This window comes from candidate division KSB1 bacterium, from assembly GCA_034506395.1.
Classification (GTDB): domain Bacteria; phylum Zhuqueibacterota; class Zhuqueibacteria; order Thermofontimicrobiales; family Thermofontimicrobiaceae; genus Thermofontimicrobium.
In genome coordinates, this window is the sequence record JAPDPQ010000008.1 from 115,343 (window position 1) to 172,173 (window position 56,831).

Below are 56,831 nucleotides of genomic sequence, written 5' to 3' on the forward strand. Positions count from 1 at the left end.
ATGATTTAAATCAATAAAGCAGAGAAGTTGGAAATGAGATACGGTATTGCGTCCCACATTAACGATGCTCGCGATGATAGAGATCGGTTCTTGAGCATGGATGGCGGAAGGGACAAATTGAATGGTAGATAATTCAAGATCAAAAGCGGCTGGAGCAATGCTATTTTCCATCCCAGGCGTAGCTCCTTCGCTATGTTGGGATTGCCCCCAATTGGAGGGATCATCAGAATTGCCACTGGGATCTTTTCGCTCTAATGAGATCCCAGGCTCATTTCCCCACGAGGGAGAATATGACACTTGATCGACAACCGTACCGATTGGATCATAGAGATAAACAGCGTCTCCGTTATTGTTCAAAGCTGGCCATCCGTGAGTTGGAATGATCACAGGCGAAGTTATTTTGGAGTAATACTGCTTTAATATGGCACTTTCAGCGACAATGACAAATCCGGCGCTGGCAATTGAAAGATTTGAATCTGACAGGCGAAATTTTTGATTGATATTTGCATCAGAAAATTGCCATTCTTTGAGATTGATCGGCTGCTCTGTCGGATTAAAGATTTCAAACCACTCAGGCTGTTGACCGGCAGGTCGATACATAATTTCATTTATCACTATTTGCCTGGGCCGAAAGCCAATTTTCACCATTGTCGTCGACCAATTATCGGTCGTATCCTGATCGAGCGAAAACTTAGCGTAAACGAGAAAATTATGGATTCCGCTTGATAACGAATCCAGCATTAGGGTTGTTTGATGGAACTCATTTTTCTGAAGGGCAATCAGAACGAAAATCTGCTCCCCTAATTGCTCATCCAAGCTCGCAGATGAATCGCCATTTAGGTCTTCAAAAAAAGTCAATGTGATATCTGAGGCAGGCTGATGGCCGAGGTTCGTTACCGATGCGATTAAGGTGATGGGGTGCGCTGGCGGAGCTTCAGCAGGAGAAGCCTGGAGCGCGACTTTGATATTATGATCAAGCTGCGAGACACTATTCGGCGAGCCAGGCGTCCCATTGAGCACTTTGCTATTCGCCCAATTCCCTGAGGAATCGGAACCAGCTAAATTAATTTTTTCATCAGAATACCCAGGTGGATTGTCGACCGAATAGATATAATATGCCACTGTATCCCCACGATTCGAAATGAGGATGATTGGTTTAGGGCTGGTATTTGTTAAACCGTTCGACCCAAATGCAGCGTCATCAATGGTGACAATGAGAGCATCGGATGGGATGAGCTGATCGTATCGGCTTGAATTGCCAAAATAACCGGAATCGAGAATAATCCCAAATCTCCTTGGCGGTAGCTCGAGTCCATGCTGAACAGACACGATTTGATCGACATCCGAACCATCACTGATTTTCCATCCGTTCAGATCAACCGTATCTGAATAGCTGAGATTAAAAATTTCGATGAACTCGTCATAATAATCAGCTCCAACGGGATCAAACATGACCTCAGAAAGTACAATTTGGCTTCGAGCTGGTTGAATTCCGAAAGCGATCATCAATATGATGAGAAAGGTAATTCTCAGCAAAAGTGCATCCCTCCCGGATTGCATGGTTATTCATTAACGGATAGGTGAAGTTTTCAACTTGCTATTGATTCCATCAGTTTAGCTGCGGGGCAACAGTTGGAAATGCTATCATATAGAAGTTTTTGGTTCTTTCAAGCAAAATAAAGTAACCATTTTTTTATTCAGAGTCAATGAAAATCTTCTAACCAATTTGGTCTGGAGAAAATATATAAAAGGCGAAATACCTGATAGAAATTTCTATTGACTTTTAGTTGAAAAAAAACTATATTGTGCATTCAATGAAGAAAACTGATAATTGACTCATCTGGAGGTAGTGTTTTAAATGGAACAACAGAGTAGAAGCCTATTGTATCGATTCATATTCATTGCGGTGTTAATTCTCTTGGCCCTGTGGCAATTATACCCCACCTATAATGGTGCAAGACTGAATAAAAAGCAGGCGCAAAATTTTGCCAAGGTTCAAGAACTCGCAAATCTAGACGTCAAAGACATTAAAACCGCCTTGCTCCGAAAGAATCTTGAGTCAGTCATATTAAATTCTTTAAAAGATCCCTCTCGTGCTTCAGAGGCACGTGATTTAGCGAAGAAAATCGTTGCGCTTGATGATCAAATTTCTAACAATGAACGGAAAACCATCAAACGCGGATTGGACCTTCAAGGGGGTACCTTTTTGGTCTATGAAATGGATTTTGTCAACTTTTTGAGTAATCCGAATGTCGCAAGGAACCCAGACCGACAATTGATTGATCTTTTGAAAGCCGTAGATTATCAGTCCAAGCATGAGAATCGAGATTTTTTTGATGTTTTGCCAGAAAAATTTGAAGAGAAAGGGATTCCGCTCACACGCTATTTTGGTAAGAAGGGGGAATCCGATTCAAAAATTATTTCGAATTTACGCAGCGATTCGGAGAATGCTATTGATCGCGCCTTGGAGGTGCTGAGAAACCGAGTGGATCAATTTGGCGTATCTGAGCCATCGATTACGAAGCAAGGGAGCAGAAGAATAATTGTGGAGTTAGCTGGAATTTTAGATCCAGAGCGTGCTAAGGGAATCATTGGAAAAACTGCCCAATTGGAATTCAAATTGGTCAGAGAACCGGATCAGACTCGTTCCATTGTTTACAAAATCGATAATATTGTCAAAAAACGTCGCCAAGGATTAAAGGATACCAGTGCAGTGGCTATTGATACCTCAGTCACAAGCGCCAATCAGGATACCACTCAGCGCACGCAAAAGGTTCGAGACGAAAAAGAGGTAAATTTAGACGAGCTGTTTGGCAAAAGCCCTGAGAGCGTTCAGGAAACCGCCGGTGATACAACTTTATCAGTTGATAAAGATCTATTTGAGGGGAATCCTTTCATCGCGTTGTTCGCTCAAATTCCCAATCGCCGGGAACTGGCGGTGCCTAAACAAAACATGAAAGCCATTGATGTCATTCTGAACTATCCTGAAGTTCAGGACGTCATTCCAGATGACTCGGAATTTTTATGGAGTAAAGATCCCGAGCGAGTTGGCGATAAGGAATATTATTTTCTTTACTATGTCAAAAAAACTCCTGAGATCACAGGTGATTACATCGAAGATGCGCGCGTGAGCGTAGCTGGTGAGAGTGCAGGCCGCTCGCGGACACGAGTAGGAGAGTCGGAGGTCTTATTGTCATTCAACCCTCGGGGGGCAAAAGATTTTGCTCGGATCACAGGGGCGAATGTGGGCAAGTTCTTGGCGATCGTGTTGGACAATAAGGTTGCCTCAGCACCGCAAATTCGAGAACGTATCCCCAATGGCCAATCCAGCATTACCGGCATGAGAGGCGTTGAAGAGGCCAAAGATTTGGTCGTGGTATTAAAAGCAGGAGCCTTGCCCGCCCGATTGGAAGGGATCGAAGAGCGCACAGTTGGCCCATCTTTAGGTCAGGATTCGATTCAGAGAGGCCAATGGTCTGGTCTAATTGGAGCCGCGATCGTCTTTATCTTTATGATCATTTATTACCGATTATCTGGAGTTATCGCGGATTTTGCTGTGGTCCTTAATATTGGTTTTGTATTAGCAATTCTGGCAGCGTTTCATGCCACTCTCACCCTGCCAGGAATCGCCGGCATCATTCTCATGGTCGGTATGTCCGTAGATGCAAATGTGCTCATTTATGAGAGGATTCGGGAGGAACTCCGATCAGGTAAAACCATCAGGGCCGCGATTGACATTGGGTACAAACGAGCCTTTGTGACGATTTTGGACTCCAACCTAACCACATTATTGACCGCTTTGGTCCTTTATCAATTTGGAACTGGACCGATTCAGGGCTTTGCGGTTACTTTGATGATTGGATTGGTCGCGAATATGTTTACCGCTATCTTTGTGACACGATTTATCTTTGATTTTATTACTACGCGGTTCAAGGTGAAGGAGCTAAGCATTTAAGCTTTGCGAAGATGGACCACGATTAAATGGGGAACAGCCTGAGTGGTGATGAGATTTAAATTGAGACTTGTAAGGTAAAAATGCAAAGGATGTAAATATGCGCATTATAAAAGAGACAAATATCAATTTCATGGGTATGACAAAAGCTGCGATCATCGGCTCGGTGATTCTCATATCTCTTGGAATCATATCTCTAATTATTAAAGGTGGACCGAAATACGGTATAGATTTTACTGGTGGCGTTTCGTTAGGTTTAAAGTTCGAGCAACCGATTCGAGTTGGTGAGGTTCGATCCATTTTATCTGGTATTGGTTTTGGCAATAGCGAAATTAAAGCCTTTGCTACCGGCAACGAAATTCTTATCCGCTTGCAGCAGCAGGAAGATATGGATTTGATATCCAATAAAATAATAGAGGAATTGCGCAATAAGCTTGCCAATAACCCGTTTGAGATCCGATCAAAAGATACAGTGGGGCCGCGAATCGGAAGCGAATTAAGAAATGACGCCATCAAAGCAATCATAATCTCGTTAATTTTGATTCTGATCTATATCAGCTGGCGATTCGAATTTCGATTCGCAGTGGGCGCTGTAGTTGCATTATTTCATGATGTGCTTATCACGTTAGGTCTGTTCTCTATATTCAATTTTGAAGTCTCTCTCTCTGTGGTTGCTGCGTTTTTGACCCTGGTTGGCTATTCGCTCAACGATACTATCGTAGTATTCGACCGCATCCGTGAGAACTTAAAAGTGATGAGAAAAGAGTCCTCCCTGACGATTTTCAATAAAAGCATCAATCAAACTTTGAGTCGTACGATTCTAACCGCGTTGACCACGCTGTTTGTGGTGACCATCATCTTTTTCTTCGGTGGAGAAGTGATTCATGGTTTCTCCTTCGCATTGCTTGTGGGTATCATTGTAGGAACCTATTCATCAATCTTTATCGCCAGCCCTGTCGCCTACGCTTGGTACCTGAGATCGGAAGCAAAAGCTGGATTAGCCGTTCGCTAAAAAATTGTCTTATGCTACTCAATGGTTTTCGTTTTTTGATTCTCTATCACGATAACGGACTTGGAGGGAACGATTATGACTTTAAAAGAAAAGGAAATAAATGACGTAGTTGTTCTGGAACTGTCTGGAAAAATCATGGGAGGACCAGATGCGAACGTATTGAGCGAGAAGTTGCATCACTTGGTCGATCAAAACAAAACTAAAGTGGTTGCCGATCTCAGCAAAGTCAGTTGGATGAATAGCTCTGGTCTTGGCATTCTCATCGGCGGATTGACGACCATGCGCAACAATCATGGAGATTTAAAGCTTGCCAATGTGACCGAGCGGATTAAGAGTTTGCTGATCATTACAAAGCTGATTACCATATTCGAAACATTCGATTCGGTCGAAGCAGCCGTTGCAAGTTTTAAATAATTTTTTTAACTGGTGCTGCAAATATGATCTTCACTTTGGGTGGGTAGTGAAATTTATTGAACCTGTTAGATTACATTCTAAACCAGCATTATGCTTTTGCTAGCGTACGGCAGGGCAGAAATAAATGATTATTGAACTTTCTACTATTTTTCTGCTTGATCTTAAACCTGCCAAATTAAATCATTGCTTTGGTGACAGGCTGCCTCAGATCGATATTTTGTTTTAATGATAGCAAATGATTTATGAATCGAAGGATTTCTGGTTGGAAATGGAACTCCGAGCGAACCATCGTTTCGGAGTTTTTTATGAAATTTTGAGAGGCTGATATGTCCGTAACCATCGTTGTTGGGGGACAATGGGGAGATGAAGGAAAAGGGAAAATCGTTGACTTACTGAGCAGCAATGCCGATATCGTAGCACGTTATCAGGGTGGGGCTAATGCTGGGCATTCCATTGTGCTGAGAGGGGAGCGCTATGTGCTTCATCTCATACCAAGCGGAATTCTTCATCCACAAACCATTTGCATCATCGGCAATGGTGTCGTATTGGATCCTGACGTATTGTTTCAGGAAATGGACTTTTTGGCCTCTAGGGGTATCAGCGCTTCAGGAAGGCTGCTCATCAGCCATCGGGCTCATCTCATCATGCCGTATCACAAATTGCTCGATCAAGCGCAGGAAAATCAATCGATTCTTGACAGAATTGGCACAACTGGCCGAGGGATCGGCCCTGCATATGTCGACAAAGTCAATCGGTCTGGGATAAGGATCGTCGATCTGTTGGATCAAGAAACATTGATCCACAAGATTCAAATGAACATCAATCAAAAGAATCAGATTCTTGAGAAAATTTATCAACGCGAGCGACTCGATGCTGAGATGATCATGCAAGAGTATCTTTCTTTCGACAAAAAAATGGATAGCTTTATTACCGATACATCCATATTTTTGGACGATGCCATTCGGAACAATAAACGGATTTTAATTGAGGGTGCTCAAGGAACATTTCTCGATATCGATTTTGGAACTTATCCTTATGTAACTTCATCCAATCCAATTGCTGGCGGGGCGTGCATCGGGCTTGGTATTGGTCCAACTCGCATCGATCAGGTAATTGGAATTGTTAAAGCTTATACAACGCGAGTTGGTCATGGCCCGTTTCCGACAGAGTTTTCCGAGCAGATGTCTCTACAAATGCGCGAATTAGGGGCAGAATTCGGCTCTACAACTGGTCGGCCACGCCGTTGTGGCTGGTTTGATGCGGTTATGGTAAACTATGCGACAAAGATCAACGGATTTGATTATTTAGCGCTCACCAAACTTGATGTGCTTGATTCGCTGGCCGAAATAAAGATTTGTATTGCTTATCATCTGGGGCAGAAGCGAATCACCAATTTTCCCGCTGATATAAAAACGTTAGAGCACTGCATTCCCGAATATATTACCATTCCTGGCTGGAACGCTTCAACCCAGCATGTGAGGAGATATCAAGATTTACCGAACAATGCGAGAAAGTACATCGAGTTGATAGAAAAGATCATTGGAATTCCGATTGCTGTCATTTCAGTCGGCCCTGATCGAGAACAAACAATTTTTAAACATGAAATCTTGATATGAAGCGCAGCGATTTGAAGCACTTAGCGGCAGTTCTAATTATCAGCAGTGACCAGAACCGTTTCATATTGTTCATATTCGACAAAAATAATAGCAATCTGAACGAATTCAGCGCAAAATAGCGAAAAGAATAAATTGCGATACTTTCAAACTGCCCAAGACAACTATTCAGAATTAGCGTCGAAATAATTATATTGCAAAATTCAAATTAGTTTTTATATTTAACGCTCAAAATTAGCACTCAATATAATTGAGTGCTAATAAATAAATCTAATTAAAAAAAATAATAGAAAATAAATCAATTCAAACTTAGAACCTAAAAAGTGGAAGGAGGCGCGTCTATGAAGATTAGACCCCTTGCCGATCGAGTTGTTGTAAAACCGATTGAACCAGAGGAAAAGAAACAAGGTGGCATTATTATTCCTGATACTGCAAAAGAGAAACCGCAGCAAGGAAAGGTGATTGCTGTTGGTCCTGGAAAGATTTCTGATAGTGGTGAGAAGATTCCTATGGAAGTAAAAGTTGGTGATATCGTGCTATATGGCAAATATTCCGGGACTGAAGTGACGATTGATAATGAAGATTATTTAATCATGCGTGAAAGCGATATTCTCGCTGTTTTATAAACCGTGCAGTCACGGAAATTGCGAAATGAAAATTATGAGGAGGAGTTATAGATATGGCCAAGATCATTAATTTTGATGTGGAAGCCCGGGCGAAATTGAAAACTGGCCTGGATATTTTAGCCGATACAGTGAAAGCAACGTTAGGACCTAGAGGTCGAAATGTTGTGTTGGAGAAAAAATTTGGCGCCCCAACGATTACGAAAGACGGTGTGACTGTTGCCAAAGAGATTGAATTAGAGGATCCCATTGAGAACATGGGCGCTCAGATGGTAAAAGAAGTTGCATCGAAAACCAGCGATATTGCTGGGGATGGGACCACCACAGCAACAGTACTAGCACAAGCAATTTTTCGTGAAGGTGTAAAGAACGTCACTGCGGGTTCGAACCCGATGCATTTAAAGCGCGGAATTGAACTGGCAGTTCAGAAAGTCGTGGAAGAAATCAAAAAAATGAGCAAGGCTCTGCCAGGGAAAAAGGAGATCGCCCAGGTTGGAAGCATTTCTGCGAACAACGACCGTGCCATCGGTGATCTCATTGCTGATGCGATGGAAAAGGTGGGCAAAGATGGCGTGATTACCGTTGAAGAGGCCAAGACCATGGAGACCACGCTGGACGTGGTCGAAGGTATGCAGTTCGATCGCGGCTATCTATCGCCATATTTTGTGACCAATGTTGATACAATGGAGGCGATCCTTGAGGATCCGTTCATTTTAATTCATGATAAGAAGATCTCTGTCATGAAAGACTTGCTGCCGATCCTCGAAAAGACGGCGCAAATGGGCAAGCCATTATTGGTGATTGCGGAGGATGTTGAGGGTGAGGCATTGGCCACTTTAGTTGTCAATAAAATCCGTGGCACCCTGAAAGTTGCTGCTGTAAAGGCTCCTGGTTTCGGCGATCGTCGCAAGGCGATGTTGGAGGACATTGCGATCCTCACCGGCGGAAGAGTGATCTCTGAGGAGACTGGTTTCAAGTTGGAAAATGTGACCATCTCGGATCTCGGACGAGCCAAGCGGGTAACTATTGATAAGGATAATACCACGATCGTTGAGGGTGCAGGCAAGACTGAGGATATTAAGGCAAGGATCAATCAAATCAAGAAACAAATTGAGACCACTACGTCGGATTATGATCGCGAAAAATTGCAAGAGCGATTGGCAAAATTAGCTGGCGGCGTTGCGGTATTGAAGGTTGGAGCTGCCACCGAGGTCGAAATGAAAGAGAAGAAAGCGCGCGTAGAAGATGCGCTTCATGCCACTCGAGCAGCGGTCGAGGAAGGAATCGTTCCTGGCGGTGGTGTAGTTTACATTCGCGCCATGAAAGTCCTTGACGACTTGGATGTTGAGGGCGATATGAAGGTCGGTGTGAATATCGTGAAACGAGCGCTGGAAGAGCCGATTCGTCAGATCGCTGAGAACGCTGGATGGGAAGGCTCAATTGTGGTCCAGAAAGTGAAAGAGGGCAAAGGGGCCTTCGGGTTCAATGCTGAAACCGAGCAGTTCGAGGATCTAATGGAAGCTGGCGTGATCGATCCCACCAAAGTTTCTCGGATTGCGTTGGAAAACGCTGCCAGTATTGCGGGTCTGCTGTTAATGACTGAGGCGACGGTAGCGGAAAAGCCAGAGAAAGAAAAGACACCCGCAATGCCTCCGGGTGGCGGAATGGGCGGCATGTATTAATCTAAAAAAAGCCCCGATAGAACCACTATCGGGGCTTTTTTTTAGCTTGACAAAATTGAATTCTTTTAATATATTTGGGGAGTCTAAAATCAAAAGTACCAAATTAAGTCGAGGGCGTTGCCAGCTTGTGCGTGAAATATACTTGGGGTTGGGTTCAAATTTAGGGGATCGCCTGCTCAATCTCACCACATGTTTGAATCGATTGCAAGAAAGCGGACTAATCGATATTATTCAACTATCCCCGATATATGAAACTGAGCCTGTTGGAGTGGCTGAGCAACCATGGTTTCTTAATATGGTCATTGAGATCGAAACCGAACTGACGCCACCACAACTGCTGCGAGTGACGCAGGCGACTGAAAGACAAATGGGAAGGATCCCAACGCACCGATGGGGACCTCGGGTGATTGATATTGATATTTTGAGCTTTGGGAAAACCATTTTAAGAGAGCCGATGCTCCAAATTCCTCATCGGATGCTGCATCAACGGAAGTTTGTGCTTTTGCCGCTTAGGGACATTGCCGTAAGGTTTGTCCATCCAGAATTGAATAGGGAGATTGATCAATTGCTTGCTGCTTGCCAGGATAGGAGCCGGATCAACTTATTTATGGCTGTACAGGAACTAACTGGTATTCTAAATGATGGAAAAGCTGAAAGCTGACTATATTGCTATCGAAGGGGTAATCGGGGTTGGCAAAACGACGCTTACCAGCAAGCTTGTTGAACGATTTAATGGCAAAGCGATATACGAGGAGGTCGAGGAAAACCCGTTTCTGGCTGATTTCTATAAAGATCCCAAGAGATTTGCCTTCCAGACGCAAATATTTTTCTTGCTCAGTCGCTATCGGCAACAACAAGAGATCCCTCAACGAGAGCTTTTTCATCAATTACTTATTGCTGATTATTCTTTTTATAAAGATCGCATTTTTGCCCACTTAAATCTTGATGATCGGGAATTGGTTCTCTATGATAAGATTGCGACTTTATTGGAGCGGGATATTCCAAAACCAGACCTTTTAGTCTATTTAAAATCCACGCCTGATCGGCTGATACAAAATATAAAAAAACGTGGCCGAAGCTTTGAGCGCGATATTAGTTTTGAATATATCCAATCCTTGCATAAAGCATATAATGCGTTCTTTAACCATTACCATGAAACGCCACTATTGATTATTAACACGGCGAGCATGGATTTTGTCAATAATCCAGATGATTTTGAGAAGATCGTGTCTTTGATAACTACTGACATCAAAGGCACTTTTATTTACAACTCATAGACATTAATAGTGAAAACATGTTAAGAATAATTTTACTAGGGCTATTGATCTACATAGCGCTAAAGCTATTGAAAGATTTTTTGATGTCTCCTCAGCAGAAGATAGAAGTTAAAGGCACGCCGACGAACAAAAAGCCGCTGGATTTATCTGACGCTGATATCGAAGATGCGAAGTTTGAGGATATAAAAGACGAATGAATCGTGTCGCAAATGGGACTGCGATAGGATTTTTGATCTGGGGGGCACGAAAGCAATGGATAAGAAAGCCCAGGTCAAGCGAGGAGAGGAAAATGAGTGTGAAGAACGGAAGGGAGATCTCAGACGAAAGTCAATTGATCAAGAAGCTTAAGGTCTATCAGGAGGAACATCAGCGACTTACTGTTCTATTCAACATTACTCGCAATATTTCGACCGAGCTAAAGCTCGATAATTTATTGCTCATCATCATGGATGAGGTGAGGAAAGCACTTAAAGCTGACCGGTGTACTGTTTTTTTGTTGGATCGAGAAAAAAATGAACTTTGGTCAAAAGTAGCGCATGGGGAAAGGGATATTCGATTCCCGATCAATTTGGGGATCGCGGGATATGTGGCAAGGACTGGGGATGTGCTCAATATCCCTGATGCTTATGCAGACCCCCGATTTAATCAAGCGGTTGATAAAAAGACCGGCTATTACACTCAGAATATCCTTACTTTTCCCATGCGAAACAAGTTGGGTGAAATCATCGGTGTTTTTCAGGTGCTCAATAAATTTGATGGCCCGTTCACCAAACAAGATGAGCAACTATTGGATACGATTTCGGTAATCGCTGCCACCCAGATCGAAAATGCACAATTATATGAGGAGCAGCGGAAGACATGGGATAGTTTTGTCCGGACGCTGGCCAGTACCATTGATGCGCGCGATCCATTAACTGCTGGACATTCCAACCGAATTGCGCTATATTCAGATGAGCTGGCCAAAATCCTCAATCTGTCTGTTAAGCACCGAGAACTTATCCGCTATGCAGCTTTGCTGCATGATTACGGCAAAATTGCCATTCGAGAGGCAGTGCTGTGCAAAAAGGGAAGTCTCACCATTGATGAATATTGCCATATTCAAGAGCATGCAGCCTTTACGAAAAGCATTCTTGAAAAGATAAATTTTAGCCGTGAATTTAAGGATGTCCCTCGCATCGCTGCTTATCATCATGAAAAAATGGACGGCTCTGGTTATCCCGATGGTTTGGTGGGCGATCAAATCCCACTCGAGTCGCGAATCTTGGCAGTTGCCGATGTTTTTGATGCCCTGACATCGAAGCGACACTATCGCGACCGCATGGACTTTGAAAATGTGATGGACATTCTTGAAAGAAATACGGGTACTCATTTCGATCGCAATCTGATTGAGGCTTTTAAGAAAATAAAAATTGATCGCCTATTAGAAATTTTGGAATCGGAATATTTAGAGCATTTAGATCCAAAGGATCTAAAGTTCTTGATGCTATTTGATCTCAGGCATTTGTTAGAGATCGTTCGACATGGGCCTTTGAGTTCGGAGGAGAGAAAGGTTGTTGAACTATTTTATAAATACTACTATCGCAGCTATCTGAAAGACAGCGAAAGCTATGAAGCAATTGAGACTCATCGGAATTGGGCTACGGTTTAAATGGGCCGCTTTGAAAACTATTGTGTGACAACAATATTATTTATTATTGTGGGATGTTCCGCAGGGCTGGCGCAGTCGATTCTGTTTCAATCCAATATCGTTCGATCCACCGATCCAACCAGCGTTAGCGATACCCTTAAGTCCGCCGCGAAATCACCGACCGGAGCGATGATTCGCTCATTGTTAATTCCGGGATGGGGACAGCTTTACAATAAAAAATATTTCAAAGCCGCATTAGTTTTTGGTGCTGAGGTGGGATTGCTGGCCAATTCCATTTATCTAAATCAGAAATATAAAGCGAGCCAGACGCCAGCAGAGCGCGAGTTTTATATTAACAATCGCAATCTTTCTAATTGGTGGCTGGTTGGGACGATCCTGTTCAGCATGGCCGATGCGTTTGTCGATGCGCACCTTGCCAATTTCGATGAAGGTCCAGATTTGTCATCGAAATTACTACCTCCCTGCAGCGATGGAAAGGATATGGTTATCGGATTATCCGTTCGCATCAACTTTTAATTCTTTCGATCAACTCTTAGGAGGAAATTGTGGCAAATGTAGATGCTTCGCGAGGAAGTTGGGGCTCGAAAATCGGTTTTATTGTTGCGGCTGCTGGTTCAGCCATCGGTCTCGGAAATATCTGGCGCTTCCCTTATGTGACGGGCGAAAACGGCGGAGCGATCTTCGTCCTCATTTATATCATCTTTGTGATTTTGATCGGTTGGCCCGTGATGGTGTCCGAGTTGGCGATCGGACGCCACACAATCAAAAACCCAGTTGGAGCTTTTAAGACGCTATTCCCTAATAGCCTTTGGAAAATGGTTGGCGCGCTGGGCGTTGTCACTGGTATTGGAATTTTGTCTTTCTATGCAGTGATCGCTGGTTATACGGTTGGCTATTTCATTAAAACCATTTTAGGCGAATTTGCTCGAATTGAAACCGCTAATCAGGCTAAGGAAATCTTTGTTGCATTCACGGCCAATCCTTATATTTCTGTGGGACTATTATTTCTTTTCATCCTATTGACGGTTTTAGTGGTCATGGGTGGCGTTTCGGCTGGCATCGAACGATGGTCAAAAATTCTGATGCCCATACTATTGTTGCTCTTAATTTTATTGGCCGCTTATTCCATCGCGTTGCCAAAGGCAAAACAGGGGTTGATCTTTTACTTAAAACCCGATTTTTCCAAATTCTCATTAACCACTTTGGCGCGAGCACTGGGACAGGCGTTGTTCTCGCTGAGCTTGGGTATGGGAACCATGATTACCTACGGAAGCTATATTTCGAAAAAGGACAATTTAGTGACTTCAGCAGGGTATGTATGCTTTTTTGATACCTTAATTGCGATTCTTGCTGGCTTAGTTGTATTCCCCGCTTTATTCGCTATGGACTTGGATCCTGCTGGCGGACCAGGGCTGGTGTTTGTAGTGCTCCCATCCATTTTTGCCAAAATGCCAGGAGGCATGTTTTTTGGTGCTGGCATATTTTTGTTATTAGCGGTGGCGGCGTTGACCTCAACTATTTCGTTGCTGGAAGTTCCAGTGGCCTATTTGGTTGATGAGCATCGATGGCCACGGAAAAAAGCCGTCCTCCTCACGGGAACGGTCACTTTTCTCATCGGAATTCCATCTGCTTTGGCACTGGGAGCTAATAAATTTTTAACAGCATTCATTAAAGAAAATTTTGGATTTTTAGATTTCATGAATGCTTTGTTCGGCAACTATTCACTTTCTCTTGGGGCATTCTTGATCGCGGTTTTTGCTGGATATCAGTGGGGAACGAAAGCGGTAGCGGCAGAGATCACGCAGGAAGGCAATATCTTTTTCCTGCGACAATTATGGATATTTTCAATCCGATTTATTTGTCCGATTGCAATTTTCATCATTCTAGCTTATATTGCTGGGACTGGAAATTATTTCTAATTTAGGATTTGCTCATGGACCGAGAACAGGCCTATGAATTGGCCCGATCAAAATTTTCGAACAAAAATTTATTTAAGCATGTATTAGCCGTGGAAGCTGTGATGCGCGAATTGGCGGCCCATTTTGGTGAGGATCAAGAGCGATGGGGATTGGCTGGATTATTGCATGATCTCGATTATGAACAAACCATGAACGACCCAGAGCGACATACGCTGATCACAGAAGAGCTGCTTCGGCCGTTTCAATTGCATCCAGACATCATAGAGGCGATCAAATGTCATAACGATAAAGCGCCACGGACCAATTTGATCGGCAAGGCAATTTATGCTGCAGATCCAGTAACAGGATTAATTGTAGCAGCAGCCTTGATGCATCCAGAAAAAAAATTAAAATCGATCGACGTAGATTTTATTTTGAGACGGTTCAAAGAAAAACGATTTGCCGCAGGGGCGAACCGAGAGCAGATCAAAACCTGTGAGGATATGGGATTGTCTCTGGAACAATTTTTAGATATTGCGTTGACTGCTATGCAGCGTATTGATAAAGACCTAGGATTGTGAGCATGATTCAAAAGACCAACAGAATCTTATTTTTGTTATTTGGCTTAATATTGTTATTGCCATACAGAACGATCGCCCAAGAAAAGCCTTCAACGCCGAATCGAAACTTTTGTTGCTGGAGCGCTCATTGGAACCTATTGTCTCCCAATCGTCAGTTTAATGTTACACTATCCGACTCCTGGTTTGGCCGGGACAAGGTGCACCATTTTTTGACCAGCGCTTTTTTGAGCGCAGCGGGTTATTATGTGCTGCGCGATGAGCAAAAATATGCAAATCGGACTGCACAGGCGGGCTGTCTGACTTTCTCCATATCAATGGGACTGGCGAAAGAAATTCGGGATGGGATGAAGCCGCAAAATGCCTTTAGCGTTAAAGACCTTGTGGCGGATGTCTTGGGGGCAGCTCTGGGATTAGCCATTGTGGCGGATTTTTAGGTATTTGATGTGAGGGTGAAGCGGATAAAATGTCAAATGATATAGTCGTTTTCGATGATAAACCAAAAGCTGAATGTGCAGTTGTTGGTGTTTATGGACATCCCAAAGCCGCATATTTCACTTATTTGGGGCTCTACGCTTTGCAACATCGGGGGCAAGAGAGCTCGGGAATAGTCTCCAGCGAAGGGGATAAATTTTACAAGCATGTCGATATGGGGCTGGTGGCCGATGTATTTTCGAACATAAAAAATCTCGACAAATTGAAAGGGAGTGCAGCTATCGGCCACAATCGGTATTCGACGACCGGATCGACGCAGCCGATTAACGCCCAGCCTTTGGTGGTAAGTTCGAAATATGGGCCTTTGGCAATTTCACATAATGGAAATTTTATCAATGCATCTGAATTGCATGAGAAATTGGTCAATGATGGGGCGATTTTTCAGACCACGACAGATACCGAGATCGTGCTGCATTTGATTGCTCGATCAAAAAAACCGACAATGATCGAGCGGATCAAGGACGCTCTCAATCAAATCAAAGGGGCTTATTCGCTGGCGATTTTGACCAGCGAGGCGCTGATCGCGGTAAAAGATCCACGCTCTTTTCGACCGTTGTGCATCGGAAGTAAAGAAGGCGGATACATCATCGCCTCGGAATCTTGCGCGCTTGACATCATGGATGCAGAATTGATCCGGGAGGTTGAGCCAGGGGAGATTGTCATTTTTGATCAAAATGGAATGCGGAGCGAATGGCTCGAGGAAAAAGCGGAGCGGAAGGCCTGCATTTTTGAGTTTATCTATTTTTCTCGGCCAGATAGCCGCATCTTCGGGGAAAAGGTTGATAAAGCGCGCCGTCGCCTCGGCAAAGCATTGGCGCTGGAAAATCCAGTTGATGCCGATCGCATTATTTCGGTACCAGACTCCAGCAATACGGCGGCATTGGGATATGCTCAAGAATCCAACATGAGATTCGAGATTGGTCTGATCCGCAACCATTACATCGGTCGCACCTTCATTCACCCAGTGCAATCGATGCGCGATTTCAGCGTCCGGATCAAGTTTAATCCTGTACAGGGAATTTTGAAGGATAAACGAGTTATTATTGTGGAAGATTCCATCGTTCGGGGAACAACGCTCAAGCTTTTGGCCCGCATGATTCGAAAAGCTGGTGCAAAGGAAATCCATGTCCGAGTGAGCTCTCCGCCCATCAAATTTCCCTGCTATTACGGCATGGACTTTCCGACCAAGGAAGAGCTCATCGCTAATAACATGTCAGTGGAGCAGATCCGGGAATTCCTGGAGGTCGAATCCTTGACCTACTTGTCAATGGGAGGCCTGCTGAATGCCGTCCCCCATGAGAATGGAGGCTATTGCACGGCGTGCTTCAGCGGCGATTATCCCATCGTCCCCAATGGGAAGGTTGAAAAGCTGCAATTGGAAAACGGGATCGTTATTGAATAATCCCTAGGCTTAGAATAAGCACGATTATCAGGCTTAGCATTGGTCCATGAGCAATTGTCATGATTGATTTCCACAAATTCTAACAGCAGATGTCTCATGAAATATTTAGACTACTTTTTCGTGCTTAGACCCACGCTGTTTTTTCCAGTGTGGACCGTGTTTTTGGCGGGCTATCATGCCGCTGTCAAATTCGCCCCTGGCGGAATCGCTACGCCACATCCGTTGCCAATTGCCATTTTGTTATCGATTTTGATGGGCGCTGTGTTCATCTTTAATCAACTTGCTGATATTGAGACCGATCGGCGCAATCAGAAACTGTTCTTCATTGCCAACGGCATCATTGATAAAAAAACTGCCCTCACGGAGGCAGTGGGACTGACCTGCTTTTGCTTGGCGATTGCTCTCTGGGTGAATGTGAAATTGGGGATTGCTTTTGCGCTGGTATTCTTTTTTACCGCTGTGCTCTACAGTTTTGGTCCCTTTAGCTGGAAGGATCGACCGATACTGGGGATCATCAATAATTTTTTAGGGGGATGGTCAGTAGCCATCTGTGGTTGGCTGGCGGCTGGTGATCTGGGATGGAAATTGTTCTTGTATGGGGTACCTTATGCGCTGGGATTGGTAGGGGTATTTCTATTGACCACGCTTCCCGATGTGTCTGGCGATAGCGCCGCTGGCAAAATCACCTTTGGTGTGAAATATGGAACGAGAGCAACCACCCGTGTCGCATTGATTTTTGAATTTTTGACCATCATTTCTTCTGGGTTGCTCAAGGATTATGTTTTGTTTGTCCCTGCTATTATGGCGTTGCCGCTGTTTATCTTGGCCGCATATAGCCAAACGATGAGTGCAGTGCTCAGAGCAATTAAATTCACTGTGCTGTTCGCATCGTTAGCAGTAGTTGTGATTTTCCCCTGGTATTTTTTATTGATTCTGGTGATGTTCTATTTTTCAAAATGGTATTATCGAAAGCGATTCAATCTGGAATATCCGAGTTTCGCAGCATAGAAGGGCTAATGGACCGAGTAAAGGCTCTTGGCGTTTCGGAATGTTTAATCTGGTTGAATGAAGGAGCAAACAATGGTTGTTACGAAAGATGATCTATGCGATTTTTGTGGCACGTGCGTATCGGTCTGTCCCGTCGATGTGATTGAGCTATTTGAGGCCCGACTCGTCATCGATCATGTGGGATGCACGCAATGCTTGAATTGCATTAAAATTTGCCCGATGAATGCATTGGAGTTTCGGAATGATAGATGATTATGATATAGTGGTTGTCGGTGCTGGTCCGGCTGGGTCAACAGCCGCCAGAGTCGCTTCCGAACACGGGGCAAAAGTGCTGGTATTGGAAAAGGATCGCGAGATTGGTATTCCCGTGCGCTGCGGTGAAGCTGTGGGCGATAAAGGATTGCGTCGAGTGCTTGAGCCGCGGCCGGAATGGATCGCCAATGCCATTGAGGCGGTGCGATTAATCGCGCCTGATGAGACGGTCGTCACTGTACATCATGATGATATCGGCTATATTTTAGATCGCAAGCGGTTCGATTATGATTTAGCGATGATGGCGGCCCAGCGAGGCGCTAAAATTGTTACCAAAGCTTATGTGTATGGATTAATAATTGAAAACGGCACAGTGAAGGGGGTAAAGGTATTGCATCTGGGCAACCATTATCAAATTCGGGCTAAAGTTGTTATCGGTGCCGACGGTGTAGAATCCCGCGTCGGGCGCTGGGCGGGTTTGAAAACTGCAGTGCGCTTGAAGGATATGGAAAGCTGCGTGCAGATGACCGTCTCAAATATCACGCTCGATCGACGCTATTGTGATTTTTATTTTGCGACAACAGTAGCACCAGGTGGGTATCTTTGGGTGTTCCCAAAGAACGACCATTTAGCCAACATCGGATTAGGTGTTTCTGGAGAATTCGCTGCCAAGAAAGCACCGCTATTTTATCTTCGGGAATTCATTGATCGCAAATTTCCGAAGGCAGCGATTTTAACAACAGTGGCTGGGGGAGTTCCCTGTGCCCCATTCATGGATAAAATCGTTACTTCTGGATTGATGCTGGTAGGGGATGCAGCTCATCAGGCTAATCCATTGACTGGCGGCGGCATTGTGCAGAGCATCATCGCTGCTGAAATTGCGGGACGGGTCGCAGCCATGGCCTGCAAAGAAAATGATTGCAGCGAAACTCGGCTTCAAGAGTACAGCAAAGCGTGGGACAAAGAGAACGGCAGCAACCACCGTCGCGCCTATCGCCTGAAAGAGGCGGTGTACAAACTCACTGATTCAGATTTAAATCGAACAGCCGCAGCCATCGCCCAAAAGCCACCGGAAAAACAGACCATTTTGAATATTTTTACAACGGCGCTCATTCAGCATCCCAAATTATTGCCCGACATTGTCAAGTTATTTATGGCCTAATTGAGAATTTAAGCTCACAATGGAGATCACCGATCGCATGCCGAAATGAATTTCAAAGGAGATGGGAGACCGAAAATGAATGTGAAAAAATTTTTTTTCATATGGATTATTGCCATGATGGTGATCTCATGGTTGATTCCAAATGAAATCAAATCACAGAACCAGCTCCAGATCCGACGTTCAAATGAATTGACTCGATCTGCGATTTAATTATTGCGCGAGCAGAAACCAGAGAAAGCCAAATTTGAATTGCAACGGGCAATTCGGTTAAATCCCAAAAATATTCTGGCGCATGAGCTACTCTCTATTATTTTTTACCGTCAGCAGCGCATCCGAGAAGCAGAAAAGCATGCGGCCATTGCTGTATCAATTAATCCAAAATCAAGTCGGGCCCTATTTGTGCTGGGAGCAATCAATGCAAAGCGGGGAAGGTCGGATCTTGCCCTCGAGCAATTGCAAACGGCCCTGGTCGCGTTGCCAGATGCCGAATATCGAGCTGAGGCAAGAGATCTATTGAATAAAATTCGATCACAATCAGATGATGTTCAGCCAGCTTCTTAGCGATCCAGATCTGAGGATCTTCCTATTACGCCGCTGGCTTTAGACTATAAACCACCGATAGCTGTCTTTCCGTTTGAAGATACAAACGCTCGAGCGGAAATGACGAAACTGGGCCAAAGCCTGACAGAGATGCTAATCACGGCTCTGATTCAGACCGGCAGATTCACGGTGATCGAACGTGTCCAATTGGATAAGATCATCTCAGAGCAAGCGCTCGGTCAAACTGGGCTGATCGATACCGAGACGGCGATAGAAATCGGAAAATTGTCTGGCTTGGCTGGGATCGTGGTCGGCAGTCTGACCCAGCTCAAATCGGCATTGGAGGCAGATGCGCGCTTGATCAATGGAGTTTCTGGCGAAGCGCTTGCCGCAGCCAATTCTCGAGTCTCCAATTTGGATGATACGCGGCAGTTAGCTGTCGATTTGGCCAATCAATTAGCGGCCAAAGCGGATTTGCTCGTCTCTCCGGCTGACTGCGCTCAAAGCCTCCGTTAGGTTTTGTAATTGACAAAAATCAAATTCAGCATGAAAACGCCCTCAGAATGAGTTCGGGTATTTTATGAGGTAGATGAATGTTTGGGAAGCTAACGCAGAAATTATTTAAGACGCGCGAAGGGATCATCGGCAAATTGGCTGCAAGCCTTAAGATCCATCAGGTGCTCGATGAAGATCTATTTGATGAACTGGAAGAAATTTTGATCGCTGGCGATGTTGGAGTAAATACCGCGCTGGAGCTCATAGAAAGCGTCCGGCAGCAAACGAAGGAATTGGGCATCAAAAAAAGCGAAAATATCATGCGGTTCTTAAAGAGCGCCATGTTGAAAGCTTTTGAAAGCGAGGGACAGATCACCCTCAGAATTGATGAGAGCTATTTTCAGCCGGCTCAGCGGCCGTTTGTGATTATGGTCGTTGGGGTGAATGGCACGGGTAAAACAACCACCATTGGGAAATTGGCATGGCAATTTAAGAATCATGGCAATAAGGTGCTGATCGCTGCTGCTGATACGTTTCGGGCTGCTGCGGCCGATCAATTGGATATCTGGGCCGATCGCGCTCATGTGGATATCATCAAAACCCAGCCAGGAGCTGATCCTGCTTCCATTGCTTATGATTCGCTCCAGGCGGCCATCAGCCGAAAGCTCGATGTGTTGATCATCGATACGGCTGGCCGGCTTCATACCAAGTCGAATTTGATGGAGGAGCTGAAGAAGATCCGGCGAGTGCTGGGCAAATTGCAGCCTTCCGCCCCAGAAGAAACATTGCTCGTGCTCGATGCGACAACAGGACAAAACGGATTAAACCAAGCACGACAATTCACAGAAGCAGTGGGCGTGACTGGGATTGTACTGACGAAACTGGATGGCACGGCAAAGGGGGGCATTGTTTTGGCCATTCGGAAAGAGTTGGGACTGCCTGTGAAGTTCATCGGAGTTGGAGAGAAAATCGATGATTTAGAGCCTTTCGATTATACTGCATTTGTTGAGGCGCTCTTTCAATGAAGCTCTGTATGATCACCCTGGGTTGCCCTAAAAATCTCGTCGATTCCGAATATTTGCTCGGTGCTTTGGGCAACAATCAAATCCAGTTGGTTCCGCAAGCTGATGAGGCGGATGTCGTAATCATTAACACTTGTGGTTTTATCCTGCCTGCCCGGGAGGAGGCGATCGAAACCATTTTAGAGGCTGTGCAGTTAAAGGCCATCGGCAAGGTGCAGCAGGTCTATGTCGCTGGATGTTTGCCGCAGCGCTATTTGACTGAATTGCAGCAATCGATCCCTGAAGTCGATGCGTTCTTTGATCAATATGATTTTCGCCGGATCGGTCAACAACTGGCGCAGCGATGGAAACTACCCGTATCTGGCCAAACCATCATGCGTGTATTGCAAACGCCGGACCACTATGCCTATTTGAAAATCGCAGAGGGCTGTGACAATCGCTGTCATTATTGTACCATTCCAGCTATAAAGGGAAGTTATCGCGAATGGCCTGTTGCAAATCTGATCGAAGAAGCCCAGCAATTGGCCGAGCGCGGCGTGAGAGAGCTCATTTTGGTGGCCCAGGATACTACTTATTATGGATGGAAACAAAATCAACCGAACCTGCTGGTCCAGCTTATTCATGCCATTAGCAAAATAGAATCGATCCAGTGGATTCGTTTGCTCTATGCTCATCCGGCGCGGATGAACGATTCGATTTTTCGATTGTATAATGAATGCGCGAAGCTATGTCGCTATATTGATCTTCCAATCCAACATATTTCAGATCCGATGTTGCGCGCCATGGGGCGTATGGGCACAGGGGATGAAATCCGCCGAGTGATTGATCGGCTCCGGCGTGAGGTGCCAGAGATCGCCATCCGAACCACGGTCATGGTTGGTTATCCAGGCGAGAGCAAAGCGGATTTCGAATTGCTCCGTCAATTTATTGAGGAGGCGCAATTTGAGCGGCTCGGGGTATTCCAATTTTATGCCGAAGAGGGAACGCCAGCTGCCAGGCTGCCAGATCAAATTGCCCCAGAGGTGAAACAGGAACGCTATGAGGAGATTATGGAGCTTCAGGCTGACATCTCTGAACAGCACAATCAGCAGTTAGTGGGTCGCACGCTCCCTGTCATAATCGATGAGCGCAATGAATCGAGCGATGAATACTTCGGCCGAACGCAATGGGATGCCCCGCAAATCGATAATACGGTTCATATCATCGGTGATTTAAAAATCGGTCAAATCTATTCCGTCGGTATTGAAAGAGCCACCGAATATGACCTCTGGGGAGAAGTTAGTTCTTAACTGTTTTATTTTCGCCCTGGTAAAACAAAGGCAGGGAGGTTACTCATGAGATATATGCTTATCACCGTGTTAGGTGCCATGCTCGCATGGGCCTATACAGTATTTCCAACGAGATTGAACGCCCAGGCTGAGATGGTGCCATACCATCTCTACGAGCTTCCGACCTTTCATTATGATCTGGTGAATGTTGCATCGCCGGACCCAAAATTGAGTCGGCTGCAACTCTTTTTAAAGATCGCTTTCGATGAATTGCAGTTTACCAGCACCGACACCAATTTTCATGCGAGTTATGAGATCGCAGCCGTTTTGTATGATAAAGCTGGAAATCAGATCGATGGCAAGACCCAGCAAGAGGAAGTGAACGCCGCGAGCTTCGATTTGACCAATTCCCGACGCGCATATAGTATTTCCTACTTAAAATTCGATGTCGAACCTGGGACCTATAAGATCATCATCAGCTTGACGGATCAAGAGACGAAGCAGAAGCGAACGGTGAAGGATGTGGTAAAATTGAGAGATTTCGCTGCTGATAAGTTGATGATCAGCGATGTCGCGTTGGTCCGAAACCTCCAATATGATTCCCTTGGGGTAAAGTCCTTTCAGCCCGATATTGCCGATTGCATCAAAGAATTGACCGAACCATTATTCGTCTATTTTGAAATATACAGTCGATCCGACGGTGACGAACAATTTGATGTGAGCTATTCGGTGAAGAACGCCAAGCGGAAGCAGGTACTGAAAAGCAACTATTTGCGTCGGAAAGATGACGTTCGCACCATGGAATCATTCATATTGCCCATTTCCGAATTGGCGCAGGGAAAATATGTTTTGCATGTCGCGGTGAAGGCCAACTCCGGCGAAGCCGAGACAGAAAAACCGATTTTCATCCGGTGGGCAAATATGCCATCCACCGTATCCGACATCGATCTTGCAATTCGACAATTGAGATATATTACGGACAAAAAAGAATTCACCAAGCTCAATAAGGCCGATGCCGATGAGAAATTGAGACGATTCGAACAATTCTGGCGAGAACATGATCCCACTCCAGGTACGGAGGCCAATGAGGCGATGGATGAGTTCTATCGGCGCGTCCAATATAGCAATGAAAATTTCACTGCGTTCCGAGAGGGCTGGAGGACCGATATGGGGATGATCTACATCATTTTTGGGCCGCCAAGCGATGTGGAACGCCATCCATTTGATCTGGAATATAAGCCGCATGAGATCTGGTATTATAACGATATCAACAAGCAATTTGTGTTCATGGATCAGACCGGCTTTGGGGAATATCGCCTCTTGACGATTGGTTGGGAAGCCTGGCGCAATTTGGTGAAAAACCCCTGGTGATCGGCTGACCCATTGCCATTTAAAACCCCGCTTAATTATAAAGCGACAGGTTTTGCTTGGCTGAATGGCTTCAGCGAGATTGAATGAATTTGATCTTCTGCTCTACCACCAGTCGATCAAAGTATGGTTTTGGGACAGATGGGTCGATGATGGTGATTTGATTGGCAGAATGGATTTCAAAATCGGGGCGAGGTAAATTTTGATGGCAATTGTCGTTCGGATGAAGCTCAAAAAAAGATGCGACTGAAAACCAAGCTACTGATGCAATTTAATTCAATCAGAGGGAAATTTGGAATCGCAGACACGCCTCAAACCATTTCAGCTTACAAAGAATAGCACAATCGGAGTCGTCTCCCCTGCCAGTTGTCCAGCCGATGAAGTGCAATACCGGCAAGGCATCGCTTATCTCGAAAGTCTCGGGTATCGGGTGGTGGAGGCAGCACATGTTTTGGATCGCCGCGGGTATTTGGCAGGAAATGATTTGGATCGTGCTAATGATTTGAATGCGATGTTTCGCGATCCGCATATCGATGCGATTGTCTGTTCGCGAGGCGGCTATGGGACCGCTCGGCTATTGCAATGTCTCGATTATGAGGCTTTGGGTCGGAACCCGAAAATTTTTGTCGGTTATAGCGATATCACTGCCTTGAATCTGGCGATTTGGCAACAAACGGGGTTGGTCAGCTTTTCGGGCGCCATGGTCGCCGTGGAAATGGGCAAAGGCATTGATCCATTTACCGAATTGCATTTCTGGCGCGCATTAACCAGCACCGACCCGATCGGATTGTTAACCAATCCAGAAAATAATCCAATCCAGGTTTATCATCCTGGCAAAGCCACTGGGATCCTATTGGGCGGATGTTTATCCTTGATCAATGTGTTATTGGGCACTCCCTATTGTCCCGATTTTCGCGGCGCAATTTTATTTATCGAAGACATTGATGAAGAACCGTACCGAGTCGATCGGTATTTGGCCCAGTTGAGATTGGCCGGAATTCTGGATCAAGTGGCTGGTGTTGTGGTCGGCCAATTTACCGAATGCGATCCGCGCGATCCAGAAAAACCAAGTCTGACCTTGAGCGAAATCTTCGATGATTATCTGGCTCCCCTGAACGTTCCGATCATTACCAATTTCGCGTATGGGCATGGTTCAGTCAAGCATATCATGCCAATTGGTGTCAAGGCGATTTTAGATACCGAACTGGGGGGCGTAATGATTCCTGAAAGCGCGGTCAAACCCAAAATGACCGGGTAGCTTGCTAATTAATGAATTCGCGAAGCAGATTTCATTCCTGCGAATGCAGCAATCTCTTCATAGGATTATCGGAAGCGAACATCTTGCACAGATCGAAAAGAGATGTATCCATGGCAAGCATGACATCTAAGCTTGTTTGAACTTAAAGCAAAAGGAATTTTTTTAGGAAAAAACATGTCTCGACTTCAGCTTGGCGTATTGGCCTCAGGCCGGGGTTCCAATTTTCAAGCGATCTTGGATCATATTAACCAAGGAAAATTAGATGCCTCGGTTCAAGTTGTGGTGAGCAACAGGTCATCAGCCGGTGTATTGGAAATTGCTCGAAATCATGGCATTGCCGCTATGTTCGTCTCAGCCAAGCAATATCCCGATCCAGAGCAGTATGACCAGCAGTTGTTGAATATCTTTGAACAACACCAAGTCAATTTTATCGTGTTGGCTGGCTATTTGAAACTGCTTAGCCCGCTGTTGGTCCAAAAATTTCGGAATCGCATCCTCAATATACATCCTGCACTGTTACCGGCTTTCGGCGGAAAAGGAATGTACGGGATTCATGTGCACGAAGCGGTGCTGAATTACGGATGCAAAATTTCCGGTGTCACGGTTCACTTGGTCGATGAAAATTATGATACAGGCCCGCCTGTATTGCAGCGCTGCGTTCCAGTTGAGGAGGATGACACTCCTGAGACTTTAGCGGCTCGGGTATTGAAGGTGGAGCATGAAATCTATTCAGAAGCACTTCAGCTTTTTGCCCAAGATCGCATCGAGATCGTTGGACGCCGCGTGAAAATTAAGCCAGCTTGAGCGTAATATGCTTCGATCCTCAGCTCTCAAATGACTATTTTGAGGGTCGTTGCAATTGGTTGATTGCAACTTTTTTGACGATCCATTGTCGAGCAGACGATAATTTTTATCTATTGAAATTGAAGTTGATGATGGGATAGAAAATGCAACGAGATCTGGCATGGCGCCAATTTCTTCTTATTCTATTGCTGATGCTGCTTCCGATCGGATTGTCAGCTCAGCGTCCAGATGATTTAGTGAATATCAAAGATTTGGATTCGACGATTATTGTCGATTTGAAGTATGCCACAGCAGATAATTTTTTGCATGATACGCTTTATGCAGCGAATATTTGTTTGCTCCGCCGGGCGGTAGCGGAGCGATTGGTCAAGGTTCATAGAACGTTGCAAGCAGAGGGATTGGGGTTAAAGATTTGGGATGGTTATCGACCGCTATCGGTTCAGAAAAAGATGTGGCAGAAGGTACCCGATCCCCGATATGTGGCAGATCCAGCCCGAGGCTCGAATCATAATCGGGGCGCAGCAGTGGATGTGACCCTGGTCGATCGCTACGGAAATGAGTTAGAAATGCCCACGAAATTTGACGATTTCAGCCCGGCTGCGGCCAGCGATTATCCATACGGTTCTGCAACGGCGCGAAAAAATCGCGAGCGACTGAAACAGGCGATGCGTTCCCAGGGCTTTCGGGCAACTTCATCCGAATGGTGGCATTTCAATGCCCATGATTGCAAAAAGTACTCGATCTTAGATGTACCTTTGGAGCAATTTGCCCGCTCCCATCGCCAAAATTGATAGCGTTTCTGATCAAATTAGGAAAAACAAAGCATGTCCAAAATCAAACAAGCTCTGATCAGTGTTCACGATAAAACTGGCATTGTTGAATTTGCTCGGTCGTTACAACAAATGGAGATCCGCATCATCTCGACTGGCGGGACGGCCCAGTTGCTGCAACAAAATAGGATCAGTTGTCAATCGGTTTCAGCTATTACTGGAATGCCAGAGATGCTCGATGGTCGTGTGAAAACGCTGCACCCGTTTATCCACGGCGCGATTCTGGCTCGCAGGGATAATCCTGACCATCTGCGGCAGCTTCATGAGCAGGGGATCTCGCCAATCGATATGGTCGTGGTAAATCTCTATCCGTTCGAACAGACCATTCGTCAGCCGAATGTTACCATAGATCTGGCGATTGAAAATATCGATATTGGTGGTCCTACTATGATCCGGGCGGCGGCTAAGAATTATGCAGATGTTGCGGTGGTTACCTCGCCGAATCAGTATGCGTCCATCATTAAAGAATTATTGGATCATCGCGGTGAATTGAGCCTGGCAACTCGACAGCGCCTGGCCGTACAGGCGTTTGCGCTGACGCATCAATACGACGGGGCGATCGCTCGTTATCTGCAGAATACAATTGGTTCTGAGCTATATCCCGCGCGACTAACCCTGAATTTGGCGAAGATCAGCGAGCTCCGCTACGGCGAAAACCCGCATCAAACGGCAGCTTTTTATCGTGATCTGAATGCAACCCATCCAGGGATCACGGATCTCCGGCAGCTTCATGGCAAGGAATTGAGTTTCAATAATATCATGGATCTTGATGCTGTGGTGAAGATCGTGCAGAGTTTCGACCAACCCTGCGCGGTCATTGTGAAACATCATAATCCCTGTGGGATTGGGATTGGAACCCAGATCTTCGAGGCGTTTGAAAAAGCATTGGCAACTGATCCGGTTTCAGCTTTCGGAGGAATTTTCGGCTTCAACCGAGCAGTCGATGCGACAACTGCTGCGAAATTGGCAGAAATGTTCATTGAGGTGGTAGTGGCGCCTGAGTATGATGCTGAGGCATTTCAAATATTAGCGAAAAAGAAAAACGTCCGGTTATTGAAGCTGAAAATTTCCTCAGAATTGACCACAGAAATGGATTTTAAGCGGGTCGCGGGCGGCGTATTGGTGCAAAGCCCAGATAACAAAACGATCGATGATCTTGAGCTTCATGTCGTTACCAAACGGGCTCCAACCGAGTTGGAATGGGCTGGTTTGAAATTCGCCTGGAAGGTTGTAAAATGGGTAAAGTCCAATGCGGTGGTTTTTTGTCTGCCGGATCGCACCATTGGCATCGGCGCGGGTCAGATGTCCCGGGTCGATTCATCGCTATTAGCGGTGGAAAAGGCGCGAAGGTCGGGGCTGTCATTGCAAGGAACGGTCGTTGCTTCCGACGCCTTTTTTCCATTTCGGGACGGCGTGGACGCTGCGGCTGAAGCTGGTGCGACCGCAATCATCCAACCTGGTGGTTCAGTCCGCGATGCAGAAGTCATCCAAGCAGCCGATGAACATCGCATGGCAATGGTCTTCACTGGTGTTCGACATTTCCGACATTGAGGATGACATCAAGCTCGTTTGGTCATGATGATTTCTTTATCTTGCTCCGCTAGATTAATTGAAAGTGGACCAAGAGTTCAATGCAATAGAATTTCAAAAAGGTTTTCCGAGTGCCTGAATTTTTTGATGAATAAGAACCATGAAGGGTTATAAGGATAATGGCAGATTTCGCCAAGAGAAACATCAAAGGAGCTGATATGCCGTTTTCATTTTTATCTTCGTATTTATCTAACGATATTGCCATCGATCTTGGAACGGCAAACACGTTGGTCTATGTGAAAGGTCGCGGGGTGATGGTCAACGAGCCATCGATCGTCGCCGTCAAAAAATCAAATCAGGATATCGTTGCCTATGGGAGCGCTGCAAAAGATATGGTTGGTCGTACCCCGGGAGAGATTGTGACCGTGCGACCATTGAAGGACGGGGTGATTGCGGATTTCGAGTTAGCGGAGCGGATGATTCGCTATTTTATCCGCCGAGTGAAAATCAATCGTTTTATTAGGCCTCGCATCGTCGTTGCGATTCCCTCTGGAATAACCGATGTGGAGAAACGGGCAGTTCGCGATTCTGCGGAACATGTCGGCGCACGAGAGGTTTATCTGATTGATGAGCCAATGGCAGCCGCCATTGGCGTTGGATTACCAATTCACGAGCCGGTGGGCAGCATGGTAATTGACATCGGGGGTGGCACGACCGAAATCGCTGTCATTGCCCTTTCTGGAATCGTCAATGACACTTCGATCCGCATCGCCGGGGATGAGATGACCGAGTCCATCGTGCAATATTTCAAGCGTAAATATAACTTGCTCATTGGAGAAAACACCGCAGAGATGATCAAATGCACCATCGGTTCGGCTGCGCCGTATCACGAGAAAGCCTCATTAACGGTCAAGGGTCGCGATCTTGTCGCTGGCATTCCAAAGACGGTGGAAATCACTTCAGAAGAGGTGCAGGAAGCATTATCCGAGCCGGTGGCAGCCATCGTCGAAGCAGTGAAACTTTGTCTAGAACAAACCCCACCTGAGTTATCTGCCGACATTTTGGATCGCGGCATCATCCTTACTGGGGGCGGCTCACTGCTCAAAGGATTGGATGAGCGACTCAGGCAGGAGACCAATTTGCCGATCATTGTAGCTGACGATCCGTTGACCTGTGTGGTCAGAGGAGCCGGAAAAATTCTTGATGATTTGGAACATTATCATAAAGTACTTACCAAGCCAAGAAAAGAGTATGTGGCTTAGTGCATGTCGTTGCGATCGACATGATTTGTTATGGCTGTTTGATCGATTTGGCGACATTTCATTTTTAATCAAACGGACAACATGGCACGTTATCGAGATTTTTCTGATTATCGGGATTATGCCTTGCATGCGATTCTGGTGCTGGTTGCGTTGATCTTGCTTGCGACCAACCAGAATCCCCAGATTGAATCGTTCAAACTCTGGATGGTTGGGCTCATCAGCGAGTTCCAGGAGCGTTGGGATTCCGTCAAGAGCTATTACGATTTAAAGCAGAAAAACGAGCAATTATTATTAGAAAACACCCGACTGTCGCTTGAAAATAGCCAGATGGCCGAGATAAAATTAGAAAATGAGCGACTAAGGGAATTAATTGCATTCAAAGTAAGGACTCCATGGCGCCTGATCCCAGCTCGGATTGTCGTCAAGGGCCAGAGAGGCCCGATTACTGCCATTGTCCTTAACGTTGGAACCCATCACGGTGTAACTAAAAATATGGCCTTGGTGACTGGAGAAGGACTGGTGGGGAGAATTTATCAAGCTGGGCCAGATCAGTCCATTGGACATATTTTATTAGATCGAAATTTTAGAGTGAGCGCTAAAATTCAACGGAGTCGCGTCGATGGAATTGTGAGTTGGGAAGGGGGCGAGCTTTGTCGCCTGAACGATGTACCCAAACGGGCGGACGTGCAGCTTGGCGATGCTGTCATTACTTCTGGTTACAGCGAAATTTTTCCGGCTGGCATACCCATCGGAACGATTGTCAATATTCACGATTCTCCTCGAGCGCTCTTCCTCCAGATCGAACTGAAGCCATCGGTAGATTTTCAAAAATTAGAGGAGGTTTTTGTTGTCGCCGACCTTGCAAAAGTTGAATGAGAACACTCCGCTATCGATCGACGCCATGTTAGCGTGTGGAGGAAACAGCACTCTTTCAACAGTCACATCAACATTCGAATTTCTGCCGAAAAAATAAGAATTGTCTGAGAGTGGCATTGTCTCGGACAAATTTAAAGTGTGTAAGTGTCTAACACATAAATTCGTCCCGAAGCAATGAAATATATTTTGGTCGTACTTTAAAAAGAGCATCAAGCAAAAATCCTGAAGTTTTGATAGGCAATAAAAAATCAACAGAATGCTCTCGCTCGACGAGCTGAATATAGCGCATAATGTGTTTTTGCGGGATATCGATTAAGTTTAAAAATGATCGCAGGTGAAGAAACAGAGGTCAAGCCTCATTCATGCAATTGATCAAATACATGATTGCTTTTGTGATTTTGTTGATCGTTGAGATCAACTTTATGCAACTGATCGCAATTAAGGATGTCACGCCAGATTTAATCTTGATCTTTGTGATCATTGTCAGTTTGAAAGAAAATCGAAATCGGGCAGGAGTAATAGGCTTTTTTGCCGGGCTTATTCAGGATGCGATGACAACACATTTTTTCGGCCTATCTGCTTTAGCAAAGACGATTGTCGGTTTCTGGGGATCATTTTTCCAGCGGCCGAATAAAAAATATAATTTAATTTCATATCTCCTTGCTGTAGTTTCCTTGGTGCTTATTCACGAGGTCATTTTTGGTTTTATCTACAAGTTGTCGCTTCATCTTGGATTTTTTAAAGCGCTGATCCGTTTTATAATTCCCAGAGCGCTTTACACCAGCTTTTTTGCTTTGATGGTTTATTTGCTATTCAGGGAGCGGCTCTGGAAAAGTGAGGAACGATTTGAATAATTGGTTGGATTTGCTATGCAACCGTTCATGACGCTTGCCAAAAAGCAGGTTGTTTATTCGGCGTTTGTGATAATATTGTTTATGATTTTAATTGCGCGATTTTTTTATTTGCAGATTTATAAACAGGAGCAATATTTCAAAGCTTCCGAGCGCAACAGGATCCGAGAGATTACAGTGGAACCCAATCGCGGATTGATGTTCGACCGCAATGGGGAAGTTTTAGTTGACAATTACCCGTCTTATTCCGCTTATGCTATTCCCTTTGAGGTGAGAAAGGCGGATAGCGTCCTAAATTTGGCCGGTAGAATTTTAGATATAAGCCCCGCCGAAATTCGCAGCATCATCGCACGTGAACGCAGCGGCCAGTTTACGCCCGTTAAGCTGAAACGACAAATCGATTTTAAGACCATTAGCCTGATCGAAGAGCTTCGATTGGATCTGCCTGGAATTCTTTATCAGAACGAACCAAGGCGCTACTATCCTTCTGGAATTCGAGCACCACATCTATTCGGCTATTTGGGGGAAGTAACCAAAAGCGAATTAAACCAACCTGAATATAAAAATTTTCGCCTCGGGGATATTGTTGGCAAAAAAGGATTGGAACGATACTATGATTCGGAACTCAGAGGCCTTCGCGGTTATCAATATGTAGAGGTAGATGCTTATGGAAGAGAAATTAAGGCCCTCAAGGACAAGCCCGAGATTTTACCAGTCCCAGGTCGAAATTTGCACCTGACCATTGATGCGCCGTTACAACGAATGTTAGAAGCTCGCATGGATTCATTACAAGGCGGCGCCGTGGTTGTGGATTGCCATACCGGGGGTGTTCTGGCATTGGTCAGCAAGCCAGATTTTGATCCAGAAATTTTCACCAAACCTGTCCCAGTCGAAGTCTGGCATTCATTAATTAATGATCCGAGAAAGCCGCTTTATGATCGCATGGTGCAAAGTCTTTACCCCCCTGGCTCCACCTATAAATTGGTCCTGGTCGCAGCGGCGCTTGAAACTGGCAGCATTACGCCAAGCTGGAAAGCATTTTGCCCCGGCTATACCTGGATGGGACGGCGACGATTTGATTGCTGGAACATTAATGGGCATGGAGAATCCGATCTTTTACAAGCGATCGAGCAATCCTGCAATGTCTATTTTTATAAATTGGGGTTAAAAGTGGGGCTGGATCATTGGGCTCACTTTTCGCGGATTTTCTTGTTCGATAAGCCAACCGGGATTGATTTGATCAATGAAAGAGCTGGCTTGGTTCCAGATCGAGCTTACTTGGATCGGCAGTTTGGTAAGGATCAATGGCCCAAAGGGTTGATCTTTAACCTCGCGATCGGCCAGGGAGACCTGTTGGTAAGCCCATTACAAATGGCACGGTTAGCTATGATTATCGCTAATGAGGGGGTTTATCGTCAGTTTCATATTTTGAATTATCTCGAAGATCCACTCACCAAAACGAAAAAACCAGCGCAGGTAGATTCCGTTCGGATCGTTGGAGTTTCCGCTGAGACGTTCAAAATTATCAAACAAGGCATGTATCGCGTATGTAATGGGGATCGAGGAACTGGTCGGGCGGCCAACTATCGCGATATAACGGTTGCTGGAAAAACGGGCACAGCCCAAAATCCCCACGGCGATGATCATGCATGGTTTATCGGTTTTGCCCCATTCGAGGCACCTCAAATTGCTTTTTGTATCTTCGTCGAAAATGGCGGCTCAGGCGGCAGGAATGCAGCACCTATCGCTCGTGAAATCATTAAGAACTATTTTTTCCGGGCTAAAACAAATGATGACAAAATTTGAGGACATTAAAGTATCAAATGCAGATTATGCGTTTTTTTTAGCAGTGTTGCTGCTTTGTATCATTGGTTTGATAGCCATATATAGTGCTTCCTACCAAGCGGAGTCCCCAGCACTTAAAGATAACTTCGCCAAGCAACTCGTTTGGTTAATGTTAGGCCTGATTCTCATGGGAATTATTATTATTCTCCCGGTTCGCTTTTTCTGGTCTTTAGCTTATGTCCTGTATTTTTTAACAATATTTCTACTCATCCTTACGCTGGTAATTAACCGCGGAAATCCAGTCGCACGATGGCTACCGATCGGATCGTTCCAATTTCAACCATCTGAGCTCGCCAAAATTAGCGTGGTTATTTTTCTCGCACGATACCTTGCTGAGGAAAAACGCGACCTCAACAAATTTAAGGACATCCTTATCGCCTTTGTCATCGTGTTAGTCCCCGCGCTGTTGATTGTCAATCAGCCAGACTTAGGAACTTCGCTCGTCTTTTTCGCGATTGTCCTGCCAATTTTATTTTGGGCTGGACTGCCCAGTTTCTACCTTTTTATTATACTCACCCCTTTCATCACGATGATTTCATCATTTAACTTTTATACATATTTTTTAGCAATGGCGCTCATCATTGTGGTTCTATTGCTATTTAAACGAAAGATTTTGCTTTCAAGTCTTGTGATTATAGCAAACATCGTAATGGGTATTATAACGCCAATGCTATGGAATCAAATGCGAGAATATCAGCGGCATCGAATCCTCACCTTTCTGGGATTAGAGATGGATCCAAAAGGATTGAGCTATCAGGTGATTCAATCTAAAGTAGCGATCGGATCTGGTGGATTTTGGGGAAAGGGGATTCTCAAAGGTACTCAAACCCAACTACGATTTTTGCCTGAGCAACACACAGATTTCGTATTCTCAGTAGTGGGTGAAGAGCTTGGATTCATCGGCAGTAGCATAGTACTAATATTGTTTTTATTTCTTCTCTTGCGGGCAATCTATATTGCTGCAAAGGTGCGAAATAAATTTTCAGGGCTCATGGTCATTGGCGCTACCGCTGTACTGGGATTTCACATTATCATCAATATTGGTATGACCGTGGGAATGATGCCAGTGACAGGCCTGCCTCTTCCTTTTTTAAGCTATGGGGGGTCTTTTTTATTGGTATCCATGAGTTTTGTCGGGATAATCATAAACGCTTCAATCCGAAGGTTCAGATATTAGATCGTGATAGTTGAAATTAGAGGTTCGATCGAAATCGATCGGCAAAAGGTTCTCCGTAGTGCTTTAATCCCATTATTTAGCCTAAGACGCATGGCAATAGTTACAAACAAGCCTTTGAGACGAGAAATTTAGTGATATAATTTCAAAAAATAAAAAAAATTGCTTGACTTTTTAAATAAAGTTTGATAAATTTTTATAAATAATTTCCACAAACACCTTCATTTAGAAAAAGGAGAATAATTTTGATCACGAAAACGTCCTTTCTTCGGCTTGTCGCCGTTTTGATCTTGCTATTCACATCAACAATTGCGCAAGGGGGGAGTGAACAAACAAATTTTGGGATCGGCTTAAAAGCTGGAGCAAATCGATTGGAAGGGGATTGGCGGAATCCCTCCCTCAAACCGATGATCTATGGTCAGTTGATTTATAATTTGTTCGATTATCTGGCTATTTGTGCAGAAGGCGGATATTCAAAGGTCGGTACCAAAGATAATACGGCGATTGAAACCATCCTCATCCCCTATGAAGGTCATTTGATGTTCTCCTTTTACCCGCTGGGCAGAGTTAATCCCTATGTGATTCTTGGCGGTGGAGGAGTTTTTTGGAATTACACCGAAAATGGACAAACGAAAGTCGACCCCAATACCGGGAAATATTTCAAAGGATATGATTCGTTCATCAAAAGTGGTGGTGGCCTAGAAATCGCCCTTAATCGAGCTCGGAGCTTTTATTTAAATCTCGGAGCTACCTATAGACTTTCATTCACCGATTGGTTAGATATCAACAAATCTGGGAATGAAAATGATGGCGTTATTGATGTCCATGGTGGCCTCACTTTTTATTTTCGAACCAATTCTCGGGGTGATCGGGATAATGATGGGGTTCCTGACGAATTAGATTTGAAGCCAGAGATAAAGGAAGATCCAGATGGATATATGGATCATGATGGCAAACCTGAGGGTATCCCTCCAATTAGCATTCCAAAGAGCTCTGGTAGTGATGAAGAGAGCGATCGTCAGCCTCCTGTGGTCATTCATTCGCCAGTCAAACGAGTAGAAAGTGGAAGAGACATTCGAATTCGAGCCGATATCTATGAAGATCGAAAGCTGAAAGTCGCATCGATTTTATATCGACCTGTGGGATCGGATCAATGGAAGGTGGGTCAGCTATTGAACGTAGGGGGAACTCTGTATGAGGGTGTCATACCTGGGAGAAGTGTCCAAAAACAGGGTGTAGAATATTGTGTCATTGCCGTGGATGAGGCAATTAGCGGGGTTGGTTATAGTGGATTACCGAAAATCCCAAATCGCGTTGAAGTTTTGGGACATCCGAAATTCTGGCGGATTGTTGCTGGATCGGCCGCGTTAATCGGTTGGGGGGCATCTGGCTATTACATTTTAAAAAAACAAAAGTAGCTTAAATTTTTCTTTGAGGGGAAAAATATGAGATCAAAACATCTGGCAAGCATCATATGCAGCCTGAGCTTGCTGGTCCTGATCTTTGCTGGGTGTGCAACCACCAAACAGGAGAGCACTGTTCAAGGCCAGCCCGCGGGGTCAGAATTGGATCAGATCTTAGGCGCTTCAGAGGAGGGGCAAAAACAAGAGGCAGCAGATGAAGCGGAAGTGCTTCGGCTGCTGGGTATTGCTAAGGAAAAAGCAGAACCAGAACCGGCTCCGCAACCGACAAGCACCGATGATCAATTGAAGAAGGATATTGCAGAACTCGAGCGCAGGTTAGCTGAAAAAGATGCTGAAATCGCCCGACTCAAATCCGATCTTGAAGCCGCCAAGGAAGAAAAGACAAGCAAAATCGAATCGAGCAGCGAGAGACAGCCTTCGGTAGCCACAAAAACGGAGATATCAACAACTTTTACTGGCGATCTGCGCCAAGATTATCAGAACGCATTGTCAGAATACTATAACCGCAATTATAAGTTGGCGATCCAGTTATTCGAAGAATTATTAGCTCGGTATCCGAATACCTCTTTGTCTGATAACTGTCGCTATTGGATCGGAGAGAGCTACTACGCTTTGGGTAACTTTAATCAAGCGATCATCGAGTTTACCAAGGTATTCTCGTTCGCCAATTCCAACAAGCTGGACGATGCTCAGCTCAAATTGGGCCTATGCTATCTAAGATTAGGCGATCGAGAACGCGCGCGACAAGAATTCGAACGGCTGATAAGTGACTACCCCAACAGCGAATATGTAACTAAAGCCCAACAATATCTATCCAAGCTATAGCCATCGGATCATTGGTTATCTTTCTCATTTAGGTCGAAAGGTATAAGGCCGAGATCCTTTCGACCTTTTATTTATAATGCCGTTCTTAATGGGAGGACATTTTGTCGATCCGCTTTGCACGATCGGGATAATATTTCATTTATTTATTCGGATGTGCCATTTATCCAGCGATGGATTTCATAATTCCGCATGATGAAAAATGTAATCTACTGGCATTAATGTGTGGATTTAAGCAAAAATTAAGTTATTCTCGACTCATCCTGTAGACAATTATGCAAGGAACATTTAAAATTCTTTACGCTGCTGCTGAGATTGCTCCGTTTGTGAAGACCACCGCTATGGCAGAAGCGGCGAATTCGCTTGCCCGAGCATTAAAGGATTTTGGACATGACATCAGGCTTTTTATTCCAAAATACAGCGTAATAAATGACCGAAAATACACGATCCGCGAGGTCATTCGTTTGAAAGCGATTAAGGTAGCGATGGGGGATAAAGTCAGCTATGTGGATGTAAAGTCGGCTTTTCTACCGAACTCAAAAGTTCAAGTATACTTTGTCGAGAATAAAGATTTTTTTGATCGCCCCGATCCATTCATTGATCCAGAGACAGGCCAACCCTATTCTGATAATGCCGAACGCTTCAGCTTTTTTTGCAATGCTATTTTCGTCATACTTACAAAATTGCACTGGCAGCCCGATATCATTCACTGCAATGATTGGCACACTGCATTGATACCTTATTTGCTGAAATATATTTATGAAAAGGATCCATTTTATTCCAAAATAAAGACGTTGCTAAGCATTCATGACCTTTCTGCTCAAGGGGTCTTTAATGCTGAAGTTCTGCCTTCCATTGGATTCCCGCAAGAAATATTTACTCCCAATAGCCCATTTGAACATAATGGAAAGGTTAATTTGCTAAAAGCTGGTTTGCTGAGCGCCGACTTTATTAATACCACCAGTAAAATCTATGCCAAACAGATCCAAACATCAATGGAAGCGAGTTTCGGTCTTCAGGATACGTTTCGTATTCGGGCTAAAAACATAGTTGGAATACCCAGCGGAGCGAATTACTCCGTCTGGAACCCCGAAACCGATCCGCTAATTCCATATCAATTTTCCAAGAAAGATTTTCGTGGCAAGCTGCAAAATAAGGAACATCTTTTGGCAGCATTGGGGATGCCATTTAAACAGGAATTGCCGCTTATTGGAATTCCATTGCAAAATCTATCTCAAGATGCCCAAACGACAATTGTAGCTGCTTTGAATGAGATTATTCAGCTCAATGTTCAACTGCTTCTCTATGGGGGAGGAAGTACCAGCCTTCAAAAATCATTGCAATCAGTGGTGAAGAAAAATCCGCAAAAAATCGCTTTCCAATTTCAATATGATGAAGCTTTTGAGCATCTGGTGGTGGCAGGATGTGATTTATTTTTTAATCCATGCAAGATTGAGCCGTGTGGATCGATTGATATTTATTGCCTGAAATATGGAACGATTCCGATTGTCCATGAATCTATTGGGGTGATGGATCTGATCAAAAGCTACGATGCAACGATGAACAAAGGTAATTGTTTTACTTATTCGGATTATTCGGTTCCATCGATGATGCAGGCTGTGATCGCAGCAATAAATTTATTTAAAGACGATGCGAATTGGCGAAAATTGATGGACCGAAACATGCGATTGAATTTTTCATGGGAATTAGCAGCAGAAAATTATCAGAAGCTATATGAAAAGATCATTAATTAAACTCCAATGCCGCTCAGATAGCAGAAATCATCGAAAAATTTTACATTGTTGAAATTGACTAACTACATAGAAAATCTTCTATTTATTTTGTTTCATATTGTGACATTGTTTCCATTCAAAACACGAAAAAACCTTTTTAATCCCCAAAGCAAATACAAAGCTTGCCTAATTAATTAGCAGATAGCGATCCCCTTCATGCCGGTTCACAATGGCATTGAATTTGCATCAAGGAAATCGAAGAAAGGGAAATTCATGGAAGATGCAAGGGGAGGATTGCTATCGATTGTAGATTGCAATATTCAAAAAGTGGATCAGCTATAAATGCAGGGAATAGAGCTCAATCTAAACAAGATTGGCACGAGGGGGGACATTGCGCTATTACGGATCAAAGGCTATATTGATACGACGACCTCGAGCGAGGTTTCAGGGAAATTAAGTGAAATCATTCGCAGCGGCTGCTTTCAATTAATCATTGATATGGGGGGCGTCAATTACGTGAGCAGTGCCGGATGGGGAGTGTTTGTGGGAGAAATTCGGAACATCCGGGAGCATGGGGGGGATCTAAAGATTGTTCAAATGATGCCCGATGTCTTTGAAGTGTTTGAGATGCTCGAATTCAACAGAATTCTTGATTATTACGAAACCATAGAAGAAGCAGTCAACGATTTTGACATCAGCATTGGTCTTGACATTACGCAGAATTGGCAATTGCGGCAACCTGAAGTCTCAGCAGATGCAGTTTCTGTATCTATCCCATCACCCAAATCGATGGTAAAGCCTGCCATCCAGAAAGGCGAGCAGAAAGTGCATCCGAGGGCCCTCTTTAGTAAGCCAAAAATCGATGAGGCTACATTGCCGTTAGTCGAGAAAATCAAAATACTGGTCATTGAGAATCCGAATGACGGTGCCTGGGAGATCAAAAAGAAATTGAATACCCAGCGATTTGGGAATGTTTCGGTTGGCTATTTCAAAATTCGTGATATTCTCAAAAAATATAACTTGGAAACCAAAGAAAAAAGGTATCGATTCTATCGCTCACGTTAAATAAATCTTGCTGAGTGGTGCTGGAAGACCGGGTTCAGATCGCCATTTGTTGTGAAGCCCCTGCATATGCAATCGCACTGGTTACAGGGGCTTTGTTTTGTCTTTCCCAAAACTTAAAATAATTGAGAGGTGGAGAAATGATGGCTAGGCTGCAAAATCGTTTGCTGAGGATTTGGGGGATTGGTTTGATTTGCGCTTTGTTTGGTTTGCTTTGGAGTACATCAATCAATGCGCTGCAGAAAAAAGGGACGATCAATGAATTCAACCCTGGCGATGCTGTCAGAATTTCTGTTATCGAGCTGGGGCGAGGGATGGATCGAAGTCCGCTCAATATTAGCGGCGATTATACGATCAATAGCGCAGGATATATAACCCTCCCGATCATTGGCAATGTGAAAGCGGTGGGAAATGATCGGAATAGTCTCGCTAAAAATCTGGTTGAACTCTACAGCCCATATTTGAAAGAGCCATACATCACGACGACCCCATTGATCCGGATCACGTTGATGGGGGCGTTCAACAAGCCTGGTTCATATCGCATCAGTCCAGAGAGCTCGCTGTGGCAGCTCATCGAATTAGCAGGTGGGCCAAAGGAGGATTGTGATCTGAATAGCATTCGGGTTGAGCGAGGCGGCAAGGTTCTGATGAAAAATATGCTTGAACAATTCGAGAGAGGGCATTCTTTGGAGGATATTGGTGTTCGATCAGGGGACCAGATAATTGCCAAGGGGAGATCGAGTTTCGGACTTCGAGAGATTATGAACTATAGCTATTTTATCATGACTGCTGTATCGATGTATTTTAGCATTAAAAGCTATAATCGGTAATCAACGCTTCATTGGAGGAGTGAGATTCATGCCTGGTATGGAGGAGATGTTTTTTGAGAGCGATTCCAATGAGGAATCGAGCTTTGATCTGAATCGATATATTCAGGCCATTTTAAAAAGAAAATGGTTGATTCTTGCTATCGTTTTGGGGGTATCGATCCCATGGTTATTATATTTGAAGAGCCTACCCCCGACTTATGAGGCATCATGTCAAATTCGGTTCCGTAATCTTGAGCGAGAAGGGGAAGCGGCGATCAGCGACGATCGGATTACCGAGCTAAAAAGCCGATCTTTTGCTGAGCGGGTTGTGGCGCAGTTGGGATTAACGCTATCGATGGAGAAGGGGAAGAACAATATCCACCGACGCAAATTATTTGAAGAGTTTACTTCGACCCAAAATCCAGAGGCTGGGGACTATGTGTTTCGCTGGCAAGATGATGGGACGTATAAAATCATGCGAAAAATTGAAGATCGAGAGATTTTGATCGATGAAGGCGCATTATTGCAGGCGCAAATGGCGTCTCGTTCCACTAACGCTGGCTTTACGTTTCGTTTAACCTCGGATTTTTCGAATTTGCCGCACGAGATCAACTTTAAAATCGTTCAGTTTCGCCGGGCAGTGGAATCATTTCAGAATCGAACCGAAATCACCGTGTTGGGTGGCAATATCCTAAAATTGACGATGACTGATCATGATCCAGTTCTGGCCGCTCAGATGGTCAATCGTTTGGCCGACATTTATGTTTTAGAGAGCAGATCTTTGAAAAAGAAAAGCGCTGATGCCAAGAAAAACATTATCAAAGAGCGGTTGGAACACGCCAGGGAGGAGCTCGAGCAGGCAAAAGAAGAATTACGGGCCTTCAAAAGCACTCATTTTGTCAGTCTTGACACCGAGACACGAGCGCAGATGGATGAAAAAAATCGGATCGAAACGGAGCTAAGCGCCTACCAGAACGCCCGCGATGCAATCAGAACATTGCTCGACAAAATTATCAGCATCGGAAATAGCATTGAAAGTCAGAAGGATTTGAAATACGTTTACATTCAATTGGCCAATCTTCCGACCTTCGAGACCAACCCAAGAATGGGATTTTTAAAAGAAGAACTCGCAGATCTTGAACGACAGTATGAAGAGGGAGTGCGGACCTATACGGAGCGACATGAATCGGTGATCGCCATTAGCCAAAAGATAGCGCAGAGTCGGAATAAGGTTAAGCAGGAAGCGGAGAGCCACATGGACAATCTGAACTCAAAAATCGCACAACTTTCCTCTCGGTTGGCGTCGTTAGAGTTTAAACTGAAACAACAACTCCCTGCTGACCAGTTGCGACTGCAAGAGTTGGAGGATCAATATAAGGCTAAGACAGAGCTGTATAACCAGTTATATTCACAATTCCAATTGGCAGAGCTCCAGCAGGTAGCCGAAACCGAAAATGTTGACATTTTAGATCCAGCGCTTATCCCAGATTATCCAGTTAATCGCGATAAAAAGAAAAAGGCGGCGATGGGTATTTTGTTCAGTTTGGCTTTGGGGGTCGGTATTGCTTTGGCGATCGATTTTTTTGATAAAAGCATCAAGACCGTGGATGACGTGAAGAAGTTTCTTAAGCTGGAGGTGCTTGGCGCAATTCCAAGCATTGATTTTAAAGATCTGAATGACTATCAGGATTCGGAAAAAATCAAGCAAATTGACCAGCAGTTAGTCACTTATGATTATTCACCGACGCCGATCGGTGAGGCTTATCGGTCGTTGCGCACGAATTTGGTGTTTTCGAAACAAACGGGGCGAATCCATTCATTTGTGATCACGAGTACAGCTCCTGGCGATGGTAAGTCGTTTACTGCAGCGAATGTCGCCATTTCTATGGCTCAACATAAGAGCAATACTTTGATTATCGATGCGGACCTGCGACGTGGGGTGCTCCACAACACTTTTGGTGTACCGAAGGAACCTGGATTGACCAACTATTTGACTGGCATGGTGAGCTTTCAGCACATCATCAACGAAACCCTGACACCCAACCTGTCGATGATCAGTTGCGGTTCACTGCTGCCCAATCCTTCGGAGCTGTTGGGCTCTCCGCAAATGAAGCGCTTTTTGGATGAGGCACGCCGCAAATTCGATATTATCATTTTTGATAGCCCGCCGCTGAATGCTGCAACCGATGCCATTGTCATCGGTACCCAGGTGGATGCGGTGGTGTTAGTGATTCGAGCTGGGGTTACAGATCGAAATCTGGCTAAACAGAAGTTGGAAATGTTTAAAAACGTGCCGGTGCGATTGCTGGGCGTTGTTCTTAATGGCACTCACGCCGAATTCGGCCATGATGGATATAGCTATTATCACTATTAAATGAGTAGGGTTGATTATGTACTATTTTGTGACTGGGGGAGCTGGTTTTATCGGGTCGCATTTGATTGAACGCCTTTTAGCGGAGAATCATCATGTTTGGTGTCTCGATAATTTCAACGACTATTACCCACCCGAGATGAAACAGAAAAATCTTGAAGTTGCCCAGTCGCATGCCAATTTTAAATTGATTCAAGGAGACATCCTTGATGAGCGGCTGTTAACAGACATTTTTCAAAGTCAACAGTTTGATGGTATTATTCATTTGGCAGCTCGCGCTGGCGTTCGGCCTTCGGTGCAACAACCAAAACTTTATGAAGAAGTAAATGTGAGGGGAACGCTTAACCTGCTGGAGATCGCTCGGGTTTTCCAGGTCCAGAAGTTTATCATGGCTTCGTCTTCGTCGGTTTACGGCAACAATCGCAAAGTGCCTTTTTCTGAGGACGACCCAGTAGACCAGCCGATTTCCCCCTATGCGGCGACTAAAAAAGCCGCTGAGTTGATCGGCTATACCTATTGGAATTTGTTCAACATCTCTGTCACGTGTCTCAGGTTCTTTACAGTTTATGGGCCGAGACAGCGACCTGATATGGCAATTCATAAATTCACCCGATTAATCGCCAACGATGAAGAGATTCCCATTTATGGAGATGGCTCAGCTCAGCGCGATTTCACCTTTATTTCGGACATTATTGAGGGGGTCGTGCGTTCGATCGAACGATGCCAAGGTTATCACATCTACAATCTCGGTGATTCCCGTGTGGTATCATTGATGCAGTTGCTGAACCTGATTGAGCAGAACCTGGGCAAAAGGGCAAAGATTAAATATCTCCCGGCCCAGCCAGGGGACGTCCGCATCACCTATGCGGATATTCAGAAAGCCACTGATGATCTCGGCTATCGTCCGCTTGTCCCCATTGAACAGGGCATTGCGGCATTTGTTGAATGGTTTCTCCAATATGACAATCATTTCGGATCCGCTCGTTCGTCGAAGTAATTTGGTTAAATCCGCAAATTGTCGGGGCGTGGGATGGTTAAAGAGAAAGAGGCATTCATTGTCAACATCATGAAATTTACTGACGCAACGGTTGTCATAATATCGTTTGTGTTAGCCTATTTCATCGATGATTTTTTCAGAAGCATCTATGATTTCCATGAGATGGCTTATGCCATCGCTCCTACTCTGGAAGGATTGATCTATTTCTCGAAGATGAATTGGCCTTTGACGGTTTCGATCGTTCCTGTGTGGCTGTTAATCCTTTCTGCGCTAGATGCATATAAAGATTTTCGCACTCGGGTGTTCAAAAAAGAACTCCTGATTATCCTCAAAGCGGCGCTGTTTTCGGTGATCGTATTTGGGAGCATCTTCTTCATTTTGCAGATGCAATTCACCAGCCGACTCTATGTCGCCATCTTCACGCTGACCACGAGCATTTGCCTGATCGTCGAAAAGCGATTGTTCTCACAATTGTTGAATCTAATGCACAAAAGCGGTTACAACCAGGTTAACTTGTTGATCGTGGGCACCGGCCGTCGCGCTCAGGAGTTCATTCGCGCGGTAAAAAGCCATGCCAACTGGGGACTGCGGATTGTTGGGCTGATCGATGATGAGCATGGCCTATATGGCAAAGAGATTGAAGGCTACCGCGTTCTGGGTCGAATTCAAGATATCCCCTTTATATTGCATCGAAAAGTGATCGATCGGGTGATTTTTGTTGTGCCGAGGCTCTGGCTTCATCGGTTGGACGATGTGATCCTTGCTTGTGAGCGGGAAGGGATTTCAACCTCGATTTCGCTGGATCTATATGATCTGCGGATCGCCAAGATGCGGCAGACCAATTTCAATAATTTCCCGTTGCTTGAATTTGAAACTTTCACCGCTAAAGAATGGCAGCTTTTTATCAAGCGGCTAATGGATATTGTGCTCTCACTGTTCTTTTTGATTATTACCTCACCGATCTATTTGATAACGGCTATTGCTATTAAATTAACTTCAAAGGGACCAGTCTTCTTTCAACAAATCCGCTGTGGACTCAATGGTCGCAAGTTTACGCTTTACAAATTTCGCTCGATGATCGTTGGGGCTGAGATGAAAAAGAAGATGCTCGAAAAAATGAATGAAATGGATGGCCCAGTATTTAAAATCCGGCACGATCCGAGGATCACCAAAGTTGGTCGCATTATTCGAAAATTTAGTATCGATGAGCTGCCGCAATTTATTAATGTCTTAAAGGGAGATATGAGCATTGTTGGTCCGCGACCTCCGTTGCCCGTGGAAGTGGAAATGTATGAGTTATGGCAACGCCGAAGGCTCAGTTTAAAGCCAGGGATCACCTGCATCTGGCAAGTCAGCGGCCGAAACAACGTGAATTTCGAACGTTGGATGGAAATGGACCTGGAGTATATCGATAACTGGTCATTATGGTTAGATATTAAAATCTTGATCAAAACCGTTTGGGTGGTGCTCACTGGGTATGGGGCTAGTTGACCGAATGCCGATTCAGGTTAAGGTTGATGAGCTTGCCAGATAAATGAGTTTTGGACGACATATTCGATGTATTGAGTGGGACAAAAAAGCTCTTTATCAGAGAAAGTCGATTTGGGAGATATGACGTGGTGGGGCAGATAGGCATTTTTGCTAAATACATCCAGCGCCGTTTGGACAAAGGCAATGGAATTTACAACTTCATGCTTCATCCTTCAAAATTCACCCAGCGATCCTCCTGAACAATATGAGATTAAAAGATTGAACAAAAAAGATTAGGATTGCAACGATGAAAGTATTAATGATTGCACCGCAACCATTTTTTCAGCCTAGAGGAACACCCATCAGCGTATTGCATCGCATCCATGCATTATCGCAATTGGGACATCAGATTGACCTTGTGACATATCATCTGGGTCAGACTATACCGTTTGAAAATGTCACCTATTATCGGATTCCGAAAATCCCATTCATCAGAAAAATTAAAGTTGGGCCTTCCAAAGCCAAGATTTTAGTCGATTTTTTTGTGATTCTCAAAACGCTTAGTCGGCTAATGAAGGTGAATTATGATGTGATTCACTCGCATGAAGAAGCTGGTTTTTTTGGGGCATGGCTCGCCCGAAAATTCGGTATCATGCATTTATACGATATGCATTCCTCGCTGCCGCAGCAATTAACCAATTTCAAATTTACGCGGCTAAAATTTCTCATCCATTTGTTCGAACGCCTGGAACGAAAAACTATCGAACGATCGGATGCACTGATTACGATTTGTCCTGAACTGTACAATTACGTTGCTCAGCTCTATCCCGGCAAAAAGCAAATGCTCATCGAAAATGTAGCCGATAATAGCGTTGTTTTTGGGGATGAGCCTGGACCAGAATTGGATTTGCGTCAGCAATATCAGTTGAATTCGAAAACGATCATCTTATATGCTGGCACATTCGAGCCTTATCAGGGATTAGATTTATTGATTGACGCGAGCCAGGCAGTTATTGCCAAGGACAAGAATGTCAAATTCGCTTTGGTCGGAGGGAATCCAAAGCAGGTGGCTCATTATCAGCGAATGGTAACCCAGCGCAATTTGGATGATTATTTCGTTTTTACTGGACAAGTTGCCCCAAATCTGGTCCCCAAATTTTTGGAGATCGCCGATATATTGGTGACGCCGCGGATCGAGGGCAATAATACCCCATTGAAAATTTATTCTTATCTGCGCTCGGGCAAACCGATCGTTGCAACTAACCATATCACCCATACTCAGGTCCTCAATGATCAGGTAGCGCTGCTGACAGAGTGCACGGCAGAGGCTTTCGCCAATGGCTTAATTCGGGTGCTTAAGGATGAACCATTAAGGAAATCTTTATCGGAAAACGCTCGGCTGTTGGCACAGGAAAAGTATAGCTATGAAGTCTATCTTCAAAAAACCCGCAATTTGTATTACTTTTTAGAACAGAAAAAAAGGCTCATTAAGGAGATCAAATAAATGTGCGGCATCTGTGGTATGATATGGAGCGATCCCAATCGATCGGTGGATCAGATGGTCATTCAGAAAATGTGTGATGTGATTGTTCACCGCGGACCAGATGAAGAGGGCAACTACGTTACTGGCAATGTGGGACTGGGGATGCGCCGACTGAGCATCATCGATCTCGATACTGGCAAGCAACCGATCTCGAATGAAGACGACACGCTCTGGATTGTGTTCAACGGCGAAATTTACAATTTTCAGGAGATTCGGGATGAGCTTGAAAAGAGGGGTCATCGATTTAAAACCCGGAGCGATACCGAGACGATCCTTCATGCTTACGAACAGTATGGCGAAGCTTGTGTTCAACTGCTCAATGGGATGTTTGCGTTTGCGATCTGGGATAGCCGTGATCAATCGCTGTTCTTAGCGCGCGATCGACTTGGAAAGAAACCGCTCTATTATCTTCATGATAAAGATCGCTTCATCTTCGGATCTGAGATTAAGTCCATTTTGCAGGCGGAAGATATCCCCCGTCGGATCGATCTGGAGGCGCTAGATCATTTTCTGACCTTCGAATACATCCCTGCGCCGCTCAGCATATTTCAGGATATTCGAAAATTGCCGCCAGCACATACCTTGAAGTTCAAGCGTGGGGAAATTCGAGTGCGAAGCTATTGGGAGATGCAGCTAAGGTCGAATGGGGCAACGCCAGATCAGCTCAAAGCGCAATTGCGCGATTTGCTCCAGGATGCCGTTCGGCTCCGCTTGGTGAGCGATGTGCCGCTGGGCGCTTTTTTAAGCGGGGGGATTGACTCCAGTACCATAGTCGCCCTGATGGCCCAGGTCATGAAAGAGCCAGTGAAAACTTTTTCCATCGGTTTCGAAGATTCCACCTATAATGAACTGCATTACGCTCGGATGATCGCCGAAAAATTCAAGACGGATCATCATGAATTTATCATCAAACCCGATGCTGTTGAGCTGTCGGACACATTACTAAAATTTCTCGATGAGCCTTTTGGCGATTTTTCGATCTTTCCTACCTATTTGGTTTCGAAAATGGCCCGCCAGTATGTCACAGTCGTGCTCTCTGGCGATGGCGGAGATGAGTTATTTGCTGGATACGACACTTACATTGCCGATAAGATTGCAAGGAAATATTATCAACAGCTACCCAATGCGCTTCGGAATGGGCTGCTTCCAAAGGTCCTGAACTGGATTCCGCCTTCTTCCAAGAAAAAAGGGCTGATCAATCGAGCCAAGCGTTTCGTTGAAGGGATGAAAGTGCCCGAGCAGTTAGAACATGTCCGATGGATGATCTTCTTGCAGCAAGCTGAGAAAGAGCGGCTTTATGCCAGCGACATCAAAAGCGGGCTGATGGGAATCGACCCATATAAGTTCATTAAGAATTATTTTGCCAATGTCTCTCAAAATGGGACTGATGCGATCAACCGCCAAATGTACGTTGATGTGAAAACCTACTTAGTAGATGATATCTTGGTTAAGGTCGATCGCATGAGCATGGCCACTTCCCTGGAAGCTCGCGCGCCGTTTTTAGATTATCGGTTTGTGGAATTGGCGGCGAGCATTCCTGGAGAGTTGAAAATGCAAGGCAAAAAAACAAAAGTTATTTTGAAACAGGCTATGGAGGATCTGTTGCCGCATGAAATTCTCTATCGGGGCAAAGAGGGCTTCAGTATTCCGATCAAAAACTGGCTGAAAAAAGAATTAAAGCCCTTGATGATGGACACGTTGGCGCCCGAAAAGCTAAAACGAGAGGGCTTTTTCAATCCTGATTATGTGCAGCAATTGATCAAGCAACATTTGAACGGTGCAGAAAATCACAGCCATCGGCTTTGGGCGTTGATTATTTTCGGCAGGTGGTATGATTTGTATATGAGCTGATTGTGAAACGTGAATTGACAGATGGCAGAGATCAGTGAACTGTGAAAAGTGATCAGTGATCAGTAATCAGTAATCAATAATCAGTGATCAGTAATCAGTGATCAGTAATCAGTAATCAATAATCAGTGATCAGTAATCAGTGATCAGTTATCAGTAATCGGTTTCTTTTGCAAAGCTTTAAAAGGGTAGCGGGTTCACTTCTCACGTCTCACATTTGCCGTCTGCCAGACAAAAATCCATATATACGGCAGGCAAGCGTGTCAATCCGTGTCATCTGCGTTCGATGAGTCTTTTAAAATGGAGAAATGTATGAAACGAGATTTGAATGAATTGAGCAAACATGAGTATGATGTTGTGATTGTTGGTGCTGGAATTTATGGCGTCAATGCCGCCTGGGATGCCACGCTCCGAGGATTGAAAGTGGCGTTGATCGATAAAGGTGATTTCGGTTGTGCCACTTCCTCCAATAGTCTCAAGACGATTCATGGCGGTATTCGCTATTTGCAGAATCTGGATTTTAAGCGGATGCGAGAGTCGATCCATGAGCGAATGATTTTGATGAAAATCGCTCCGCACCTGGTCTATCCATTGCGCGTGGTAATGCCAACCTATAGCTATAAGATGAAAAGTCGGCCAGCGATGATGATCGCAACCCTAATGAACGATATTGTGGGTTTCGATCGCAATCAACTCGATGATCCTGCCAAATATATGCCGAAAAGCTACACTGTGCCGAAAAAGAAAGTTCAAGATTATATTCCAGGTTATACAAAATACAATTTAAACGGGGCAGCGATCTGGTACGATTGCCAGTGCTATAACACCGAACGGCTGCTGCTATCATTCATCATTTCAGCCACTGAGCGCGGTGCTCAGGCAGCTAATTATGTACAAGCGGTGGGATTTTTAAGGGATGGAAATAGGGTCATTGGGATCAAAGTGCAGGATGTTTTGACTGGGGATAAATTCGACATTCGGGCCAAATTGGTGATCAACAATGCAGGGCCTTGGGTTGATGACGTGCTACTGAGCCTGAACGGCAAGCTTCCTGATCAGAAATTCAAGCTGTCCACGGCCATGAATTTGGTCGTCAATCGGAGATTGATGGATAATGCGGCAGGACTATCTGGGCCATATCAATACGTCCATCCTGACGGCTCTGTGTATAAAGCCCATCGGATTTTGTTTTTTGCGCCGTGGCGGGACTATACCATTATTGGCACCAATCATCTGGTTTATAATGGCAAGCAAGATGAATACAAGGTCACTGAAGCCGAAATTCAGGATTTTTTGGCCGCGGTGAATCAGGCCTACCCTGGCGTCAATATCAAGCGGGAGGAAGTCACTTTTTTTCACGGTGGCTTTTTGCCGATGGCCAGCCAGAACCCGAAAACAGGGGAGGTTGGACTCGAAAAGCACTATAAAATTTACGATCATAAATTCGATTTCGGTGTTGAGGGACTGATTTCGGTAGTCGGCGTGAAATACACTACAGCCAGGGATGTGGCGCAGAAGACCATCGATCTGGCTTTCAAAAAAATGGGCCGCAAGGCCCCCAAGTGCCAAACGGAAGAAGTTCGGCTTCACGGCGGCAATATCGATCGCTTCAATGAATTTCTGAATAATGCCATTAATCAGCGACCGTATGGATTAAATGAGAAAGTGATGAAGCACCTCAGCTACAATTATGGCACTACCTATAATGAAATTTTGAATTATGGCGCTCGGGACAGAAAATGGATCGAGTTGCTGCCTGGTTCCGAGGAGGTGCTGAAGGCGGAAGTGCTGCATGGCGTCCGAGAGGAAATGGCGCAGAAGTTATCCGATGTGGTGCTGCGCCGAACCGATCTGGGCACGGCGATGAATCCTGGTGAGACGGCGTTGAAAGAGACAGCGAAAATTATGGCGGAGGAATTGGGCTGGGACGAAGCGCGAATGCAAAGGGAGATTAATGAGGTAAAAAAAATATATGTACCAGCATAATGGCTCCCCAAAAAACATTTTGCAGATTAGAAAACATCCCATATTGCCCTCTTCAAGGCAGCGATTTCCCATGGGAGATCATCCTTGAAGGGGGCAAACAAAAGTCTTAATCAATGAAAAAATGCAAGAATTGAGCTGCTTAAACCAGCGCCTGTCATTCCGAATCGCCCGCTGGCGGGGGGAATCTTTGCTTGCAAAAGACCGATGCATTATGGAAGATGTTCGCAAGAAAGATTTCTCGCTACGCTCGAAATGATACGTTTATTCAGTGGGCTAAATTTGTACGAAAAAATTAATTTTTAAAATTGGGAGATGCATCATGAACCACATCATTAGAACATTCGCTCTAGTGCTCATTCTGAGTGCGAGTTTGGCAGCCCATGAATCAGAAGGATGGGTACTGCAAAATCCCCAATTGCAAGGCAATTTGCTTACGGATATTTTTATTGTCGACCAAAATACAGCTTTTGTGGTTGGCTGTTATGGGACGATTATGAAAACGATTGATGGTGGCAAAAGCTGGGAAGTTAAATCTGGTATTGGCGGGCCATCAAATCGGTTGCAATCGGTATTTTTCATCAGTGCCGATACAGGCTGGGTGGTTGGATCTGCAGGAGACATGTTGACATCCAATCATGGGACAATTCTCAAAACAACGGATGGTGGAAAAAACTGGGTAGTCAAACCGCTTTCCAATTACCTGACAGCGGTTCATTTTATCAATGGCAGAACCGGTTGGGCTGTTGGATATGGCTCAATTTATAAAACGAACGATGGTGGCGAGACGTGGATACTTCAAAAGAAAAGATCAGATAACTGGGGCTATGTGAACTGGTCGATATATTTTATTGATGCCAAAACAGGCTGGGCAGTAGGCGATCAAGGAGTCATTCTTAAGACCGATGATGGCGGCGAATCCTGGGTCGCCCAAAAAAGTGGTACCAGCCATCTATTAAATGATCTCTATTTTACTGATGAAAATACTGGATGGGCGGTTGGAAGTCATGGATTAATTCTGAAGACCAATGATGGTGGTGTCAATTGGGAGCCTCAACATTCAGGATCAACAAGTTCCCTTAATGCCGTTCATTTTATCAATAGTGAAATTGGCTATGCTGTTGGAGAGGAATACATTTTAGCGACCTCCGATGGCGGTAACCGTTGGAGCATATATAACTGTGGCATTCCAGATGTCAATTTGAATTCAATTCGATTTCTTGATTCAAATATTGGATGGACTGTCGGACATAGTGGGGTGATTCTGAAAACTATGGATGGCGGGGTGAAATGGGAGCCCCAGGTCAATACCATAACGGCCTCTACTTTAAATGCGGTCTGTTTCATCGATGAGCGAACAGGTTGGACGGTGGGATATAATGGAGAAATCTTTAAGACGCTCGATGGCGGAAATTCTTGGCTGCCTCAAATCAGCGGCACAAAAAATTGCTTAGCTTCGGTGGATTTTATCGATGAGAACACTGGCTGGGCGGTTGGTCAATCAGGCCTAATTCTTAAAACATCAGATGGAGGGACGAATTGGTTGCTGCAACCCAGTGGCGTCTCTCATAATTTAAATTCCGTCTATTTCATTGATGTAAATACGGGGTGGGCTGTCGGAAATAGAGGCATAATACTCAATACCATCGATGGCGGAACGAATTGGATTTCTCAAGCAAGTGGAACGTCCTCTGATTTGAATTCAGTCGTTTTTGTGAATAACAAAACGGGTTGGGCCGTGGGATCTAATGGCACGATGGTCAAAACGACTGATGCTGGAGCTACCTGGATTGCACTGAATAGTGGGACATCAAGAGATTTCTTTTCAGTCTGTTTTGTCGATACGCTTATCGGCTGGGCAGTTGGAGAACACGGGTTGATCTATAAAACTTTGGATGGCGGCTATTCCTGGCGCACCCAATTTGAATCGCTATTTTATTCGTGGGCATCGGTTCAATTTATTGATGCAAACCATGGCTGGGTCGTCGGTCGGAGTGCTAGTAGAGAGAATAGCCCTATCTTTGCTACCGATGATGGTGGAGAACATTGGACCCCTCAAGAGAGCAAAACCTCCCTGAGACTAACATCAGTTTGCTTTGTGAATAGCAAAACAGGATGGGCAGTTGGATCATCTGGCATCATACTGAAAACATCGACAGGAGGTGTCACCTCAGTAACCGAGAATAGGCCGATCAATTCTGCAATTCCTGATCGAATGACACTCAGCCAGAATTATCCTAATCCCTTTAATCCCTCGACCAAAATTCGCTTTGCTCTGCCTCAGCAGGAATTCGTCACGATGAAAATTTTTGATCTTTTGGGACGGGAGATTGAAACACTGGTGAATGGCGTGCGACCGCCAGGTGAATATGAAGTCATCTGGACAGCGAAGGATCTGCCCAGCGGAATTTATTTCGTTCGGATAGAAGCTGGAACATCAGTTCAAACAAAGAAGCTGATTTTGCAGAAATAGATAATTGGGCGATTAGGTAATATGGTAATTAGGCGATTGGGTAAATGGTTGATTAAGTAATTTGTAGACAAGTTTCCTAATCACCCAAGCTCCCAAGAACCAAATTACCTAAAAAGATGGAAAGGATAAAGAATGAACAGAAAGGTCTTAGTAACAGGTGCTACGGGTTTTACTGGTGGATATTTATGTGAAGGTTTGGTGGAACGCGGCTATAAGGTTAGAGCACTTTCATTGCCCAATCAGGATACTGCCAAATTGGAAAAATTGGGTGTCGAGGTCGTATTCGGTGATTTGACGAAAAAAGAGACATTGCCCCCTGCTGTGAAGGATATTGAGGTGGTGTATCATATCGCTGCGGTCTATCGGGAGCAAAATGTGCCGAATCGACTATTTTTTGATGTCAATGTTGGCGGGACAAAAAACTTGCTGGAAGCCTCCCTTTCCGCTGGTGTGCGCCGATTTGTCCATTGTAGTACAGTTGGTGTTCAAGGCGAAATTAAAAACCCGCCGGCTGATGAAACGGCGCCTTATAATCCAGGTGATGTGTATCAACGTTCCAAAGTCGAGGGCGAGAAATTGGCGCTGCAATTTTTCAAAGATCACAAGGATCAAATCGAAGGGGTGGTTTTTCGGCCCGTTGGAATATATGGCCCTGGCGATATGCGGTTTTTGAAGATCTTCAAATTCGTCAACAACGGCAAATTTATGATGATCGGCAGCGGCAAGGTGCTCTATCATCTCACATTTGTGAAAGACCTGGTCGATGGCATCATTCTGTGTGGCGAGAAACAGGAAGCGGTGGGCGAAATTTTTACACTGGGCGGCAACGAATACCTGACTTTGAATGATTTCGTCAAATTATTGGCGGAGGTCCTTGGTGTAGAGCCCCCTAAGCGGCGTATCCCTGCCTGGCCCGTCTGGACAGCGGGATTGATCTGTGAAATTCTCTGCTATCCCTTCCGCATCCAGCCACCTATCTATCGCCGTCGGGTGGATTTTTTCATCAAAGATCGCGCGTTCGATATTTCCAAGGCGAAACGCCTGTTGGGCTACAACCCCAAAGTTGATCTGCGGACGGGATTGAAATTGACGGCAGATTGGTATCGATCACAGAATTTGTTGTAAAGGTGAAATGTAAAATGTAAGACGGCAGAAGGCAGACGTGAAAAGTAATCAGTAGTCAGTGATCAGTGATCAGTAATCAGTTTTGTTTTTTTATCACGTTGCACGTCTCCTATTTCACGTCTCACATCTGCCATCTCACGATTATAAACATCAACAAAATGCTAAAAGCCGTCATTCCGAGCGAAGCGAGGAATCTTTGATTCACAAGATTTCACTCTAAAGAGTATCTACGAGTTCGTCGCATCAATCTTTGCAATGATTCAAAATTGGACATCTTGCAGATGCCTAATCTCACGATTTCTTAAAGGAAAAATAATGAAGAAAGAAACCATCGAAATCCAAAAAGAGCTGTTCGATCAAAAAAAATCAGCCTTGAGAAAATATCAAGATTTGATCATTGGGCAAAAGGGACTGTGGAAGCTAATCAAGTATGAGTTCATCATGACATTTTTCAGCTCGATCCCTGGGGCGCTGGGATTGGTGCTGCGCATGAAACTCTATCCCAAATTATTGGGCAAGGTCGGCAGGAATGTGACCTTCGGACAAAACGTGGTGCTGCGGCATCCGCACAAAATTGAGATCGGCGATAACGTGGTGATCGATGACAACGTGGTGCTGGACGCTAAGGGACAAGATAACCAGGGCATCAAGATCGGCAGCGGCTCGTTTATTGGTCGCAACACGATTTTCAATTGCAAAAACGGAGACATCATTTTGGGCGATAATGCCAACTTCGGCTTCAACTGCCAGATCTTCTCCGCCAACAGAGTTGAGTTCGGAAAAAATGCACTCATCGCTGCTTATTCCTATTTTATTGGCGGTACGCACAATTTCGATGATCTCGATAAGTCGCCGCTGGAGCAGGGTCGGCATGCTATTGGCATCAGCATCGGGGACAATATCTGGGTTGGAGCTGGTGTCTGCGTCCAGGATGGCGTGACTATTGGTCGGGATTGCATCATTGGCACAGGCGCAGTGGTGAATTCCAATATACCAGATTATTCGATTGCCGTGGGGATTCCCGCCCGCGTGATCAAAAATAGAAAGGGTCAAACCGGCAATAGTCAAAAACGAAATTCCAGATCTCAAAAAACAAATTCCAAATAAATTCAAGATTAAAAATCTCAATGACCAAAATGCGATAGGATTCTCGTTTGAAATTTGAATTTTGGGAATTGAAATTTATTTGGAATTTGGGATTTGTAATTTGGAGATTTCTAAATCAATAAAAAGAGGAAGCAGCATGCACAAAAGAATGCTTTACATCAGTGTTTACGACCCTCACGTTCCCTATACAGGTGCTGGTGTCCGTGGAGGGGAATTTGTAACCAATCTGGCGAAGCGATTTCATATCGACCTGATCTATCTTGAAGGCTCGGGCCATCCTGGTGATGCGCTCTTGGAAGACAAATTTGAATGGCGGGTGCAGGGCGTCGATTCCAAGATCAAGCTACCATTTTCCTTACGGAATTATTTTATTTCCAGCAAACAGATGCTGCTGGAGGCCGAACATTTGCTGACCCAGAAGAAGCACGACGTGGTGCTGACCGATTATGGCCTGAGTGCCATTTATGGATTGAAACTGCAGAAGAAGTATCATGTGCCATTCGTCTATTGCTCTCATAATATCGAATATCGGCAATATTTGGGCAAGGCCAAGAAGGACAAGCGCCGCTATCTTTTCGTTCCGTATGTGTACTGGTACGAGAAAAAGGCGGTGAAGAAATGCGATCTCCTGGTGCCCATTTCGGAGCAAGATGCCGATTTTTACACCCGCTGGAAGAGTCGAGACATGATGCATGTCGTTCCCCAATGCTTCAACGAAAAGATTTTCAATCCCTATTACGATCCGCCGAATAACGATCCCAAGATCGTGCTGTTTTATGGCAATTACAACATCTCCACCAATCGAGATGCCGTGTATGCCGCACGGGAGAAGGTGGTGGATCGAGTAGTGGCGCAATATCCCAATGTCAAATTTCAATTCATTGGCGCCAATCCGCCGAAGGACATCGTTCATCCCAACATGGAATTCCTGGGATTCGTGGAGCATCTGGAGGACAATCTGAAAAAATGTGACGTGATGATATCCCCGATTCTGCAGGGCTGGGGCATGCCGACCAAGATCATCGAATCGTTGGCCTGTGGCAAACCGATCATCGCCACAGAACCCGCTGCCAGAGCCGTACCGAAAAAATATCGTACCCTCAAAGTGGTGGATATCGATCACTTCGCCGATGCCATCGTCGAGGCACTGAAAGCTAATAAGCCTGTCGATGCCAGTGATTTTGAACTGCTGAAGCAGGAGTATACATGGGCAGGGGCGCTGGAAAAGTTAGCAGATCGGATTGAGGGGATTTTGTGATTTTAGATGTACGATTTTAGAATTGAAAAGCCTTTGACCGCTAGTTGCGCTAATTTGAGCGAATTGATTTTTATGAAAAATTAAATTAGCGAAATTGGAATAATTCGTGAAATTAGCGGTCTGCTTGGTTGATGGTTTTGAGTGAAAATCGCTTTCTTGAAAGAATAAAATCCGTTGGGTTGTTTCTATCAGTTGGAGAAAGTGGATAGTTATTTGAACAAATCAGAATGTGAGCCAGTTCTTTCTAATGTTAAAGTATCAGAGGTCCGTTTGTAAATCAAAAGCCAGTCTGATTCAATGTGGCAGTCTCGATAACCTTTCCATTCGCCAAAAAGTGGATGATCCTTGTATTTTGGATCAAGCTCATTTCCTGCTGCCAATATCTCGATGACTGTTCTCAATTTGGCAAGGTCTTTATTTTGCTTTTTAATTTTTTTATAGTCTCGTTTAAATTGACTGGTATAATTTATGGTCAACTTTCGAGCTCCTTGAATAATTCATCGACGCTGTTGACCTGATGAAGCTCTTGACCTGCTTCTGATTTTCGGATCGTTTCTGCCGTGAGCTCGTTAGGGATTTTGATCTCAAACGGAATGCCGTTATGAAGCGCTACTTGAGTTAAATACATTGCAATGGCTTCTGATAATGAAATGTTCAGTTTATTTAG

At 44.7% G+C, this 56,831-nt stretch carries 50 protein-coding genes and 2 pseudogenes (1 of these 52 cut by a window edge); 48 read left to right on the top strand and 4 right to left on the bottom strand.

Annotated elements, in window-relative coordinates; translation table 11 throughout:
• Window positions 1–1,536: the 5' portion of a lamin tail domain-containing protein gene (locus ONB37_07370; protein MDZ7399964.1), read on the bottom strand. 1,017 nt of this gene lie to the left of the window's left edge; only the first 1,536 of its 2,553 coding nucleotides appear in the window; it begins with the start codon at window positions 1,534–1,536; its stop codon lies off the left edge, out of view.
• Window positions 1,537–1,858: 322 nt separating this feature from the next.
• Here ONB37_07370 and secD point away from each other — a divergent pair, with 322 nt between their 5' ends.
• The 40 genes from secD to ONB37_07570 all read left to right on the top strand — a co-directional run bounded on the left by secD (window position 1,859) and on the right by ONB37_07570 (window position 44,848).
• Entirely contained in the window at window positions 1,859–3,955 is a 2,097-nt protein-coding gene (gene secD, locus ONB37_07375) for a protein translocase subunit SecD (GenBank protein ID MDZ7399965.1), read from the top strand.
• Between the two features lie 97 nt (window positions 3,956–4,052).
• Entirely contained in the window at window positions 4,053–4,964 is a 912-nt protein-coding gene (gene secF / locus ONB37_07380; protein ID MDZ7399966.1) for a protein translocase subunit SecF, read from the top strand.
• A gap of 75 nt (window positions 4,965–5,039) precedes the next feature.
• Window positions 5,040–5,378, top strand: coding sequence for an STAS domain-containing protein (locus ONB37_07385; GenBank protein ID MDZ7399967.1), 339 nt, complete (start codon window positions 5,040–5,042; stop codon window positions 5,376–5,378).
• Window positions 5,379–5,704: 326 nt separating this feature from the next.
• A complete protein-coding gene (locus ONB37_07390; GenBank protein MDZ7399968.1) occupies window positions 5,705–6,994 on the top strand; it encodes an adenylosuccinate synthase in 1,290 nt (429 codons plus the stop codon).
• Between the two features lie 338 nt (window positions 6,995–7,332).
• Window positions 7,333–7,617 carry a co-chaperone GroES gene (gene groES / locus ONB37_07395; GenBank protein ID MDZ7399969.1) on the top strand — a complete coding sequence of 95 codons (285 nt, stop codon included), beginning with the start codon at window positions 7,333–7,335 and terminating at the stop codon, window positions 7,615–7,617.
• 53 nt (window positions 7,618–7,670) lie between these two features.
• Window positions 7,671–9,296: a chaperonin GroEL gene (gene groL / locus ONB37_07400; GenBank protein ID MDZ7399970.1), complete on the top strand. Its 1,626-nt coding sequence runs from the start codon at window positions 7,671–7,673 to the stop codon at window positions 9,294–9,296.
• Window positions 9,297–9,423: 127 nt separating this feature from the next.
• Window positions 9,424–9,957, top strand: a complete 534-nt coding sequence (gene folK, locus ONB37_07405) for a 2-amino-4-hydroxy-6-hydroxymethyldihydropteridine diphosphokinase (GenBank protein ID MDZ7399971.1) — start codon at window positions 9,424–9,426, stop codon at window positions 9,955–9,957.
• Complete coding sequence (locus ONB37_07410) at window positions 9,935–10,573, top strand: deoxynucleoside kinase (GenBank protein MDZ7399972.1); 639 nt, start codon at window positions 9,935–9,937, stop codon at window positions 10,571–10,573. The genes folK and ONB37_07410 overlap by 23 nt, the downstream gene beginning before the upstream one ends.
• Window positions 10,574–10,590: 17 nt before the next feature.
• On the top strand, window positions 10,591–10,770 hold the full coding sequence (locus ONB37_07415) for a hypothetical protein (protein MDZ7399973.1): 180 nt from the start codon (window positions 10,591–10,593) through the stop codon (window positions 10,768–10,770).
• A 92-nt stretch (window positions 10,771–10,862) separates the two neighbouring features.
• Window positions 10,863–12,221, top strand: a complete 1,359-nt coding sequence (locus ONB37_07420) for a GAF domain-containing protein (protein MDZ7399974.1) — start codon at window positions 10,863–10,865, stop codon at window positions 12,219–12,221.
• A 24-nt stretch (window positions 12,222–12,245) separates the two neighbouring features.
• Window positions 12,246–12,737, top strand: coding sequence for a DUF5683 domain-containing protein (locus ONB37_07425; protein MDZ7399975.1), 492 nt, complete (start codon window positions 12,246–12,248; stop codon window positions 12,735–12,737).
• 29 nt (window positions 12,738–12,766) lie between these two features.
• Window positions 12,767–14,140, top strand: a complete 1,374-nt coding sequence (locus ONB37_07430) for a sodium-dependent transporter (GenBank protein MDZ7399976.1) — start codon at window positions 12,767–12,769, stop codon at window positions 14,138–14,140.
• Window positions 14,141–14,154: 14 nt separating this feature from the next.
• Window positions 14,155–14,700, top strand: a complete 546-nt coding sequence (locus tag ONB37_07435; GenBank protein ID MDZ7399977.1) for an HDIG domain-containing protein — start codon at window positions 14,155–14,157, stop codon at window positions 14,698–14,700.
• A gap of 2 nt (window positions 14,701–14,702) precedes the next feature.
• Window positions 14,703–15,134 carry a hypothetical protein gene (locus tag ONB37_07440; GenBank protein MDZ7399978.1) on the top strand — a complete coding sequence of 144 codons (432 nt, stop codon included), beginning with the start codon at window positions 14,703–14,705 and terminating at the stop codon, window positions 15,132–15,134.
• 29 nt (window positions 15,135–15,163) lie between these two features.
• Entirely contained in the window at window positions 15,164–16,594 is a 1,431-nt protein-coding gene (gene purF / locus ONB37_07445; protein MDZ7399979.1) for an amidophosphoribosyltransferase, read from the top strand.
• A gap of 96 nt (window positions 16,595–16,690) precedes the next feature.
• Window positions 16,691–17,602: a UbiA family prenyltransferase gene (locus tag ONB37_07450; protein ID MDZ7399980.1), complete on the top strand. Its 912-nt coding sequence runs from the start codon at window positions 16,691–16,693 to the stop codon at window positions 17,600–17,602.
• A gap of 72 nt (window positions 17,603–17,674) precedes the next feature.
• Window positions 17,675–17,854 carry a 4Fe-4S binding protein gene (locus tag ONB37_07455; GenBank protein ID MDZ7399981.1) on the top strand — a complete coding sequence of 60 codons (180 nt, stop codon included), beginning with the start codon at window positions 17,675–17,677 and terminating at the stop codon, window positions 17,852–17,854.
• Entirely contained in the window at window positions 17,844–19,016 is a 1,173-nt protein-coding gene (locus ONB37_07460) for an NAD(P)/FAD-dependent oxidoreductase (protein MDZ7399982.1), read from the top strand. Before ONB37_07455 ends, ONB37_07460 begins: the two co-directional genes overlap by 11 nt.
• Window positions 19,017–19,229: 213 nt before the next feature.
• Window positions 19,230–19,577 carry a tetratricopeptide repeat protein gene (locus ONB37_07465; protein MDZ7399983.1) on the top strand — a complete coding sequence of 116 codons (348 nt, stop codon included), beginning with the start codon at window positions 19,230–19,232 and terminating at the stop codon, window positions 19,575–19,577.
• A gap of 57 nt (window positions 19,578–19,634) precedes the next feature.
• Window positions 19,635–20,072, top strand: coding sequence for a CsgG/HfaB family protein (locus ONB37_07470; GenBank protein MDZ7399984.1), 438 nt, complete (start codon window positions 19,635–19,637; stop codon window positions 20,070–20,072).
• 77 nt (window positions 20,073–20,149) lie between these two features.
• A complete protein-coding gene (gene ftsY / locus ONB37_07475) occupies window positions 20,150–21,076 on the top strand; it encodes a signal recognition particle-docking protein FtsY (GenBank protein MDZ7399985.1) in 927 nt (308 codons plus the stop codon).
• Window positions 21,073–22,362, top strand: coding sequence for a 30S ribosomal protein S12 methylthiotransferase RimO (gene rimO / locus ONB37_07480; GenBank protein MDZ7399986.1), 1,290 nt, complete (start codon window positions 21,073–21,075; stop codon window positions 22,360–22,362). Before ftsY ends, rimO begins: the two co-directional genes overlap by 4 nt.
• Window positions 22,363–22,407: 45 nt before the next feature.
• Entirely contained in the window at window positions 22,408–23,712 is a 1,305-nt protein-coding gene (locus ONB37_07485; protein MDZ7399987.1) for a GWxTD domain-containing protein, read from the top strand.
• A 289-nt stretch (window positions 23,713–24,001) separates the two neighbouring features.
• Window positions 24,002–24,967, top strand: coding sequence for an LD-carboxypeptidase (locus tag ONB37_07490; GenBank protein ID MDZ7399988.1), 966 nt, complete (start codon window positions 24,002–24,004; stop codon window positions 24,965–24,967).
• A gap of 174 nt (window positions 24,968–25,141) precedes the next feature.
• On the top strand, window positions 25,142–25,771 hold the full coding sequence (gene purN, locus ONB37_07495; GenBank protein ID MDZ7399989.1) for a phosphoribosylglycinamide formyltransferase: 630 nt from the start codon (window positions 25,142–25,144) through the stop codon (window positions 25,769–25,771).
• Window positions 25,772–25,914: 143 nt separating this feature from the next.
• Window positions 25,915–26,562, top strand: coding sequence for a M15 family metallopeptidase (locus tag ONB37_07500; protein MDZ7399990.1), 648 nt, complete (start codon window positions 25,915–25,917; stop codon window positions 26,560–26,562).
• A gap of 33 nt (window positions 26,563–26,595) precedes the next feature.
• On the top strand, window positions 26,596–28,152 hold the full coding sequence (gene purH / locus ONB37_07505) for a bifunctional phosphoribosylaminoimidazolecarboxamide formyltransferase/IMP cyclohydrolase (protein ID MDZ7399991.1): 1,557 nt from the start codon (window positions 26,596–26,598) through the stop codon (window positions 28,150–28,152).
• Between the two features lie 197 nt (window positions 28,153–28,349).
• Window positions 28,350–29,393, top strand: a complete 1,044-nt coding sequence (locus tag ONB37_07510) for a rod shape-determining protein (protein ID MDZ7399992.1) — start codon at window positions 28,350–28,352, stop codon at window positions 29,391–29,393.
• Window positions 29,394–29,474: 81 nt separating this feature from the next.
• A complete protein-coding gene (mreC, locus tag ONB37_07515) occupies window positions 29,475–30,269 on the top strand; it encodes a rod shape-determining protein MreC (protein ID MDZ7399993.1) in 795 nt (264 codons plus the stop codon).
• 362 nt (window positions 30,270–30,631) lie between these two features.
• Window positions 30,632–31,123 carry a rod shape-determining protein MreD gene (gene mreD / locus ONB37_07520; protein ID MDZ7399994.1) on the top strand — a complete coding sequence of 164 codons (492 nt, stop codon included), beginning with the start codon at window positions 30,632–30,634 and terminating at the stop codon, window positions 31,121–31,123.
• A 15-nt stretch (window positions 31,124–31,138) separates the two neighbouring features.
• The gene (gene mrdA, locus ONB37_07525; GenBank protein ID MDZ7399995.1) at window positions 31,139–32,926 is read left to right on the top strand and encodes a penicillin-binding protein 2; all 1,788 of its coding nucleotides are present in this window, start codon (window positions 31,139–31,141) and stop codon (window positions 32,924–32,926) included.
• The gene (rodA, locus tag ONB37_07530) at window positions 32,910–34,142 is read left to right on the top strand and encodes a rod shape-determining protein RodA (GenBank protein ID MDZ7399996.1); all 1,233 of its coding nucleotides are present in this window, start codon (window positions 32,910–32,912) and stop codon (window positions 34,140–34,142) included. Before mrdA ends, rodA begins: the two co-directional genes overlap by 17 nt.
• Before the next feature lie 242 nt (window positions 34,143–34,384).
• Window positions 34,385–35,557 carry a porin family protein gene (locus ONB37_07535; protein ID MDZ7399997.1) on the top strand — a complete coding sequence of 391 codons (1,173 nt, stop codon included), beginning with the start codon at window positions 34,385–34,387 and terminating at the stop codon, window positions 35,555–35,557.
• 27 nt (window positions 35,558–35,584) lie between these two features.
• Window positions 35,585–36,388 carry a tol-pal system protein YbgF gene (gene ybgF / locus ONB37_07540; GenBank protein ID MDZ7399998.1) on the top strand — a complete coding sequence of 268 codons (804 nt, stop codon included), beginning with the start codon at window positions 35,585–35,587 and terminating at the stop codon, window positions 36,386–36,388.
• Between the two features lie 272 nt (window positions 36,389–36,660).
• The gene (locus tag ONB37_07545; GenBank protein MDZ7399999.1) at window positions 36,661–38,139 is read left to right on the top strand and encodes a glycogen synthase; all 1,479 of its coding nucleotides are present in this window, start codon (window positions 36,661–36,663) and stop codon (window positions 38,137–38,139) included.
• A gap of 321 nt (window positions 38,140–38,460) precedes the next feature.
• Window positions 38,461–39,183 (top strand): STAS domain-containing protein, encoded by a 723-nt coding sequence (locus tag ONB37_07550; GenBank protein ID MDZ7400000.1) that lies wholly within the window; start codon window positions 38,461–38,463, stop codon window positions 39,181–39,183.
• Between the two features lie 137 nt (window positions 39,184–39,320).
• Window positions 39,321–40,010, top strand: a complete 690-nt coding sequence (locus ONB37_07555) for a polysaccharide biosynthesis/export family protein (protein MDZ7400001.1) — start codon at window positions 39,321–39,323, stop codon at window positions 40,008–40,010.
• A gap of 28 nt (window positions 40,011–40,038) precedes the next feature.
• Window positions 40,039–42,363, top strand: a complete 2,325-nt coding sequence (locus ONB37_07560) for a polysaccharide biosynthesis tyrosine autokinase (protein MDZ7400002.1) — start codon at window positions 40,039–40,041, stop codon at window positions 42,361–42,363.
• A gap of 16 nt (window positions 42,364–42,379) precedes the next feature.
• On the top strand, window positions 42,380–43,357 hold the full coding sequence (locus ONB37_07565; GenBank protein MDZ7400003.1) for a GDP-mannose 4,6-dehydratase: 978 nt from the start codon (window positions 42,380–42,382) through the stop codon (window positions 43,355–43,357).
• A gap of 33 nt (window positions 43,358–43,390) precedes the next feature.
• Window positions 43,391–44,848, top strand: a complete 1,458-nt coding sequence (locus ONB37_07570; GenBank protein MDZ7400004.1) for a sugar transferase — start codon at window positions 43,391–43,393, stop codon at window positions 44,846–44,848.
• A gap of 17 nt (window positions 44,849–44,865) precedes the next feature.
• Here the strand turns inward: ONB37_07570 and ONB37_07575 are convergent, their stop codons facing one another.
• Window positions 44,866–45,057, bottom strand: a complete 192-nt coding sequence (locus ONB37_07575) for a hypothetical protein (protein ID MDZ7400005.1) — start codon at window positions 45,055–45,057, stop codon at window positions 44,866–44,868.
• Window positions 45,058–45,134: 77 nt separating this feature from the next.
• Here ONB37_07575 and ONB37_07580 point away from each other — a divergent pair, with 77 nt between their 5' ends.
• The 8 genes and pseudogenes from ONB37_07580 (at window position 45,135) to ONB37_07615 (ending at window position 56,164) form a co-directional block, all read left to right on the top strand.
• Window positions 45,135–46,331 (top strand): glycosyltransferase family 4 protein, encoded by a 1,197-nt coding sequence (locus ONB37_07580; GenBank protein MDZ7400006.1) that lies wholly within the window; start codon window positions 45,135–45,137, stop codon window positions 46,329–46,331.
• Window positions 46,332–48,221, top strand: a complete 1,890-nt coding sequence (asnB, locus tag ONB37_07585) for an asparagine synthase (glutamine-hydrolyzing) (GenBank protein MDZ7400007.1) — start codon at window positions 46,332–46,334, stop codon at window positions 48,219–48,221.
• A 309-nt stretch (window positions 48,222–48,530) separates the two neighbouring features.
• On the top strand, window positions 48,531–50,204 hold the full coding sequence (locus ONB37_07590) for a glycerol-3-phosphate dehydrogenase/oxidase (protein ID MDZ7400008.1): 1,674 nt from the start codon (window positions 48,531–48,533) through the stop codon (window positions 50,202–50,204).
• 319 nt (window positions 50,205–50,523) lie between these two features.
• A complete protein-coding gene (locus ONB37_07595) occupies window positions 50,524–52,674 on the top strand; it encodes a YCF48-related protein (GenBank protein MDZ7400009.1) in 2,151 nt (716 codons plus the stop codon).
• A 132-nt stretch (window positions 52,675–52,806) separates the two neighbouring features.
• The gene (locus ONB37_07600; protein ID MDZ7400010.1) at window positions 52,807–53,799 is read left to right on the top strand and encodes an NAD-dependent epimerase/dehydratase family protein; all 993 of its coding nucleotides are present in this window, start codon (window positions 52,807–52,809) and stop codon (window positions 53,797–53,799) included.
• Between the two features lie 489 nt (window positions 53,800–54,288).
• A pseudogene (locus ONB37_07605) lies at window positions 54,289–54,411 on the top strand (acyltransferase).
• A 267-nt stretch (window positions 54,412–54,678) separates the two neighbouring features.
• A pseudogene (locus ONB37_07610) lies at window positions 54,679–54,906 on the top strand (DapH/DapD/GlmU-related protein).
• Between the two features lie 136 nt (window positions 54,907–55,042).
• Window positions 55,043–56,164, top strand: coding sequence for a glycosyltransferase family 4 protein (locus ONB37_07615; GenBank protein MDZ7400011.1), 1,122 nt, complete (start codon window positions 55,043–55,045; stop codon window positions 56,162–56,164).
• A gap of 209 nt (window positions 56,165–56,373) precedes the next feature.
• Here ONB37_07615 and ONB37_07620 read toward each other — a convergent pair whose 3' ends face one another.
• Both ONB37_07620 and ONB37_07625 read right to left on the bottom strand, forming a co-directional pair.
• A complete protein-coding gene (locus tag ONB37_07620) occupies window positions 56,374–56,640 on the bottom strand; it encodes a type II toxin-antitoxin system YafQ family toxin (GenBank protein MDZ7400012.1) in 267 nt (88 codons plus the stop codon).
• Window positions 56,637–56,831 (bottom strand): type II toxin-antitoxin system RelB/DinJ family antitoxin (locus ONB37_07625; GenBank protein ID MDZ7400013.1); only part of this gene is annotated, 195 nt, incomplete at its 5' end. The genes ONB37_07620 and ONB37_07625, both read right to left, overlap by 4 nt.

Bases quoted from the DNA above. Each gene is read 5' to 3' on its own strand.
- purH (MDZ7399991.1), top strand. From the start codon at position 26,596: ATGTCCAAAATCAAACAAGCTCTGATCAGTGTTCACGATAAAACTGGC.
- ONB37_07560 (MDZ7400002.1), top strand. From the start codon at position 40,039: ATGCCTGGTATGGAGGAGATGTTTTTTGAGAGCGATTCCAATGAGGAA.
- ybgF (MDZ7399998.1), top strand. From the start codon at position 35,585: ATGAGATCAAAACATCTGGCAAGCATCATATGCAGCCTGAGCTTGCTG.
- ONB37_07590 (MDZ7400008.1), top strand. From the start codon at position 48,531: ATGAAACGAGATTTGAATGAATTGAGCAAACATGAGTATGATGTTGTG.
- ONB37_07450 (MDZ7399980.1), top strand. From the start codon at position 16,691: ATGAAATATTTAGACTACTTTTTCGTGCTTAGACCCACGCTGTTTTTT.
- ONB37_07385 (MDZ7399967.1), top strand. From the start codon at position 5,040: ATGACTTTAAAAGAAAAGGAAATAAATGACGTAGTTGTTCTGGAACTG.
- ONB37_07455 (MDZ7399981.1), top strand. From the start codon at position 17,675: ATGGTTGTTACGAAAGATGATCTATGCGATTTTTGTGGCACGTGCGTA.
- ONB37_07550 (MDZ7400000.1), top strand. From the start codon at position 38,461: ATGCAGGGAATAGAGCTCAATCTAAACAAGATTGGCACGAGGGGGGAC.
- groL (MDZ7399970.1), top strand. From the start codon at position 7,671: ATGGCCAAGATCATTAATTTTGATGTGGAAGCCCGGGCGAAATTGAAA.
- ONB37_07415 (MDZ7399973.1), top strand. From the start codon at position 10,591: ATGTTAAGAATAATTTTACTAGGGCTATTGATCTACATAGCGCTAAAG.
- ftsY (MDZ7399985.1), top strand. From the start codon at position 20,150: ATGTTTGGGAAGCTAACGCAGAAATTATTTAAGACGCGCGAAGGGATC.
- ONB37_07565 (MDZ7400003.1), top strand. From the start codon at position 42,380: ATGTACTATTTTGTGACTGGGGGAGCTGGTTTTATCGGGTCGCATTTG.
- ONB37_07500 (MDZ7399990.1), top strand. From the start codon at position 25,915: ATGCAACGAGATCTGGCATGGCGCCAATTTCTTCTTATTCTATTGCTG.
- rodA (MDZ7399996.1), top strand. From the start codon at position 32,910: ATGATGACAAAATTTGAGGACATTAAAGTATCAAATGCAGATTATGCG.
- ONB37_07510 (MDZ7399992.1), top strand. From the start codon at position 28,350: ATGCCGTTTTCATTTTTATCTTCGTATTTATCTAACGATATTGCCATC.
- ONB37_07390 (MDZ7399968.1), top strand. From the start codon at position 5,705: ATGTCCGTAACCATCGTTGTTGGGGGACAATGGGGAGATGAAGGAAAA.
- ONB37_07595 (MDZ7400009.1), top strand. From the start codon at position 50,524: ATGAACCACATCATTAGAACATTCGCTCTAGTGCTCATTCTGAGTGCG.
- ONB37_07435 (MDZ7399977.1), top strand. From the start codon at position 14,155: ATGGACCGAGAACAGGCCTATGAATTGGCCCGATCAAAATTTTCGAAC.
- mrdA (MDZ7399995.1), top strand. From the start codon at position 31,139: ATGCAACCGTTCATGACGCTTGCCAAAAAGCAGGTTGTTTATTCGGCG.
- secD (MDZ7399965.1), top strand. From the start codon at position 1,859: ATGGAACAACAGAGTAGAAGCCTATTGTATCGATTCATATTCATTGCG.
- ONB37_07485 (MDZ7399987.1), top strand. From the start codon at position 22,408: ATGAGATATATGCTTATCACCGTGTTAGGTGCCATGCTCGCATGGGCC.
- asnB (MDZ7400007.1), top strand. From the start codon at position 46,332: ATGTGCGGCATCTGTGGTATGATATGGAGCGATCCCAATCGATCGGTG.
- ONB37_07440 (MDZ7399978.1), top strand. From the start codon at position 14,703: ATGATTCAAAAGACCAACAGAATCTTATTTTTGTTATTTGGCTTAATA.
- ONB37_07545 (MDZ7399999.1), top strand. From the start codon at position 36,661: ATGCAAGGAACATTTAAAATTCTTTACGCTGCTGCTGAGATTGCTCCG.
- ONB37_07555 (MDZ7400001.1), top strand. From the start codon at position 39,321: ATGATGGCTAGGCTGCAAAATCGTTTGCTGAGGATTTGGGGGATTGGT.
- ONB37_07410 (MDZ7399972.1), top strand. From the start codon at position 9,935: ATGATGGAAAAGCTGAAAGCTGACTATATTGCTATCGAAGGGGTAATC.
- ONB37_07570 (MDZ7400004.1), top strand. From the start codon at position 43,391: ATGGTTAAAGAGAAAGAGGCATTCATTGTCAACATCATGAAATTTACT.
- rimO (MDZ7399986.1), top strand. From the start codon at position 21,073: ATGAAGCTCTGTATGATCACCCTGGGTTGCCCTAAAAATCTCGTCGAT.
- mreC (MDZ7399993.1), top strand. From the start codon at position 29,475: ATGGCACGTTATCGAGATTTTTCTGATTATCGGGATTATGCCTTGCAT.
- ONB37_07600 (MDZ7400010.1), top strand. From the start codon at position 52,807: ATGAACAGAAAGGTCTTAGTAACAGGTGCTACGGGTTTTACTGGTGGA.
- purF (MDZ7399979.1), top strand. From the start codon at position 15,164: ATGTCAAATGATATAGTCGTTTTCGATGATAAACCAAAAGCTGAATGT.
- ONB37_07615 (MDZ7400011.1), top strand. From the start codon at position 55,043: ATGCACAAAAGAATGCTTTACATCAGTGTTTACGACCCTCACGTTCCC.
- ONB37_07580 (MDZ7400006.1), top strand. From the start codon at position 45,135: ATGAAAGTATTAATGATTGCACCGCAACCATTTTTTCAGCCTAGAGGA.
- purN (MDZ7399989.1), top strand. From the start codon at position 25,142: ATGTCTCGACTTCAGCTTGGCGTATTGGCCTCAGGCCGGGGTTCCAAT.
- groES (MDZ7399969.1), top strand. From the start codon at position 7,333: ATGAAGATTAGACCCCTTGCCGATCGAGTTGTTGTAAAACCGATTGAA.
- secF (MDZ7399966.1), top strand. From the start codon at position 4,053: ATGCGCATTATAAAAGAGACAAATATCAATTTCATGGGTATGACAAAA.
- ONB37_07575 (MDZ7400005.1), bottom strand. From the start codon at position 45,057: ATGAAGCATGAAGTTGTAAATTCCATTGCCTTTGTCCAAACGGCGCTG.
- mreD (MDZ7399994.1), top strand. From the start codon at position 30,632: ATGCAATTGATCAAATACATGATTGCTTTTGTGATTTTGTTGATCGTT.
- ONB37_07420 (MDZ7399974.1), top strand. From the start codon at position 10,863: ATGAGTGTGAAGAACGGAAGGGAGATCTCAGACGAAAGTCAATTGATC.
- ONB37_07460 (MDZ7399982.1), top strand. From the start codon at position 17,844: ATGATAGATGATTATGATATAGTGGTTGTCGGTGCTGGTCCGGCTGGG.